The sequence below is a fragment of the Campylobacter showae genome, assembly GCF_963515975.1.
Classification (GTDB): Bacteria; Campylobacterota; Campylobacteria; order Campylobacterales; family Campylobacteraceae; genus Campylobacter_A; species Campylobacter_A showae_F.
In genome coordinates this window covers 1-57,671 of sequence record NZ_CAUPZM010000010.1, presented here as the reverse complement: position 1 = coordinate 57,671, position 57,671 = coordinate 1, and the positions used below count along the sequence as shown (strand labels likewise).

At 42.0% G+C, this 57,671-nt stretch carries 56 protein-coding genes and 1 tRNA gene; 19 read left to right on the top strand and 38 right to left on the bottom strand.

All coding sequences use genetic code 11. The annotated features are described in order from the left end of the window. Nucleotides 1–66: 66 nt before the first annotated feature. From RWM02_RS05240 to RWM02_RS05225, 4 genes are all read right to left on the bottom strand, one after another. Nucleotides 67–846 carry a DUF4198 domain-containing protein gene (locus RWM02_RS05240; RefSeq protein ID WP_314069715.1) on the bottom strand — a complete coding sequence of 260 codons (780 nt, stop codon included), beginning with the start codon at nucleotides 844–846 and terminating at the stop codon, nucleotides 67–69. Nucleotides 847–1,144: 298 nt separating this feature from the next. Then, entirely contained in the window at nucleotides 1,145–1,714 is a 570-nt protein-coding gene (locus tag RWM02_RS05235; RefSeq protein WP_314069712.1) for a tetratricopeptide repeat protein, read from the bottom strand. Nucleotides 1,715–1,836: 122 nt separating this feature from the next. Continuing rightward, nucleotides 1,837–2,559 carry a purine nucleoside phosphorylase YfiH/LACC1 family protein gene (locus RWM02_RS05230; RefSeq protein WP_314069733.1) on the bottom strand — a complete coding sequence of 241 codons (723 nt, stop codon included), beginning with the start codon at nucleotides 2,557–2,559 and terminating at the stop codon, nucleotides 1,837–1,839. A gap of 25 nt (nucleotides 2,560–2,584) precedes the next feature. After that, nucleotides 2,585–3,217 carry a riboflavin synthase gene (locus tag RWM02_RS05225; protein ID WP_314069709.1) on the bottom strand — a complete coding sequence of 211 codons (633 nt, stop codon included), beginning with the start codon at nucleotides 3,215–3,217 and terminating at the stop codon, nucleotides 2,585–2,587. Nucleotides 3,218–3,427: 210 nt separating this feature from the next. Here RWM02_RS05225 and RWM02_RS05220 point away from each other — a divergent pair, with 210 nt between their 5' ends. Continuing rightward, complete coding sequence (locus RWM02_RS05220) at nucleotides 3,428–4,066, top strand: Crp/Fnr family transcriptional regulator (RefSeq protein WP_314069706.1); 639 nt, start codon at nucleotides 3,428–3,430, stop codon at nucleotides 4,064–4,066. Nucleotides 4,067–4,289: 223 nt separating this feature from the next. Here RWM02_RS05220 and RWM02_RS05215 read toward each other — a convergent pair whose 3' ends face one another. The 11 genes from RWM02_RS05215 to RWM02_RS05165 all read right to left on the bottom strand — a co-directional run bounded on the left by RWM02_RS05215 (nucleotide 4,290) and on the right by RWM02_RS05165 (nucleotide 14,900). Continuing rightward, the gene (locus RWM02_RS05215; RefSeq protein ID WP_314069701.1) at nucleotides 4,290–5,147 is read right to left on the bottom strand and encodes a formate/nitrite transporter family protein; all 858 of its coding nucleotides are present in this window, start codon (nucleotides 5,145–5,147) and stop codon (nucleotides 4,290–4,292) included. Between the two features lie 9 nt (nucleotides 5,148–5,156). Then, nucleotides 5,157–5,600, bottom strand: coding sequence for a hydrogenase 3 maturation endopeptidase HyCI (locus tag RWM02_RS05210; protein WP_314069699.1), 444 nt, complete (start codon nucleotides 5,598–5,600; stop codon nucleotides 5,157–5,159). Nucleotides 5,601–5,664: 64 nt separating this feature from the next. After that, a complete protein-coding gene (locus RWM02_RS05205; RefSeq protein ID WP_314069697.1) occupies nucleotides 5,665–6,009 on the bottom strand; it encodes a formate hydrogenlyase maturation HycH family protein in 345 nt (114 codons plus the stop codon). Beyond that, nucleotides 6,006–6,836 carry an NADH-quinone oxidoreductase subunit B family protein gene (locus tag RWM02_RS05200; protein ID WP_004322348.1) on the bottom strand — a complete coding sequence of 277 codons (831 nt, stop codon included), beginning with the start codon at nucleotides 6,834–6,836 and terminating at the stop codon, nucleotides 6,006–6,008. The genes RWM02_RS05205 and RWM02_RS05200 overlap by 4 nt, the downstream gene beginning before the upstream one ends. Next, on the bottom strand, nucleotides 6,833–7,372 hold the full coding sequence (locus RWM02_RS05195; RefSeq protein ID WP_295145296.1) for a formate hydrogenlyase complex iron-sulfur subunit: 540 nt from the start codon (nucleotides 7,370–7,372) through the stop codon (nucleotides 6,833–6,835). Before RWM02_RS05195 ends, RWM02_RS05200 begins: the two co-directional genes overlap by 4 nt. Then, the gene (locus RWM02_RS05190; RefSeq protein ID WP_314069694.1) at nucleotides 7,369–9,105 is read right to left on the bottom strand and encodes a hydrogenase large subunit; all 1,737 of its coding nucleotides are present in this window, start codon (nucleotides 9,103–9,105) and stop codon (nucleotides 7,369–7,371) included. The genes RWM02_RS05195 and RWM02_RS05190 overlap by 4 nt, the downstream gene beginning before the upstream one ends. Continuing rightward, nucleotides 9,102–10,583, bottom strand: coding sequence for a hydrogenase 4 subunit F (locus RWM02_RS05185; RefSeq protein ID WP_314069692.1), 1,482 nt, complete (start codon nucleotides 10,581–10,583; stop codon nucleotides 9,102–9,104). Before RWM02_RS05185 ends, RWM02_RS05190 begins: the two co-directional genes overlap by 4 nt. 2 nt (nucleotides 10,584–10,585) lie before the next feature. Then, nucleotides 10,586–11,230, bottom strand: coding sequence for a hydrogenase 4 membrane subunit (gene hyfE / locus RWM02_RS05180; RefSeq protein ID WP_314069731.1), 645 nt, complete (start codon nucleotides 11,228–11,230; stop codon nucleotides 10,586–10,588). Nucleotides 11,231–11,243: 13 nt separating this feature from the next. After that, nucleotides 11,244–12,182 (bottom strand): respiratory chain complex I subunit 1 family protein, encoded by a 939-nt coding sequence (locus RWM02_RS05175; RefSeq protein WP_314069690.1) that lies wholly within the window; start codon nucleotides 12,180–12,182, stop codon nucleotides 11,244–11,246. Between the two features lie 10 nt (nucleotides 12,183–12,192). Next, entirely contained in the window at nucleotides 12,193–14,160 is a 1,968-nt protein-coding gene (locus RWM02_RS05170; protein WP_314069687.1) for a proton-conducting transporter transmembrane domain-containing protein, read from the bottom strand. Next, nucleotides 14,154–14,900: a 4Fe-4S dicluster domain-containing protein gene (locus RWM02_RS05165; RefSeq protein WP_314069684.1), complete on the bottom strand. Its 747-nt coding sequence runs from the start codon at nucleotides 14,898–14,900 to the stop codon at nucleotides 14,154–14,156. The genes RWM02_RS05170 and RWM02_RS05165 overlap by 7 nt, the downstream gene beginning before the upstream one ends. Nucleotides 14,901–15,253: 353 nt before the next feature. Here RWM02_RS05165 and RWM02_RS05160 point away from each other — a divergent pair, with 353 nt between their 5' ends. Then, nucleotides 15,254–15,673, top strand: coding sequence for a hypothetical protein (locus tag RWM02_RS05160; protein WP_314069681.1), 420 nt, complete (start codon nucleotides 15,254–15,256; stop codon nucleotides 15,671–15,673). Nucleotides 15,674–15,786: 113 nt separating this feature from the next. Further along, nucleotides 15,787–16,572, top strand: a complete 786-nt coding sequence (locus RWM02_RS05155) for a hypothetical protein (RefSeq protein WP_314069679.1) — start codon at nucleotides 15,787–15,789, stop codon at nucleotides 16,570–16,572. A 644-nt stretch (nucleotides 16,573–17,216) separates the two neighbouring features. On the opposite strand, the gene RWM02_RS05150 is transcribed toward RWM02_RS05155, so the two are convergent. Continuing rightward, on the bottom strand, nucleotides 17,217–17,582 hold the full coding sequence (locus tag RWM02_RS05150; protein WP_314069676.1) for a tetratricopeptide repeat protein: 366 nt from the start codon (nucleotides 17,580–17,582) through the stop codon (nucleotides 17,217–17,219). Nucleotides 17,583–17,753: 171 nt separating this feature from the next. Between RWM02_RS05150 and mnmG the strand changes: the two genes are divergently transcribed. From mnmG to RWM02_RS05135, 3 genes are all read left to right on the top strand, one after another. Continuing rightward, the gene (mnmG, locus tag RWM02_RS05145) at nucleotides 17,754–19,643 is read left to right on the top strand and encodes a tRNA uridine-5-carboxymethylaminomethyl(34) synthesis enzyme MnmG (protein ID WP_314069673.1); all 1,890 of its coding nucleotides are present in this window, start codon (nucleotides 17,754–17,756) and stop codon (nucleotides 19,641–19,643) included. A gap of 31 nt (nucleotides 19,644–19,674) precedes the next feature. Beyond that, nucleotides 19,675–21,378 (top strand): hypothetical protein, encoded by a 1,704-nt coding sequence (locus RWM02_RS05140; protein WP_314069671.1) that lies wholly within the window; start codon nucleotides 19,675–19,677, stop codon nucleotides 21,376–21,378. Nucleotides 21,379–21,668: 290 nt separating this feature from the next. Next, on the top strand, nucleotides 21,669–22,595 hold the full coding sequence (locus RWM02_RS05135; RefSeq protein WP_314069668.1) for a helix-turn-helix transcriptional regulator: 927 nt from the start codon (nucleotides 21,669–21,671) through the stop codon (nucleotides 22,593–22,595). 146 nt (nucleotides 22,596–22,741) lie between these two features. On the opposite strand, the gene RWM02_RS05130 is transcribed toward RWM02_RS05135, so the two are convergent. From RWM02_RS05130 to RWM02_RS05110, 5 genes are all read right to left on the bottom strand, one after another. After that, nucleotides 22,742–23,230 (bottom strand): hypothetical protein, encoded by a 489-nt coding sequence (locus RWM02_RS05130; RefSeq protein WP_314069665.1) that lies wholly within the window; start codon nucleotides 23,228–23,230, stop codon nucleotides 22,742–22,744. Nucleotides 23,231–23,264: 34 nt separating this feature from the next. After that, on the bottom strand, nucleotides 23,265–24,614 hold the full coding sequence (locus tag RWM02_RS05125; RefSeq protein WP_314069662.1) for a PDDEXK-like family protein: 1,350 nt from the start codon (nucleotides 24,612–24,614) through the stop codon (nucleotides 23,265–23,267). Between the two features lie 35 nt (nucleotides 24,615–24,649). Continuing rightward, nucleotides 24,650–25,882 (bottom strand): hypothetical protein, encoded by a 1,233-nt coding sequence (locus RWM02_RS05120; RefSeq protein ID WP_314069659.1) that lies wholly within the window; start codon nucleotides 25,880–25,882, stop codon nucleotides 24,650–24,652. Between the two features lie 14 nt (nucleotides 25,883–25,896). Continuing rightward, entirely contained in the window at nucleotides 25,897–26,484 is a 588-nt protein-coding gene (locus RWM02_RS05115) for a hypothetical protein (RefSeq protein WP_314069657.1), read from the bottom strand. 402 nt (nucleotides 26,485–26,886) lie between these two features. Next, nucleotides 26,887–27,444 carry a metallophosphoesterase family protein gene (locus RWM02_RS05110; RefSeq protein WP_314069655.1) on the bottom strand — a complete coding sequence of 186 codons (558 nt, stop codon included), beginning with the start codon at nucleotides 27,442–27,444 and terminating at the stop codon, nucleotides 26,887–26,889. An 88-nt stretch (nucleotides 27,445–27,532) separates the two neighbouring features. On the opposite strand from RWM02_RS05110, the gene RWM02_RS05105 reads away from it, so the two are divergent. Then, nucleotides 27,533–27,703: a hypothetical protein gene (locus RWM02_RS05105; RefSeq protein ID WP_314069652.1), complete on the top strand. Its 171-nt coding sequence runs from the start codon at nucleotides 27,533–27,535 to the stop codon at nucleotides 27,701–27,703. An 82-nt stretch (nucleotides 27,704–27,785) separates the two neighbouring features. Here the strand turns inward: RWM02_RS05105 and RWM02_RS05100 are convergent, their stop codons facing one another. Beyond that, nucleotides 27,786–28,631, bottom strand: coding sequence for an SIR2 family NAD-dependent protein deacylase (locus tag RWM02_RS05100; protein ID WP_314069649.1), 846 nt, complete (start codon nucleotides 28,629–28,631; stop codon nucleotides 27,786–27,788). A gap of 63 nt (nucleotides 28,632–28,694) precedes the next feature. Continuing rightward, complete coding sequence (locus RWM02_RS05095; protein ID WP_314069647.1) at nucleotides 28,695–30,092, bottom strand: DUF2779 domain-containing protein; 1,398 nt, start codon at nucleotides 30,090–30,092, stop codon at nucleotides 28,695–28,697. Between the two features lie 262 nt (nucleotides 30,093–30,354). On the opposite strand from RWM02_RS05095, the gene RWM02_RS05090 reads away from it, so the two are divergent. Continuing rightward, nucleotides 30,355–32,052, top strand: coding sequence for an McrB family protein (locus tag RWM02_RS05090; protein WP_314069644.1), 1,698 nt, complete (start codon nucleotides 30,355–30,357; stop codon nucleotides 32,050–32,052). Next, on the top strand, nucleotides 32,033–33,382 hold the full coding sequence (locus tag RWM02_RS05085; RefSeq protein ID WP_314069729.1) for a 5-methylcytosine restriction system specificity protein McrC: 1,350 nt from the start codon (nucleotides 32,033–32,035) through the stop codon (nucleotides 33,380–33,382). Before RWM02_RS05090 ends, RWM02_RS05085 begins: the two co-directional genes overlap by 20 nt. A 702-nt stretch (nucleotides 33,383–34,084) precedes the next feature. On the opposite strand, the gene RWM02_RS05080 is transcribed toward RWM02_RS05085, so the two are convergent. Further along, nucleotides 34,085–34,783, bottom strand: coding sequence for a hypothetical protein (locus tag RWM02_RS05080; protein WP_314069641.1), 699 nt, complete (start codon nucleotides 34,781–34,783; stop codon nucleotides 34,085–34,087). 121 nt (nucleotides 34,784–34,904) lie between these two features. Next, entirely contained in the window at nucleotides 34,905–36,212 is a 1,308-nt protein-coding gene (locus tag RWM02_RS05075; protein WP_314069638.1) for an AAA family ATPase, read from the bottom strand. Between the two features lie 892 nt (nucleotides 36,213–37,104). Here RWM02_RS05075 and RWM02_RS05070 point away from each other — a divergent pair. Continuing rightward, the gene (locus RWM02_RS05070) at nucleotides 37,105–37,335 is read left to right on the top strand and encodes a hypothetical protein (protein WP_314069636.1); all 231 of its coding nucleotides are present in this window, start codon (nucleotides 37,105–37,107) and stop codon (nucleotides 37,333–37,335) included. A 44-nt stretch (nucleotides 37,336–37,379) separates the two neighbouring features. Next, complete coding sequence (locus tag RWM02_RS05065) at nucleotides 37,380–37,550, top strand: hypothetical protein (RefSeq protein WP_314069635.1); 171 nt, start codon at nucleotides 37,380–37,382, stop codon at nucleotides 37,548–37,550. A 107-nt stretch (nucleotides 37,551–37,657) separates the two neighbouring features. Here the strand turns inward: RWM02_RS05065 and RWM02_RS05060 are convergent, their stop codons facing one another. The 5 genes from RWM02_RS05060 to RWM02_RS05040 all read right to left on the bottom strand — a co-directional run bounded on the left by RWM02_RS05060 (nucleotide 37,658) and on the right by RWM02_RS05040 (nucleotide 43,018). Further along, nucleotides 37,658–38,830 (bottom strand): TniQ family protein, encoded by a 1,173-nt coding sequence (locus RWM02_RS05060; RefSeq protein ID WP_314069632.1) that lies wholly within the window; start codon nucleotides 38,828–38,830, stop codon nucleotides 37,658–37,660. A gap of 1 nt (nucleotide 38,831) precedes the next feature. Continuing rightward, nucleotides 38,832–39,701: a TniB family NTP-binding protein gene (locus RWM02_RS05055; RefSeq protein ID WP_314069628.1), complete on the bottom strand. Its 870-nt coding sequence runs from the start codon at nucleotides 39,699–39,701 to the stop codon at nucleotides 38,832–38,834. A gap of 2 nt (nucleotides 39,702–39,703) precedes the next feature. Continuing rightward, nucleotides 39,704–41,581, bottom strand: a complete 1,878-nt coding sequence (locus RWM02_RS05050; RefSeq protein ID WP_314069626.1) for a Mu transposase C-terminal domain-containing protein — start codon at nucleotides 41,579–41,581, stop codon at nucleotides 39,704–39,706. Next, nucleotides 41,578–42,243, bottom strand: a complete 666-nt coding sequence (locus RWM02_RS05045; protein ID WP_314069625.1) for a TnsA endonuclease N-terminal domain-containing protein — start codon at nucleotides 42,241–42,243, stop codon at nucleotides 41,578–41,580. The genes RWM02_RS05050 and RWM02_RS05045 overlap by 4 nt, the downstream gene beginning before the upstream one ends. Before the next feature lie 394 nt (nucleotides 42,244–42,637). Beyond that, nucleotides 42,638–43,018 carry a VOC family protein gene (locus RWM02_RS05040; protein ID WP_314069623.1) on the bottom strand — a complete coding sequence of 127 codons (381 nt, stop codon included), beginning with the start codon at nucleotides 43,016–43,018 and terminating at the stop codon, nucleotides 42,638–42,640. 33 nt (nucleotides 43,019–43,051) lie between these two features. Between RWM02_RS05040 and RWM02_RS05035 the strand changes: the two genes are divergently transcribed. The 8 genes from RWM02_RS05035 (at nucleotide 43,052) to RWM02_RS05000 (ending at nucleotide 50,766) form a co-directional block, all read left to right on the top strand. Further along, nucleotides 43,052–43,240, top strand: a complete 189-nt coding sequence (locus RWM02_RS05035) for a hypothetical protein (RefSeq protein WP_314069621.1) — start codon at nucleotides 43,052–43,054, stop codon at nucleotides 43,238–43,240. A 109-nt stretch (nucleotides 43,241–43,349) separates the two neighbouring features. Continuing rightward, a complete protein-coding gene (petA, locus tag RWM02_RS05030) occupies nucleotides 43,350–43,853 on the top strand; it encodes a ubiquinol-cytochrome c reductase iron-sulfur subunit (RefSeq protein ID WP_314069620.1) in 504 nt (167 codons plus the stop codon). 10 nt (nucleotides 43,854–43,863) lie between these two features. Beyond that, nucleotides 43,864–45,126, top strand: coding sequence for a cytochrome b (locus RWM02_RS05025; RefSeq protein ID WP_314069619.1), 1,263 nt, complete (start codon nucleotides 43,864–43,866; stop codon nucleotides 45,124–45,126). Further along, nucleotides 45,123–46,151, top strand: coding sequence for a c-type cytochrome (locus RWM02_RS05020; protein WP_314069617.1), 1,029 nt, complete (start codon nucleotides 45,123–45,125; stop codon nucleotides 46,149–46,151). Before RWM02_RS05025 ends, RWM02_RS05020 begins: the two co-directional genes overlap by 4 nt. Nucleotides 46,152–46,614: 463 nt before the next feature. Continuing rightward, nucleotides 46,615–48,084, top strand: a complete 1,470-nt coding sequence (locus RWM02_RS05015; protein WP_314069615.1) for a hypothetical protein — start codon at nucleotides 46,615–46,617, stop codon at nucleotides 48,082–48,084. Between the two features lie 93 nt (nucleotides 48,085–48,177). Continuing rightward, nucleotides 48,178–49,668, top strand: coding sequence for a hypothetical protein (locus RWM02_RS05010; RefSeq protein ID WP_314069614.1), 1,491 nt, complete (start codon nucleotides 48,178–48,180; stop codon nucleotides 49,666–49,668). 430 nt (nucleotides 49,669–50,098) lie between these two features. Then, nucleotides 50,099–50,296, top strand: coding sequence for a CoA protein activase (locus RWM02_RS05005; protein ID WP_314069612.1), 198 nt, complete (start codon nucleotides 50,099–50,101; stop codon nucleotides 50,294–50,296). A gap of 62 nt (nucleotides 50,297–50,358) precedes the next feature. Then, nucleotides 50,359–50,766, top strand: a complete 408-nt coding sequence (locus RWM02_RS05000; RefSeq protein ID WP_314069726.1) for a BadF/BadG/BcrA/BcrD ATPase family protein — start codon at nucleotides 50,359–50,361, stop codon at nucleotides 50,764–50,766. 245 nt (nucleotides 50,767–51,011) lie between these two features. Here the strand turns inward: RWM02_RS05000 and accA are convergent, their stop codons facing one another. From accA to RWM02_RS04960, 8 genes are all read right to left on the bottom strand, one after another. Continuing rightward, nucleotides 51,012–51,953: an acetyl-CoA carboxylase carboxyl transferase subunit alpha gene (gene accA, locus RWM02_RS04995; protein WP_314069610.1), complete on the bottom strand. Its 942-nt coding sequence runs from the start codon at nucleotides 51,951–51,953 to the stop codon at nucleotides 51,012–51,014. After that, entirely contained in the window at nucleotides 51,953–53,161 is a 1,209-nt protein-coding gene (locus RWM02_RS04990) for a beta-ketoacyl-ACP synthase II (RefSeq protein ID WP_314069608.1), read from the bottom strand. Before RWM02_RS04990 ends, accA begins: the two co-directional genes overlap by 1 nt. Nucleotides 53,162–53,180: 19 nt before the next feature. Further along, nucleotides 53,181–53,414, bottom strand: a complete 234-nt coding sequence (gene acpP / locus RWM02_RS04985; RefSeq protein WP_002953553.1) for an acyl carrier protein — start codon at nucleotides 53,412–53,414, stop codon at nucleotides 53,181–53,183. 80 nt (nucleotides 53,415–53,494) lie between these two features. After that, a complete protein-coding gene (gene fabG, locus RWM02_RS04980) occupies nucleotides 53,495–54,238 on the bottom strand; it encodes a 3-oxoacyl-ACP reductase FabG (RefSeq protein ID WP_314069606.1) in 744 nt (247 codons plus the stop codon). Nucleotides 54,239–54,336: 98 nt separating this feature from the next. Beyond that, the gene (locus RWM02_RS04975) at nucleotides 54,337–54,696 is read right to left on the bottom strand and encodes an MmcQ/YjbR family DNA-binding protein (protein WP_314069604.1); all 360 of its coding nucleotides are present in this window, start codon (nucleotides 54,694–54,696) and stop codon (nucleotides 54,337–54,339) included. Further along, the gene (locus RWM02_RS04970; protein WP_314069602.1) at nucleotides 54,693–55,295 is read right to left on the bottom strand and encodes a DNA-3-methyladenine glycosylase I; all 603 of its coding nucleotides are present in this window, start codon (nucleotides 55,293–55,295) and stop codon (nucleotides 54,693–54,695) included. The genes RWM02_RS04975 and RWM02_RS04970 overlap by 4 nt, the downstream gene beginning before the upstream one ends. A 312-nt stretch (nucleotides 55,296–55,607) precedes the next feature. After that, nucleotides 55,608–57,164: a flavocytochrome c gene (locus RWM02_RS04965; protein ID WP_314069600.1), complete on the bottom strand. Its 1,557-nt coding sequence runs from the start codon at nucleotides 57,162–57,164 to the stop codon at nucleotides 55,608–55,610. Nucleotides 57,165–57,593: 429 nt separating this feature from the next. After that, nucleotides 57,594–57,670, bottom strand: a tRNA-Arg gene (locus RWM02_RS04960). Between the last annotated feature and the right edge of the window lies 1 nt (nucleotide 57,671).

Genomic DNA, 57,671 nt, shown 5'->3' with positions numbered 1-57,671 from the left:
GCGATTATATGAAATTTAAGGTAAATTCGGGCTCAAATTTTACCCAAAGCCCGAATTTGCGCCGATTTATTCTTTTATATCAAAACCTAGCGTCGTTTTTAGCGTCTCTTTGTCGCATTTTGCGGCATCCGGATAAGGCCTTTCATAAATCACCTCAAACACCCAAAAGCCGGGCCTTAGCGCTACGACTTCGGTGATGCCCTGCGCGTCGGTCATACCGTAAAACGCGCGCTTATCCTCTAAAAATCCCGCAAAAGTGCCGGTTAGTTTGGCGCGTTCTAGCGGCTTGCCGTCAGCCAAAACTTGTAGTTTAAAGGGCTTATCCACGCGAAAACTAGCCGGATTTTGCAGCGGCACGATCTCGATTTTCTCTCCGACCGGCTTAGCGACGAAGTCGTCTGCTTCGCCTAAATTTAGGATTTTTTTGGACGTTATCGTCATAAGGCGGCAGATTTGCACGTCGCTTAAATCTTTTAAATCAAGCTTATTTTTGCCTATGATCCACTTGCCGTCGCTACGTTTTTTTAGCGAATACATCGGATTTTGCCGCGCAAGCAGGATATAGGTGCCTTTGCCCAGCTTTTCGCCCTCGTAGCGGTAGTTTTCGCCGCTTTGCGCTAGCTCTTTTTTATGCCCGTCTTTGCCAATCAGAGCAACGGGCGCAAAAAGATGCACACGCTCTTGCATTATGGGCTCGTAGTTTGGAAAATCGTCGCTATAGCCCATTTTTGCGACGAATTTGCCCATCTTTTCGTCGTTCGCCCCGTCCACCCAAAACATATGCGCCTGCGCCGAACAAACGGCTCCCGCAAGTATCGCAGCGGCTAAAATTTTACGCGTTTTCATACTTTTCCTTTCGGTTGTTTTTGAGATTTGATGTCAAATTGTAGCCAAAATAGATTAAAATTTGGATTTATTTTCGGAGAGGTTTTAAAATTTAGATTTGCGGCTTTATTTTGTAAATTTATACGGCAAATCGCTCTCTTTAATCGCCAAAAGCAAAATTTGAATAATTTTTACGAATTTACGAAGACAAATCATGTCTTAGCGAGTAAAGCATTTAGATTTAGCGCGAAACTCGGGCGCATTTTTACAAAAAGCAAAGCACAAAACGCGCCTGAGTTAAATTTATGACGCTAGCGGTCTAACGCTTTAAAATTTTAGCGTTTTCGCAACCGACGTCTAGCCCCATCTTGCAAGCTTTTTCGTAAAATTTAACCGCAGCTTTGACGTCCGCTTGCATGCCCATACCGCGCTCGCTCATGTAGCCCGCCTCGTTGCAGCCTTTGGCTAGGCCTAGCTCGCACGCGTTTTTATAGAGCTCGTACGCCCGCGCTTCGTCTTTTACCGCGCCGACGCCCGTCTGATGAGCGTACGCTAATGCGTAGCAGCCCAGCTTATCGCCCATTTTGCAAGCTCGCTCGTAAAATTTAGCCGCCGTCTCAGGCTGTTTTGCCGCGACCTTGCCGCTAGCGATCATCGCGCCGATATCGTAGCAAGCACGCGCGTGTCCGCCCTCGCACGCTAGATTAAACAGTCTCGCCGCCTCGCTAAAATCCGAGACTCGGTACATCGCTAACGCGTCTTCAAACTGCTTATTTGCCGAATTTGCAGGCGCGCTCGCAGGGACACTTGCCATCTCGTTTGAGGATCTCGTTTGCGCCGCAAAGAGCGCACTCGCCGCAACAATCAAACAAAGTAAAATTTTTCTCATACTGACTCCTTTTTATGAGGTTTCGATTTAAATTTTAGCCCTTTTTGATAAACATAAATGAAATTTTAACTAAACTCGTCTGGCCGCACGCTCGTCGGCGCCCAAATTTAGGGCTCATACGGCTATTTCGGCAAGATTTTATTTATCGCAAAGCCGCAAAATCGTCCCGTGACGCCATCTCTGCGGTAGGAAAATATCCCCTGCGTCTCAAACGTACAGCGCGGATCAAACTCCACTCGCTCAACGCCAAGCTGCGCAAATTCGTCCCGCAAGGCCGCTTCCATGTCAAATTTGCCGCCATTTTTATAGCGGCTAAACTCGGCCAAATCAAGCTCGCCCACCTCGTAGTTTCGCGCCTTGATATTTGCACCCACGAATACGCGCAGATCGCCCGCCTCGCAGCCAAACTCGCTCGCCATCAAATTTACCGCGTTCGTGCAAATTTTACCCGTTACGCCCGCCCTGCCCGCATGCACGGCAGCAACCACGCCGCGCTGCTCGTCTGCTATCAAAACAGGCGAGCAGTCGGCAACCAAAACGCAAAGCGCTACGTCTCTAAGCGCTGTTATCACGCCGTCGCAAGGCGGTAGCTCATCATCAAGATTTCGCAAAATTTCCACGCGGTTTGAGTGAATTTGGTTCATAAATTTTAGATTGTCGGACGCGACGCCGATTTGCTCGGCTAGGATTTCTCGATTTTTAGCGACGTTTGCAGGCAGGTCGCCGACGTGATCACCCAAATTTAAACCCTCATACGCACCATCACTTACCCCACCAAAACGCGTCGTAAAGCCAAGCTTCAAGCGCTCGCTCTCAAAAACTACGTCTAAAATTTCCCGCTTCATTTTCGTCAAATTTAACCCGCCAAACCTAATAAAGGCTCGCGATATGCTGCGACTCATCCCAGCTGATCTCGCCTTTGCCGCCGTTTTGGGCGCTGCGACCAAACTCCAGCTGCCTAGCCACGTAGCGCGCTAGCAGGTCGCTTTCTACGTTTACGCGGCGCCCCGGCTCAAACTCGCCGAACAAGCTCTCGCGAAAAGTGATCGGGATGATCGTTAGGCGCACGCCTGTCGGCAAAACTTCGTTGATCGTGAGGCTCACACCCTCGACCGCGATGCTACCTTTGTTCGCTATCAAAGGCATGACGCTAGAGGGCAAATTTATATAAAAATCAACCCCGTTTTCGCGCCGCTCGATACGCGCGACCTCGCCGATAGCATCGACGTGGCCTTGTAGCAGATGCCCGTCCACGCGGTCGGCTAACCGCATCGCAGGCTCGATATGCACGCGTCCGCGCAAATTTTCCGTCGCGATGTGCGCTCTAGTCTCAGCGCTAAGCTCCACGCTAAAGCCGTCTGCGTGCAACTGAGTCACGCTAAGACATGCGCCGTTTACCGCGATGCTATCGCCTAAATTCGGGCGGTATGCGGCTTTTAGTCGCAGGGTATTTTGCGAATAGCTCGCAACCTGCGCGATCTCTCTAATCAGTCCGTTAAACATTTTTCGTCCTTAAATTTTGAGCTATTTTATAAAATTTAGCCTCAGAGCGGGCTAAATTTACCGTCTAAATTTTAGCCGCCCGATTTTTTGCCGCGACGCAAATATGCAAAACTAACAGGATAATCGCGCCCTGCCTCGGTAAATTTAATACACTTTAAAAATATTTAAGATAAAATAATCGCCAAATAATAATCATAAGAAACGATAAACTTGAAAAAATCACGACTAGGCCTGCTTGAGACCGATATTTTAGACGTTTTGGATCAAAACGAACTCGCCAAATTTAACCGCGAGTTTCTGGCCAAAGGCGCTACGATCTACGCCGAATCCATCAAAGTCGTGATACTTAAAAGCGGCTCGGGCAAGCTCTCGTTTTTCGAGGACGGCGAGGAGTTTATCGTCTATCACCTCCAAAAAGACAACATCTCAATCATAGACGACGTGTGCGTGCTAGAGATCCTAGAGGACAGCGAGATCTACTCGATCGATGCAGACGACATGGGCGAACTGCTAAAAAACGAGAGATTTGCCAAAGCATACGCCGACACGCTCGTAAACATCTCGCTACTGCAGCGCCAAATCATAAAATCGATACTGTTTGAAAGCGCAAAGGGGCGCATCGCGAACTTCCTCGTCGAGCTCGCCGCCGAGCAAAATTTGACGCAAAACGGCTATCACTACGTCTTTTTACCGTTTTCGCTAAAGGTGCTTTCAAGCTTCGTCGGCCTCAAGCGCCAAAGTGCGAGCACCGCATTTAACGAACTAATCAAAGACGACATCATCAGGCGCATAACGCCGCATGAATTTTTGATAGTGGATTATGAAAAACTACAAAGCTATACGAACTAAAATTTAAATTTACAAGCCCAGATGCGCACCGCAAAAACGCTAAATTTGAGTTTTTAAATTTAATACAGTTAAATTTGTAAATTTAGTAAGCTATGTGATAAATATTCAAGACGGGTTGTGTGTAGTTTAAATAGTTTTTGGTGGATACGACGGGAGCGGACCGGTCGTCCGTGACCCGAGTATCCTAGCCGAAAACTATTTGAAATCCAGCCGAGCCGGGGAATTACTTCTTTTTCATGTCAAATTTATTCGCCATAAATCCAACCAATCCCACAAAGAAAAGTCCGCCGCAGATATTGCCTAGTGTAACGGGAACCAAGTTTTTAACGATGAAATTTCCCCAGTTTAGCACATCTAGCTTATCGGTCGTAGTGTGGAGCAACGCTGCTGCAGCATTGACGTCGCCGCCGTTTGCCGCGATGTAGTGAGCTTTAGCGATGATGGCTTCAGTGATGATAAACATATTTGCCACGCAGTGCTCCATAGAGCATGCGACAAACGCGCCGATCATCCACATAATGGCAAAAAATTTGCCCGCTAAGTTGCTCTCGCTGGTCGCAGTCCAGATAGACATACAAACAAACACGTTACAGAATATTCCTCTGATAAATAGCTCGTGAAACGGCGCGGTAACCTTGCCTATACCTGAGGGTATAAAGTGTTGCAAGATGTAGCCGTCGTATTTTAGCGGTAAGCCAGAGTAGTAGTACATATAAGCAATTAGCGCGCCGCCGACGAAGTTAAAAATCCAAACGATCGCCCAGTAGCTAAAGGTCTTGCCTAAATTTAGCTTGCCTTCATACGCGCTAACGCCGCTCAAAACCGAGCTCGTAAATAGATGTCCGCCGTAAAAAACGACCATCATAAGTCCGCAGCTAAAGGTGATGCCGCCGATGAAATTTGCCAGTCCTATAGACTGCTTTTCAGCCATGCCCACGGTTGAGTGCGCCCAGAAAATATCGCCCATAGCAATCGCCGCGCCCGCCATGATAGCTAGAAAAATAATGCTCACTAACGGAGTATGCGCCTTGTGCTCCATCGAATTTGACACCGCTTGCGCGGTTTCTGCAGGATTTAACATGTCCTTCTCCTATTTTAAATTTTTATCTATCTCCAAAATGCGCTCGTAAGCTTTTTGCGCGCTTTTTTTCGCATTTTCGCTTAAGCCCTCTTTAAAATCAAGCACGTTTTCAAGCAGCACGCTAATGCCTAAAAATATCGTTTTGGGGCAAATTTTGCGCAGGTAGCTTAAAAGTACGGGCGTGGGCAAGTTGTGCGTCGAGTAGATATAGTCGCGTTTGTTGCTTAGATCAAAAAATTCGATCGCGCCGTCTTTAAACCCGCTCATGGCGTCTACCACGACGATGATATCGGGCTCAAATTCGCGAAGCGCGCCAAACTCGTTTTCAGGCACGTCCTGTCCGTAAAATACCCGCCAATCTTTCAAATTCGCCTCGACGATCCGCCCTGTTTCGTTGCCTACGTCGTCGTCGCCGCGCATGGGATTGCCGATGCAGAGTAAAGCCTTTTTCATCCCAAAAGCCCTCCGCGCGCTAAATTTAACCCGTAAGCGTTTGCCGAATTTGAGCTAATTTTCATCAAAAGTCCTTCCTAAGCACCAGATATCCCTCGCGCAGATTTTCAAGCTCTTTTTTTAGCTCGCATTCGCAAAGCTCGGGGATGAGCCTAGCCGCATGCTCCCTAAATATCTCCACTTCAAAATACTTGCTTAAATTTCCCAGCTTAAATTTGACGTATTCGCCGCCGTTAGCGACGATACGCTCAAACTCCTCGTCGGGTATTTCGAGCGTTTTTTCGCTAAAGTCCACCGTCCCCACGCCGTGTCCGACGCAGACTGAAAATAGCTTGATATCTTTTAGCTCTTTTGGCATCTTTTCGTTTTCGTCCATGTGGCGGCGGGCGAGTTTATAGACTCTTATCATCGTTTATCCCAAATTTCTTTTTTAACGTCGATGGCGTTTTGCGTATCGCGTTTTGCTTTGGCGTATTTTAGATAGACGTCGTTGTAAAGCAGTCCCATACACTCGGCGTATCTAGGGTCTTCTTCTTTATGGATAGCCTCTAGCATTACTTTTTTAGTAGCCGCTACGTCGTGGATATTAGGAGAAGTTTTGGCTGCATCCATATATTTAGCAAACAGCGTCCTGCCGAAGATATAGCTCATTAGCCTCTTTGCCTCGGCTTCCAAATCGCGCTCGAAAAGTATATCGCCTATGATAGACTCTTTTACGGCGGGGGCTTTGCAGTCGTCTTGTTCGAAGCTTCTTTTTTGTAGCTTTTGATCTATGATGCCAAGAGCCATACCAAGGCCGTAGATGACGCTAGCAGGATGCGGAGGACAGCCCGGGATATAGACGTCTACGGGGATAATCTTATCTATACCGCCCCAAACGCTATAAGCGTCGTAAAAGATACCGCCCGTGCTGCCGCATGCGCCAAACGCTACCACGATCTTTGGATCGGGAGCCGCTTCGTAAGCGCGAAGCAGCGGATAATACATCTGGCGCGTAACCGGACCCGTGCAGAGCAAAATGTCCGCATGGCGAGGGTTGGCTACTAGCTTAAATCCGAAGCGCTCCGGATCCCACATCGGCGTGATAGCGGCGAAAATTTCTATCTCGCAGCCGTTGCAGCTGCCGCAGTCGATGCGGTAGACGCTAAAGCTTCGTTTGATATTTTTTAGATGTTCTAACTTTGCGGTTAGGTCGTTTGCCGTTTTTATATTTTCGGGAACTTGATAAAGGCTCATTTTATCCCCTCCTCTACGTCTTTAGTTATGCGCTCTACGGCTTGGGCTTTTTTGCACTCCGGGCAGATATATAGATAGTCTTTAGCCTCTTCTAGTCTACCCGGGAGCAAATTTGCCGTGCTAAGCTTTGAAAAAGTATAGTTGATAAGGCGAACCGGCGTATAGGGTTTGCCGCAACATTTGCACTTTTGCATCTCTAGCTCGCCGCGCTGTATTAGCGCGCTTTTGTCAAATTTAACCGCTAGCTCGAAACCCTGGCTTAGGCGCACGCCGCCCGTTGGACAAACCTCGTCGCAGCGTCCGCAAAATATGCAACGTCCGCAGTCAAACTGCCACACGAGCTTGTCTTGTTTTTCGTTCATCTTTAGCTCTATGGCGTTGCTAGGGCACGCTACGCCGCACGCCGCGCAACCTATGCAAAGCTCGTAGGTGTAAAACGGCTGCCCGCGGAAATTTTCGGGTACCTTATAAGGCTCAAACGGATAGGCATAGGTCGCCTTTCCGTATTTTTCGGTTACGTCAAATAACTTCATCATCTTAAATCCTTTTTGCTAATTTTGCCCGTTTGGCAAAATTTCTTAAGGTCTTTTTCGGTTAAAATTTTGCTCTTTTTGGTATTTACGTCCACTACGGTAACGCGGTCGGTGCAGGAGTAGCACGGATCTAGCGAGCAAACGATAAGCGCCGCGTCTGAAATGTTATTTCCGCGGAACTGATAGCGAAGGCTAGGCCAGTTGTTATAAGTAGCCGCGCGGCATCTCCAGCGGAAAACCTTTTGCGCGCTGCCTTGCATGATCCAGTGGACGTTTTCGCCGCGAGGAGCTTCTACGTGTCCGAGGGCGAAATTTTCAGGCTTTATCATCGTTTTTGGATCGATTGATATCGGCGTTTGAGGCATTAGCTCCAAACACTGCCTGATGATATGTATGGACTCTTTTAGCTCGTTATATCTCACGACTTCGCGGCTAAATACGTCTCCGCCGTGTTCTACGTAGACTTTAAATTCGATATTTTTAAAGAAATCGTAAGGGTGGTCATAGCGGTTGTCGCGCTTTAGACCCGAGCCTCGCATATTAGGACCTACGGGACTAAAGTCTCTTGCTACTTGCTTATCTAGCACGCCCACGCCTTTCCAGCGCGCGATTTGGCGTTTATCGTCCATAACCGCGTCCCAAATTTCAGAAATTTGAACGTCGAGCTTGTTTATCATCTCGATGCCCTTTTTTATCTCGTTATCGGTCATATCGCGGCGAAGTCCGCCCATGATGACGTTACCGTAGGTTTTACGGCCGCCCGTTACTAGCTGGGCTAACTCCATAGAGTACTCGCGTACCCTAAAGATATGCATAAAAGCGTTATAGTTACCCGTTACCTCGCAAGCTAGACCGATGTTTAAAAGATGGCTGTGAAGGCGCTCGATCTCAAGGCAAATCACGCGGATAGCCTGCGCTCTTAGCGGAACTTCAAGCCTGATAGCCTTTTCCGCCGCTTCTATACACGCAATCGCGTGAGCGTAGCCGCAGATGCCGCAGACGCGCTCTGCAAGGTAGCCCATCTGATCGTAGTTCATACGGTTTTCGGCTAGCTTTTCCATACCGCGGTGCTGATAAAAGAGGCGGTAGTCCGCGTCTATGATCTCGTCGCCGTCGCAAAATAACCTAAAGTGTCCCGGTTCGTCGCTAGTTACGTGCAAAGGTCCAAGCGGCACGTCGATGACGCTATCGCCTTTTGGAAATAAAAACTCGGTATCGGGCTCGTCTTGGTGAGCGACGGGATCTGGGCGGTAGCGGTAGTCCATCGCGTCTTTTCTAAGCGGATAAAGGCCGTCCGGCCAATCGTCGCTTAGCACCAATCTACGCTTATCGGGCAAGCCCTCGGCTACTAGGCCGAACATATCGTAGGCTTCTCTTTCGTACCAAACGCAAGCAGGCACTAGCGGCGTAACGGACGGAAAAGTCGGATCGACGCCGGGAATTAGCGTTTTAACGGTGATAAAGCACTTATCCTCAGCGGCAAAGTCGTCTTCTTCCGTCATCTTGCCGCCCTCCATAGACAAAGCGTAGTAAAGCGCAAAACAGCCGTTTATAGTCCTCTCGTCGCTAGGTATCATCGTAGAGATGAAACCGCCGATATCGTAGTAAAGGGTCTTAACCGCAAGCGGAAGGTCGTTTCTGTCCACTAAAACCGTGATTTGATCGTCGTCTTGGCGGGTTACTTCTAGAACCTTTACCTTTGTTTTTAAAATTTCAACGAATTTATCGCCTCTCATAATAGTTCTCCAGTTATTATCTTAACGCCATTTTCAACCAGCGTATAAAAGTTATCCACGTGCCAAACGCCAAAGATTATAATCAAAGCGCAAAGCAGGATAAGCGGTAAATTTTCTAATATACTCATCTCTTTATTGTGAACGACCGCGCCTTTAGGTTCGCCAAAGCTTGCTAAGTTAAAGTGCGAGAAGTCCGCGATAAAGATGATGGCAAGAGCTATCGCAAATAAGGCGACGCTAAAGTATTGACCGCTATTTACGGCGCCGACGAAGACGTTAAATTCGCTAACGAATATCGCAAACGCAGGCACGCCTACCAGCGAGCAAACCGCTGCGCCAAACATCATCGTAGTTACGGGAGCTATCTTTATCATACCGCCCATTTTGCTCATATCTTTGTGTCCGTAAATTCTAGCGATATTGCCCGTTGAGCAAAACGCAAGAGCCTTGGTAAAGCTGTGAGCTAGGCAGTGGAATATAGCAGCAAATAGCCCGAAAAATCCACCCACTCCCAAAGCAAAAGCTATAACGCCCATATGCACGATAGAGTGGTAGGCAAACATCCTTTTTACGTCGTGTTGCCTGATTAGGAAAATTCCGCCCACAAATAGCGTAATAAGACCCGAAACTATCATCACGCTTTGGACGAACTCCATACCCGTAGCTTGAGCCGCGATAGCGTAGTATCTAAATAAAGCTAGCATCGCGCACTTTAGCAAAACGCCTGAAAGCAGAGCCGAAATCGGTGCAGGGCCTTGGGCGTGAACGTCGGGAAGCCAGGTGTGCGTAGGAGCAAGGCCGGCTTTGGTGCCAAATCCGATAAGCGCAAAGACGAAGATTAGCTTAGCGACGTCGGGGCTTAAATTTTTAGCGTTTGCCATTATGCCCGTCCACAACATCGCAGCCTCGCCGTCTTTTATCTCTGCAAAAGTCGCAGAGTAAAGAAGCACGGTCGCATAAAGCGCGAACGCTAGGCCGATAGAGCAAAGGACTATGTATTTATAGCCGCTCTCGGTTGATTTTTGATCTTTTAGGATCGCGACTAGAAACACCGATGAAAGCGTAGTAGCCTCGATCGCAGCCCACATAAACGCGACGTTGTTACAGATGACGCTTAAGCTCATCGTAAAGATAAACACGTGGCTAAGCGCGTAGTATTTCTTAAGCGCGCTTAAATTTATATGTCCCTCTTCAAGCTCCCATTTCATATAGTGGGTCGCGTATAAATTTACTAGTAGTCCCGTAACCGCGATAAGTATCAAAAATACGCAGCCAAGGCTGTCTAAAAACAAAAATTTATCGTGCGCGTAAAACGTACCGCCCGTTAAAACCTTGCTTACGTTAAATAGCAAAGCTAAAGACGTAACCGCGCTAACTGCTACGTGAAGCAAGCTCAAAAAAGCGTAATTTTTCGGAGAGAAAAATAGCAGTATCGCTCCAAGAAGCGGTAAAATTAATATCAAAGTTAAACTATCCATCTCTATCCCCTTAAATTCGTAGCCTTAGACGTATCAAGGCTGCCGTATGCTTTATAAAATCTAATCGCAAGAACGCTCATAATGATAACCGCAAAAATCGCGTCGGTTAAAATTCCAAGCTCGACAAGCTCGTTTGAGTTGTAAGCCATGAGCGCTAGGCTTAGATGTATGCCGTTTTCAAAAAGGCAATAGGCTAAAATTTGCTTGATAAACGAGTTTCTAAGCATAAAGCCGAAAACCCCCATCATAAACACGCAAACCGCGGCTAGTAGCATTATTTTCTCTTGGATTAGCGAAAACTGAAGGAATATCGGGTTGATACTCATCGCTATGGCTAGAGAAAATCCCATCGCTATAACGGGGCTCACGAAAAAGCCGCCCACAGGCTCGTCTTCGCTAACGACGTTAAGCTTTTTAATCAACCAAAGCAAGATCGCCGGTACGAATAAAACCTTCGTAAAAAACGCCACTACCGCCCACATGGATAGCTGCGACGCGTTAAATTTAGACGCCAACATAGAAAATATACCGACTAAAAGCAACGTCTCGATCGCGTAAACGATGACGGATAGCTTTAGGTTACGTAACCCAAATACCGCCAAAGACGTTACTATCATGCCGATAGCCAATGCGTCTAACATAGTCATATCTGCATTCATCTCACACCCCCACGACGTAAAGCGTCAAAGCCACGAAAGATATGGCCAGAGCGGCTACCGCGTTTTTGCGCAAGGACGAAGTCATTCTAAACCTCGGTCCGAAGTTGTCTATAAATACGGCCGCTACGTAAAACACTCCCGCCTTTAAAACGAAAATTATAACGGCTAGGAAAGGATTGCTAAAATTCCACGGTTCGAAAATCGCGAGGAAAAGTCCTATCATCGCAAATTGTTTTAAGATAAGCGCCGCTTGAACTAGGCCTAAATCAGAGCCCGCGTATTCGCCTAGTAAGCCTTCTTGTAACTCTTGCTCGGCCTCTGCTAGGTCAAAAGGCTTTCTGCCCGTTTCAACATATATGCACCACAAAAACGCGATCGAAGCAACCGCAAAGCTTGGGATCTGATATCCGATCTGGCCGCTTTTTACCATTGATTGAATTTCGACCAAATTTGACGTTCCTGCCGCTAGCATAACGACGATTAGGCACATTATCATGACAGGCTCGACGTAGACGGCTATAGTTTGCTCTCTGCCGCCGCCGGTAGCCGCAAACGGGTTACCGCTATCTAAAGAGGCTGCACCGAATACGAATCTCAAAAGCGCGCCGAGGTAAAGAATCACGAATATATCGGAATACGCTCCGAAAATTTTATCGGTGGTTGGATCGCTGTAAGTAATAGGAATAGCCGCTAGTATCGCCGCCGAAGTGGCAAATAGGAAAAACGGCGCCCATCTAAACACCCAGTGAGAGCACTCAGGCACGGTTCTACCGCGTCTAAATAGCTTTATGATGTCGCGATACGTCTGGAAGAAATCGCTGCCTTGTTTTGATTGTAGTTTGGCTCTTAGCTTTCTGGCCATACCGTCAAATAGCGGCGCGACTAAGACGATGACGACGACTTGAAATATCATCAAAAGTATAGTCTGTAAAATTTCCATCTCACGCCCCCTATATCAAAAAGTAGCTAACCGCTAGTATCGCGCAAAGATATACGAGGATATATAGCGCGTAAACGTTGGTGTAGCCGCTTTGCATTATGCCTATTTTGTCGGCTATTTTCTTGCTCCACTCGATCACAGGCTCGTAAAATAGCCCCCACCAGATATCTTTTGGATGGTTGTGGTATTCGACCGGGTTAAAATAGCCCTTGGTTACGACTTTTCTCTCACCTTTAAACAGCCAGTTCATTATGCGTCTTAGATCGCCGGTGAAAGGACCGCCCGTCATTTGCATGCGAGAGCTGTATTTAAATCCGCAAGCCCAAGGATCGGTCTCGCGAGGTTTCTCGCGGTTTGCTTTCATGAAAGCTAAAATCGCAAAAGGCAAAACCATAGTAGAACATAAGATGATAGCTATAAGCGGAGTAGAAACGATACTGCCTAAATTTGATGTCAAATTTATGCCCTGGCTAGCTACGTAACCGCCTGCGCCGCCTATCGAATTTACAGCCGTCATTATGTAGCCGACGACAACGTTTGCTCCAACGCCAAAGCCCACGCAGCCGATCATTAGTATGATCATGCCTAGCACCATAAATATCGGGCTTTCTTTTGCGTTGTCCCAAATTTTCTTATCTCTTGGAGTTCCCGCAAAGATTACGGCATAAAGCTTAAGGTGCATGCCGACTAGTACGCCGGTAAGTGCTAGCGCAACGACTGAAAGCGTAAAGGCGTATCTAACGAAAATGCCCTGCTCTAGCGCGCCTTGAAGCATACCTTGATATGTAAACCACTCAGATACGAAGCCGTTAACGGGAGGAAGCGCTGCGATACCCATGATACCGATAAACATACCAACAGATGTCCAAGGCATCTTTTTAGCTAGGCCGCCTAGCACGTCCATATCGCGAGTGTGCGTAGCGTGTAAGACCGAACCTGCGCAAAGGAACAATAGTCCTTTAAATATCGCGTGGTTAACTACGTGGTAGCATCCTGCTAAAAATCCGATCGCGGCAAGAGTGTTATTTCCCGCAGCTAGACCGTACAAACCAGTACCAAGGCCAAGCAAGATGATGCCGATATTTTCAACTGAGTGATAGGCAAGAAGCGCTTTGTAGTCGTGCTGACAAAGAGCGTAAAGAACGCCAAACAAAGAGCTAGCAGCACCCAGGATCAAAACTGCTAGACCAAAATATATGCTTAGCGGTAAGAAAAGCGTAAATTTGACTAGAGTAAATAGCGCAACCTTTATCATTACGCCGCTCATTAAAGCAGAGACATTTGAAGGAGCGGCCGGGTGAGCCATCGGTAGCCATACGTGAAACGGCCACATACCGGCTTTACTACCAAATCCTACTAAGAATAGTATAAACACCACGACGCTAACCGCAGCAGGCATATTTAGGTGGGCAAATTTACTAAACTCGGCGCTGCCGGCATAGTGAGCCATTATTAGCAGTCCGCACGTGATGCAAAATGCACCAACCTGAGCGATACCTAGATATACCATCACCGCTTTTAGCGTACCTTTGCCGTCGTTTACGAGGATGAGGAAAGACGAAATAAGCGTCATAAGCTCCCACAAAACGACGAAGCAAAATACGTTATTTGCGCTGATGACTAGAAGCATCGAAAGGATAAAAAGGTTAAACAAACAGGCGAAAACGCCGACGTTTGCTTTTTTGATGTATTCCTCCGCGTAGCTCATACCGTAGACGCTGCTGGCAAAGCCGATAAAGACGACTACGAAGCTAAAGAAATTTCCAAGCGGAGTTAGCTCAAATTTAGGCGCGTATAAAAAGTCCCCGCCTAGAGCGAAACCCTGCGTAACGCCCATGTTGGCCACGAAGTAGCAAAGCGCGTAAAAACAGCTGATCGCGCTTAGTCCAAAGCCGATTTTGACGGCTGATTTTTGCGCGCCATAGAGCAGGATGCTAACGGCGGCGCTAACTAAGAAAAGCAGATACACGCCTACCATCTCGCACCCCCTTGTGCGCCGCTATTTTCGTCGTTCATAGCGCGCGAATTTGACGCCGCTTGCTCTCTTGCTTGCTCGCTAGAAGTTTTATCAAGCTCGTTGATAACGATAACGTCGGCCTCCGCATCCACGTCCTGAGCGCCGATATCGGCTAAAACGTGAGGCTCTTTTAAATTTCCGCTTCCGCGTAAAATTTTATTTACGAAATCCTGCGCAGCCTCCTGCTCGATTCTGTTGCCAAGCTTGTGCTGGCTGTGTAGCGGATCGACCATGATTATCGCGCTGGTCGGACAAACCTCGACGCATGCAGGGCCGTTTTCGCGCCCGAAACACATATCGCATTTGATCGCGGTATTTTTCGCGCCCGCCTGGCTCTCGATCTCGAGGTAGTACTTCGGCTCTACCGCGTAGTTAACTGACGGCATGAGCTCGGCGCTCGAGCTTATCGCGCCGTAAGGGCAAGCGATCGTGCAGAGTTTGCAGCCTATACAAATCTCTTCGTGCAGCTCGATGCAGTTATCGTCAAACCTGAGTGCCCCGGTAGGACATACGTTCGCGCAAGGACCGTCATCGCACTGGCGACACTGCGTCGGCATGACGCCTTTTGCTTGACGTAGCACTGTTAGTCTAGCTTTTGAAAGCTTACCGCGCTCGTAAGCGCTACGAAAACAGGCCGCCATGCAAGTAGCGCAACCGATACAACGTTTGTAATCGGCGATCACAAATTTATGTTGTTTCATAAATTCTCCTTTCTACTTGTTTTACGATTCTTGATTTCTCTTAAATCTTGAGCTAATTGTATTACTTTTAAAAATTTATTTCCGTCATTTGCCTGACGAATTTTGTATTTTTTAGATTAATTTTTATGAATTATTTATTTTTAAGTTTATTTTTAAATTTACTGTAAAATAGGCACTCTTTTAAACTTATGCGAATATAAAAATATTACGTATAGGCTATATAATACACAAAAAAGAGTGTTTTAGTCCTATAATGCCTTAGAAAGCTTAAGCCAAAATTTAATCTCGTCGTTTCAAATTTGACGGAATACTTTTTGCTAGAACTCGCCGTTAGTAATATAAAAAGGATAAAAATGCAGATCAAAAACGGCGCCTCAAACGAGATTTTAAAGACCTTAGCAAACCGAGTCGCCCAGAGTCAAAAAAGCGATAAATTTTTAGCCGGCTCTACGCTTGCGGCGGCAAATTTGACGGATTTTGCCCAGATGCTGGATAAATTTAACGAAAAAGCAAATTTAGGCGACGCGGCGGGTAAATTTGACGCGGATAAATTTCACGGCGGCGAGGCCGGCTCGTTTTTGAAAAATTTAGCCCGCGACGAAAACGAAGCGCAAATCTACGCAAAACTAGAACGCGAAGCCAAAGAGGCCGCAAAAATGTTTAAGAAATTTGATTTTATGCAGATGATGACGAAGCTAGAGATGGGCAACCTAAAAGACGGCGAGCGAGCGGAAATTTTTGCCAAGATGAACAAAATCGCGAGGGAGATTTGAGTTTATTTTTATTTCGCGCACGGAGTTAAGTTTGTACATTTGGCGCGCTTTCGTAATTGAACTCAAAATTTTGCTAAAATTCGGGTAAATTTAGCGGGTAACGGGAGTAAAATTTGAATACGGCAAACAAACAAACCTCAAATTTAAACAGCGACTTTCAAAACTCAAATTTGACAAATTCCAGCTCGGGCAAATTTTCGAGAGATTATGATAAAGAGCCAATAGTTCTCAAAAACTACGAGGAAGCGTATCAGGTTTTGTTAAAGATGGCGCAATTAATAATTGGACTATATGGCGCAGGAGCTTTAAATAGTTTTGACGGTTATACCGATATCATAGACGCTTTAATAAGTTGTATACCTGTATTTTTATCGATACTAATTTTTGTGCTATCGGAATTTATCGGTTATAAAAAAGAGCGACCTGTTTTAAAGATAAAAAATAGCAGTATAGAATTTTACGAAAAAGGTAAAAGGGTTTTTGTCTCGAAACGCGACGACTTAAGGAAATTTATTTATAAACCATTCTTCTTTGGTAGCGAAAAGCCCAGAGATTGGCCGTATTGGCTTATTATGGCTGCTATATTTCTTTATTTTATTTGCATGTCTTCGTATTCGGCGCGCTTTGCTCTTACTTTTGTAGTATTTAATGCTATTGGAAATTTTTTAACCAAATTTTTCTTCTGCCTCATCTTAGGCGGCAAGAATGCAAAATTTTCATTTTTCCCAGTCATCTGCTTAGATAAGTCGCATGGCACAGCGGGTAACTTTTGGGGTGTTACTACCGGTAGCTACTTTATGATAACAATATTTGATAAAGCGACATATATGGAAGTAAAAGGATATTTTTTATCCAAACACGGCATAAATATCGACGAGATAGATAAGGTTTATTTTTAAACACGCTGCCGCGTGAAAGTTAAATTTTACTTTGCGCGCGACATTCCTTAGGCCAAAGTCGCAAGCAGTGCAGCTAAATTTAAGCCAAACAATGCGCTCTAAAATCGCTCAAATTTAGCTACAAAATTTATCGCCGTAAAGATCGCCGTTATGCGGGCTAAATTTATGCCGAGCGCAAAAAAATCAGAGTCGCATAAAGTAAAATTTGAGCCCAAACTACAAGCCTCGCAAGCAAATTTGAACCCAGCAAATTAACCTCTTGTCGCTACTAAATTTAATCAAAAATGCCGCATTTTCTCGTAAATTTGCCGGCCCTACTTAAGCTTTGAATTTAAATCAAAAACTCGCCGTGTTATTAATGCCAAAACCGCAAGCAAAGCGGATAAATTTGCGCAAAATAAAGCTCCTTTTTCCGCATCTACTCAAATTTATCGCCGCGCAAGGCCGACTCCGCCCAAAATCCTCAAAAAACAAACCTAAAGAGTTCGTGCCACAAAAACAGCCGAATTTCACTTCAAATTTTGCTTCTCGCACGCCTTTTTTCAGGCCTTGTTATTGTATTCGATATTTTGCGTATCAAAGTCGTCTTTGCCGATTTTGCAGGTCTTGGCGTAGTATTTCGCCGCAGTGGCTAGCTCGCCCGCCTACTCGTAGTGCTCGGCTAGATTTACACAACCGCCGAAGGCCCCGCTATCACAGGCTTTTTGTAAGAAATTTAGCCCCTTTTGCACATCCTCGGCGATGCCCGCGCGCTCGAGGTGCATCACGCCCAAATTTGAGCAGGCGAACTTCCCTGTGCCAGCGCAGACTCGCTCGAAAAGCTCGGCAGCTTTGGCGAAATTTTCGTCCGTACCCTGCCCGCTAGCGTGCATCAGACCAAGGTTTGCGCAGGCCGCCAAAACGCCGCCGTCGCAGGCTTTTTGGTTAAATTTTAACGCCTTTTCGTAGTCTACCACATCGCCCTCAAGGCTGTTTTGGTAAATCTTACCCAAATCCGCGCAAGCGCCCATATCGCCTTTTTAACAATCAATCTGCGCGTTTTGCGTGATCTCGCTCACAAACGCCGCACTAAAAAAAGCTAAAATCAAGATAAATTTCCTCATATTTTCTCCTTAAATTTTTGTATATTTTATCTGTTTTTTGATAAAATCGAGAATTTTAAGGATAAGGAAAATTTGAATATGAACTATGATATTATCGTCGTCGGAGGCGGTCACGCGGGCATCGAAGCCAGCCTCGCCGCCGCAAGAATGGGCAAAAAAACGCTGCTAATCACCATCCTAGCCGAGCAAATCGGTGCAGCCAGCTGCAACCCCGCAATAGGGGGCCTAGCAAAAGGCCACCTCGTAAAAGAGATCGACGCTCTAGGCGGGCAAATGGGGCTAACGACCGATGCCGTGGGCATACAGTTTCGCGTGCTAAACGAAAGCAAGGGCCCGGCGGTGCGAGGCAGCCGCGCTCAGATCGATATGGATAGATACCGCGTCTATATGCGAAATTTGCTACTAAATACGCCAAATCTTGAAATCAGCCAAGAGATCGCGACTCAAATTTTAAGCCGAAACGGCGAAATCACGGGCGTAAAAACCCACCTAGGCAACGAGTATAAAACCGGCAAGCTCATCATCACGACGGGCACGTTTTTAAACGGGCTAATTCACGTCGGATTTAACAAACTAGAAGCCGGCCGCGTGGGCGAGCTAAGCGCCAAAAATCTAAGCGATAGCCTGCGCGAACTAGGCCTAGAAGTCGGCCGGCTAAAGACCGGCACCTGCCCGCGCGTGGATGCTAAAAGCATAGACTTTAGCGTGCTTGAGATCCAAGGCGGCGACGAGGATCCAAGCCCCTTTAGCTTCCGCACGCGAGACTTCGCGCCTACGCAGCTGCCCTGCTACATCGCCTACACCAACGTTACCACGCACGACATCATCCGCTCAAATTTCGACAAAGCGCCGCTATTTACGGGTCAGATAGAGGGCGTGGGTCCGCGCTACTGCCCGAGTATCGAGGATAAGATAAATAGATTCGGCGACCGCGACAGGCATCATCTTTTCGTCGAGCCGCAGACACTAGAGGCCACAGAGTACTATATCAACGGCTTTTCTACGAGCTTGCCGTATGAAGTGCAGGTTGCGATGCTGCGCTCGGTCAGAGGCTTTGAAAACGCGCGCATCGTGCGCCACGGCTACGCGATCGAGTACGACTACGTCCAGCCTACCGAGCTAAAACACACGCTAGAGACCAAAAAAGCGCGCGGACTCTATCTCGCGGGCCAAATCAACGGCACCACGGGCTACGAGGAGGCGGGTGCGCAGGGGCTGATGGCGGGCATAAACGCAGCGCTTGCGCTTGATGGCAAAGAGCCGTTCGTCCTGCGCCGCGACGAGGCCTACATCGGCGTTCTCATCGACGATCTAGTGACCAAAGGCACGAAAGAGCCCTACCGCATGTTTACCTCCCGCGCCGAGTATAGACTGCTGCTGCGCGAGGATAACGCCGTGCTGCGCCTAGGCGGATACGGCCGCGAGCTTGGCTTGCTAGACGAAGCGACGTTTGAGAAAATCGAGGCCATAAGGTCAAATTTGACTCGCGGACTAGAGCTGCTAAACGGCACCGAGATCACGCCGACGAAGCGAAATTTAGAGCTTTTAGCTAGCCTTGACGAGGAGATAATCAGCCAAAATTTGACCCTGCAAAAAATCGTCGCCAGAAAAAGCTTCACGGGCGAAAAACTGCGCAAGCTAGATCCGTTTTTCGAGGCACTCGACGAGGCGAGCTTGGAGCAAATTTTAACCGAAGCCAAATACCAGCACTACATCGCCGAGCAAAAAAAGCAGATCGACCGCATGAAAGATATGATGAGCGTGAAAATCCCAGAGGGCTTTAGCTTCCGCGGCATCAGCGGACTTAGTAACGAAGTAGTCGAAAAGCTCGAGAGATTCGCCCCGCCGACGCTCTTTGCGGCTAGCGAGATCAGCGGCGTGACGCCTGCTGCGATAGATATCTTGCACATCTATATAAAGATGAACTGTCAAAGTCAAAATAAAATGATAATAAGAAATAAAAATTGATAATATGCACAATAAAAAATGAGAGTAAAAAATGGCAAAGCATAAAAAACCAAATAAAATAACCCTCTTATTTATGGCAAAAAATCCAGATGATGTTTTTAAAATAGTGCTTCCGTTTAAGCTAAAACTATGTTTTAATAATTACGCCAATAGTAAATTTAGATTCATCGTCGAGAATTGCTCAAAAAAATACTTTTTTACATATAGTATGTCGCCAGAACTCCTTTTTACTCATTTTCCGGTTCAAAATTATTTCTCAAATGGCAATAAATTAAAGGATGCGATCGACGATAATATTCAAGAATTAAGCTTTGATATCGATACCTCCGAAACAAATAACATATTCAGACTAAAAGACATTATACAAGAAGAAAAAATATCTACTATTTTTGGAGGAGTGCCCGATCGATATTTAGACAGCATTAAATACATAAATTGTTTTAAGTTTGAGCTACCAAACTACAACTTAATCATTCCGCATTTTGCGGTGGCTATATATTATTATTTCAGATCTACCGATTTTAGAGAATCGGTGCTAAACGACAACCTGGAGAGCATGTATCAAACAGTATCCATAAAAGGCCAGGAAGCAATAATAGTATCAAGTAAAAAGCTAAACGACGCCGACGCAGCCTTCATTCATCGCTTTGCATGCCAAGAATACCCCGCATACGCCTTTAAGGATGTAAGCGCATATATCCAATCTTATTTAAAATACATGAAGGAAAAACATAACGAAATAACTAAAACAATTCCGATAAAAGTAAAATTTCCAATTACAGAAAAATTTAAAATCGACACTAGGGCTACTAAAATTTTTGACAATAATGACATGCCGGCCTATTTTGTTCACGAGGTCACAAACGATTACTCAAATTTAGGTTTTACGAAGTTGATAAAAATTTTACAAAAAAATAATCTTACCACTAGAATGAAAGATATAACATCATTGCCGATAGTTGAGTCAAAAACTCCAGAAAATACTACGGAAATTCTAAGAGAAGTACCTGCAAGACGTGGTTATTCTTACGCCAATATTAGCCAGGACAAAGATGTTTCCTGCGGTAGTTTGCAAGGCATTGAGGTGGAAGACAAAGAGGAGTCGATCGAAAATATAATTACCATATTACACCTCAAGGAAAATATTTTGACAGATACACCCGTAGATCAGACTGCTACGGAATCTACATCGGAAAGCTCTAACAGAGTAAGAAGAGTAATAATCAATGCAAATTTAAAAAAAGATATAGAAAAATCGATCAATAACGAACATGTAGAAAACTTTGAAATGTTTGATCAATATATTAATTTTTTACAATCTCAAAGTGCGATAAAAAATTTAATAAAATACGACATACAAACATTGCCACAATTTATAAACAAAGCAAGCGGAAAAGTAAAGTCAAAGTGCCAAATACACCAAAGTCCAAAAAGATATATTACCGCTACTTTTGAGTACAACAACCTACATGTTGGCCTGTTAGACTTAGAAAACACAAGCAACACATCAGCAAGCTCATGGGTTATTGTTTCAAAAAAGCCTATTTTGCAAGCAACTTTCTATTCATTTCTATGCTTGTATTTTGAGCATGATATAACATTAGATGAAATTAAGAGAAGGCACAAAACCGCTCCTTTAAAATTCATTACAAAAAATCACGAACACGTAAAAGATTTATCAGAAAAAAATTTAATTAGATGGACTAGCAGTTTACTAGGGAAACTATTTTTATAGCATCGACTAAAATACGTAACTTTTTTAATTGAATAATATTATTTTAGATATCTACAATTATCAAAAAACATTCTATGTAAAAAATATTTTATAAATTTTGAAAATCTCTACTATAATTTTCGCTAACCACAAAACTAAAGTTACCCATACTATCTATTTGCAGCATAAAAAAGCGATCAAAATTCCAGGCCATATGAAGCCCATGTAAGCCAATACTTTTCCATTAAAATAATTAAAAACTAGACAATTATAAGTCTTATATCGCTATAATGCCCTCCAAAGGAGCTTCTATGCAAAAACCTCAAAAAATCATACCAGAAACTAGCACAAGTAAATACGAGCGTATAAACGATATAGCCGTTCTTATCAGCAACAAACCCCACTCCATATCTGAGCTTTCCGAGGAACTGGGCGTTTGCACTAAAACCATACAAAGAGATCTTTATGACGTGCTAGCCAAAAACGGGGCAGTAAAAAAAGGCAGGATGTGGAGCATGGATAAAACCGAAGCCAAAGACAACCTAGACCAAGAAGAGCGAACCATCATAAACATCCTGGACAATATCTCAAAAACCATGGGGACGAATTTCTACTCAAAGGCTCACGTCCTACTAGAGCAGATCACTAGCCGGCTAAACCACCCTATCCTAACAAATATAAACAACGAGAAGCTAGATGAAAAAGACTTTGCAAATTTCGAACTGCTTGAAAACGCCGCCAAAGATAAAAGACTGGCAGAGTGCGAATATAATGGCTTTAAATTTAAAATAAAACCTTTAAAACTAGCGATGTTTGACGGGTTTTGGTATTTGCTTTTTCTTGATACGGGCAAAAACGATACCTTTAAAAAATTTCATCTAAAAAGCATTGCGAGCATTAAAATACTCGAAGATAAATTTGAGATAGAGGCAAAAATAGAAGATAGGTTAAAAAATATAAACTCCGCATGGGCGACGCTAGATGAACCAAAGATAGCTAAGCTGCTTTTGGCTCCGCAGATAAAGAAGTATTTTGAGAGGAAACCGTATGCCAAGCAAAGCATATACGGCAAGGATCCGGACGGCTCGGTTATCATCGATATAGAGTACACCAATATAATGGAGATAAAACCGCTCATCTACTACTACATCCCCTTTATCAAGGTGCTTGAACCAAAGGAGCTAGCCGATATGCTAAGAGATGAGATAGGAGAGTATTTTAATGAGATAAATGTCTAAAATTTAAGTGCGCATGCGATCTATAACGTCGCATGCGCATCATGGATAAAATTACGTAGACTATTTTGCGTTGGTCGATCTGATTATTTGCCAAACAGCCGCTTCTCTTCTCAAAAGCTCATCGTCGTATGCGTCGTTGCCATCGGTTAAATTTTTTTGGCCTTTTTATAAAATTTTTTGCATACGGATTTATACTTTTTTATCCTACTTAAGATATCTAAGAAATTTAAAAAACTTTGCCTTTTCATGCCTGAGCTTAAAGCGCTTTTTATAGCTGTTTTGATCTGTTTTTTACTAAGTATATTTTGCTTACAAAGTAAGAAATAATTATTTATCTTAAATCTTTTTATCTGTTTTGCAATGATCTTTTTAGCAAGTTTTTTATCGTTTAAATTTTCATAGACGCTTCTAGCTATATCAAAATACTCCCTAGGATATTTACATACTTGCAACGCCCTTTTTAGGATCATTTCTATTATCTTTTGCCTATTTTCGTCATTTTCAAGCTCATCGTAAGCTAGCCTTGCCAAATACAAATACTCTCTAAAATCCTCACATTTTGACAGGATATCGTTCAATTCGCTAGAAAGCAGTTGTTTTGGCTTTACAGACGACATAAAATCGCTAATCTCCATATATGGCCTAAGACCCCAGAATTTTTTGTGTATTTTATTGCTCATATTGTTCCAATTCTTTTCTTGTTATTTTGCCTTCTACAAATTTTTTAGCAAATTTTTTATCTTCTAAGTTCTTGTTAATAGTTCTAACAATGCCAACATGCTCTATAATGTAAGCCTTAATGGCATCAAATATAGTATTTAAAAAATTGTCATCATTGATTATAATATCAGCCAGCTCCCAGATATCGCCATTTGTTAGTGGTAAAATTTTCTGATAATGAAATTGTCTTTTTCGTTTACCGTTAAACTCACCAAATATTTTACGCCCAACCAATGATTGATTTGGTTTAAAATCTTCATTCGACATATTATAATTATTTATTATTTCTATATAAAGCCCATTTTCGCTATTGCCATGTTGCCAAGAATATATTCCGAAAAGAATACACTTTCTTTCTTCGGCTAGCTCCCAAAAACGATGAGTACTTGAGGTATAAACCTCTATCAAATCAAGGTCATTAATACGCTCGCCACGAATATTTTCTGCTATAACTCCATAGCTTTTTAGCTCATTATTAATTTTTCCCGTTAAATCATTTAAAAAATTTTCAATAATCTGTTTTGTGGCACCTTCATAATCGTTTTCATATATCTTAAATTCATCCTTATCTTTATTTCTTGAAAAATATTTATAGTTTTCCTTTGTAAGCAAAAAGTCCGTTAAGCTATCGCTTATACTATTTTTGTAAGTACCTATAAGACTCTTTATAACATCTATATATTGTGAAATTATTAGATCAAATTTTAATAAATTTTGCATTTCGGCACGACATTCATTTAGCCATTTTAAAATATCGTTTTTATAGCTAATAGATTTAAATTTAACTTGCTGTTTGCCGTTTTTTAGATAATTACCGTCTAACTTAAATTCCCCCAGGCTAGCATTACTCGGTTTCTTACCATAGAGGGTTAGATATAGTACATAAATGTCAGCTTTTTCATCTAGTTCATCATATATATACTTAATATAGTTTTGTATTTGTTCTTTCTGATCTTCTGCGTAAATTTTATTTTCTATTATTATATATTTGCTATTTGCTACGTCGGATATAAGTATATCTATATTATGGTCTTCTCTTGTTACCTCCGCATTATTTATATCTATTTTAAACTCATCAAAAGAACAAGACTGCATAAATAAATCCAAAAATATTGTTCCTTGATTATGATAGCCGCTCGGATCAAGCAAAGAATGTATAAATCTAGAATGCAAATTTACTTCATTACTAGCCTTATGAAGCGCCAAAAAAATATTATAATCGTTAAAACCTCTTATTTTCTTTTGCTCATTTTGAGCTTTTATATTGTTTATCTTTCTTAAAAATTCTTGTTTAGTCACCACATCTCCTTTAAATTTAATTTACAGCACGTCAATTATACCCTTTTTACTATCTCGATCGCCCATCCTTTATCTTTAAAAATCTCCAAAACATCGGTAGCCGCGTGTAAAATTTCCGTTCTGGTTTTGGCGTTTTCTACGGCTTTTACGGCGCACTCTTTGGCTAAATTTGGATCGACGTCTTTTAAGTAGCCGGCGACCTCCATATATATAGAATCAGACAAGTTAAGTAGCTTTTTGCAAGCCATAGCCATAAGCTCCTTATCGCCAAGCTTTTTTATAATATCAAGCACGAAAAACGTTTCATCTGGATCAGGCAAGAGTTCTACGGCTTTAGCCAAAAGCTCTTTGGCGTAAATTTTATCTTTAAAATCATCCATAACATCGCTTGCTATATAAGCATAATCGGCAGCGGTTTTGGCGTAAATTTCGCCGTCCCTATAAAGCTCTAAAATCCATCTTTTCTTGCCGAACTCTTCCGCCATATCATCTAAGATATCATAGAATTTATAAAAGTCGCTCGTATTTCTTAACTCGCTTAGATATTCGTCTTTGCTTTTATGCTCTTTTGAGGTCACGACCCTTTTTGGCTCTTTTTGTTTTGGTTTTATTCCGAGCGCTTTTAGCTCGCCTTTGTCTTTTATAAAAACATGAGCATAGCTTAGATAATAATCGCGCCTATCCTTCTCTATGCACTTTTTATAAAATTTATACGCAAACTCATCAAAGCCACCTATTTGCTTTAACTCTAGTGCCATAGTAAGATAAAAATCTGCCTTAAAATTTGTTGTCGTTAAAGCGTTTTGCAAAAAATTTTCGGCTTTAAGTCTGCTTAGTGTTTTTATCTCTATAAAATTTAGCATATTTACGTAGCAAAGACCGTCTTTTATGCTATTTTCTGCCATGGCTAAAAGCTCCTCGCACCACTTTTTGACCCTTAGGGTTTTATGTATAGCTATCGCTAAAAACGAGTAGTCCATGCCGCTTTTGCAAAGGCTTTGCGCGATTTTATAAATTTTTATCGCCAGCCCCCTATTTTTGCTTTTAAAAAACACCGCGCGAGCTAAATCATCGTACTCGAAAAGATGATGATTTACTCTCAAGCAAAGCTCCGTGTGGTTTTGTAAAAGGTAGTCAAGTTCGTCTCGACTTAGATTTTTAGCTAAATTTACCAACAACGCACTGTCATCTATAATATAATCTGCATAATAAATCCTGCAATATCTGCAACACTTGTGAATCCGCTCGTAGTATCCGGATAAATTCATAATCTCTCTTTTGTCTAAAATTTTAACGTAGCTATCGATTCAAAAATCTCTTTTTGTATAAAATTTCCATTGGTATCAAGAGTATAGGTTTTGCCTAGAAGACATAGTTTAAAGCCAGTTATCTCACCAAAAACTGGTAGCGATTTCGTCTTTTGGTAATAGTATTTAACGATTTTAGAGATTATATTTAGCTGCTCATCTAAAGTTTTAAAACACAACTCATCTAAAAACGGCGTTAGACTGATATACCTTAAGTACTGCGCCATAGCAAGGGCAAAAATAGGCTCGCCTCTACGCTTAAAATTTGTATCTATGTAGATATATGAGCCTCTAAATTTCGCTCGCTCGTCGTAGCGGATTTTTGCAGCATTTAGCTCATCATTAATATTAAGGCCGAAGTGCTCGCTAAGGGCCAAAATGAGCGTTTTTGAGCTATGCGACCAGTCAAAATGCCCCCTTGATATAAACTCGTCTAGGCTATTTGCTCTTTGCAAATCCGCAAGAGCGCTACTGAAGTTTTTCTCCCTTGCGTAGCCTAATGCCTTTGAAAGCGCCTTTTTATCGCTACCTAGCGTTAACTCTTTTATTTGTTCGTAGATCATTGATTATCCTTTTTTGATTTTCGTGCCGATACATTTTTTGCACCTTTTTAAATGCCTGTAGCCAAAAGCCACGCCTTGATTCTTTCACTTAAATTTTGAGCCCATAACCGCCTTTCTTAATATCTATACAAACGAGTTTCATAAAATTTTAGGAAAATAGTAAAAAACAATGGAATTTTTAAAATAGCGTTACGATTTTACTCATCTCTGCCTTGGTCTTACTTTTTAGATAAAGGGCTTGTTTTTAAGTCTGCGGTAGACGCCTCTATAATAAAGCTTGATGTTTTCAATCTCGGGCGGTAGCAAAATATCATCCATAGCGACTCCTTTTTTGGATGATTTTACTTTCAATTTAGGACATTTTGCGGTCCATATTTGACAAATTTGGTTGCCGCTGGGCGGTTAAATTTCTATAATATTAAGCCTTAGGCTTGAGTTATATATCTTGCAGTTGCCGATTTTATCGACTCTTGATAGCGGATCATGCACGTGTCCGCAAAGGATGATTTTTGCTTTTAGCAGCCCGTGCTTTAGCGCCCTATAAAGCTCTTTATCGCCAAAATCCTTACCGCGCTCTATAGCCGTTTGCGTCCGAGTTGGCGGCACGTGCGTTAGCAATATATCGCACTCCGCAAAGTCCAAAATATCTGTACGAAGATAAGGAACGCAGCCGAATTTCACACCCATGATCATCTTTATATCGCCGTCTGCGCAAATGTTTGGCGCCCTCATCCATGCGGCGTCATCCGAGCCGTCTACGTCGTGGTTGCCGCTACATACAAATATTTTTCCTTTAAAATTTTCAAGCCACTGCCTAACCCACGCCTTTTGTCCTGCGACGTCTTTTTGGCTAGCATCTATCAAATCGCCGCTTATACAACAAACGTCAAATTCTAAATCTAAAATTTGATCAAATTTGACCTTGTCAAAGTGCAAATCGCTTGCGTGCAAAATCGTCATCTCGTTTCCTTTTTGGCGCATATTTGGACACGGTTTTGTCCGTTTTAGAATATATAATTTTATCAAATTTAACCAAAAGGAGAAAAGGATGATTAAATTTGACGTTCATTGCAGGTTAAGCGAGCTTCACGCTAAATTTAAAAACGGTCTTGGAGTACCGACGGCATCCGTAAAGTCGCTAAAACTAGAGTTAAACTCGGGCGACGAGATCTCGCTTTTAGCTATCGTTAAAGCGGTAAATTTGATAAAGGCGAGCTAAAAACGGACGCCGAATTTCACTTCGTAAATCAGATTTCGCCGCTAAAAAACAGCAAAATATCGGCAAATTTTACGCTCCTGGTTTAACCCAGGAGCATCCTTAATCCCTCAAGCCCTCCAGCCTTTATCGCCATGCCTCGATATGCGCTCACGTGAGTATCTACCGGATTTATGCGGATTAGATGGGCGCGCTTAAATCTTTTTGTCATCCTTTCTCCAAAAATCCTGATAGTTGGTACGGCAAGCCCAGCTCCGATCTCGATTATAACTATGCGCGAGTTCATATTATGGCTAAGCCACGCATCGTACTTTTTGCGTTGCGCCCAAGCTCTTTTGTGGTTAAATTCGTGATCGTAAAACATAAGGATATTTGGGCGGCTCACGCATCCGCACTCGGGGCAAACGGGCATCTTTGTAGCGATAAATTTATCCTCGTCTACTAGGATGCTATTTTCGTCCATATTCCAGATATTTCCGTCATCATTGTGTATACACTGGGCGTAGTGTATGGAGCCGTGGATTTCATAAATTTTATCATTATCAAATCCCGCCTTTTCAAAATGCCCGTCGACGTTTGAAGTGTAGATAAAATAATTACCATTTTTGGCTTCGCAAAGATTTTTTAGTAGCGCAAAGCCCTCGTGAGGCGTAGTTTTGTTATAAAGCTTTAGCCTGTGTCCGTAAAACGCCCAAGCTAGCTCAGGGCTGCTAAAAAACCACTGCGGATTTGCCATTTCTGTAAAGCTTAAATTTTTATCCTTTAAAGGTGGATAAGCTTTCCAAAAGCCAAGATCGCCTCTAAAATCAGGCAGTCCGCTATCTATGCCCATGCCAGCACCTGCTGTGATGATGACGGCTTCGGCGTTTGCGATGATCTCTTTTGCGCGAAGTATTGTATCGCGTGCTAACTCAAATTTATCACTATCCATGTTGCCTCCTATGGTTTTAAATACCTATAGGCATTATAACCATCAAAGCGGACGCTTTTTTGTCTATTTTGCTACTTCACGCAGTTTTTCTAAAACCTTAACCATAGCTAGCGTATCGAGTTTGCAGTATGCTAAAAGCGCCTTTCTAATCATGTCTTGCTCGTCTTTGGTTTTATGTTTTAGTTTTGCGTATTCACTCATAGCCTCTCCGCCGTTGTGTATAAGATCAAGGCTAGAATATGCGCTCTCGAAGCTAGGAACTATAGCTGGCAATACCTTCTTGATGGATGAACTTCCGCACATTTTTGGGTGATAATAAAATTTCTTTGCAAACGGGATTTCAAGGTCTTTTATATTACTATGTATACTCATAAGATGAGATGAGAATTGTGTAAACAATGCGGCTAAATTCTGTATCACTCCCTTTTCGAAACTAGCATGATAAGCCAATATGCAGGCATCTTGCGGGATAAATTTGATCAAATTTAGCGCCAGCTCATATCTAGGATCGGCTCCGACCTCGGCCAAAAACTCAAAATGCTCCAAATTTCCATTGCCATAATCTTTGTGAATAGAAAATTGAAAAGGTATCTGCTCGTATGGTCTAAGCCCTATAAACTCAGGCACGGCCTGCTGAAATGTCTCAAAGTCAAGGTGGTAGAGCGGATAGCTAAGCGTATCCAAAAACTCTCCAATCGCTGCCTTGTCTACCAATTCCTCCCCATTAATTTGGGCTTTTATTTGTATTTGTTGATTTGCATTAAAGGCGTCTATGCCCTTAATGTCGGCAATATTTACTATCCCGCCTCGGTAAAGATCGGTTGCCTTTTGTTTATTAATCCTTGTGATATTAAAAACAGAAGTTCCATTAGGTATTTTTCTTTGTTCATGCCAGCAGTAATTCATTCCGTCACACTCATAGGGCTTAAAACAATGCACCCCTATATCTAAATTTGGCTCAACATCATCATTGATCGTCTCTTTTAACTTTTTGATATTTTCAGCCACTTTGCTTTGCATAGATAAAATTTGATCCGTTACATCATTTACCGTAAATAGCTTATCAAGCTCTAGCTTTTCGCCGCGAATGTATTGGTTGTTTAGATATATCACATTAATGCGCTCCACCTCATATCCCAATGAGCTAATGACATAGTACTGGATGCTCGCATCATCTACATAGACATCCGACAGGCTCGTGCTGCTTTTTACCTCGTTTATGATGAGCTTCCCATCAACGACTTGCAAGATATCCACCATAACTAAAATTTCATCAAAACAAAATGTCGCTTCATATATCGCTTTTTCGCCGTTTTTGATAAAATTCTCAGTTTGGACTATCTTTTCATCAAAGCTGCCACCATCAAATTTTATCCTTTTGCCACCGCCAAATAGCTCACAGGCAAGCTCTCCGACTATGTTTCCGGTCTCAAATACTGCAGGATCCGTATTTTGATCCAAAACATCGCGCTTATATTTTTTAAGCCATAGCGATTTTGGACACTGAAGACCTCGTACATAGAGGGATTTTGATAAAAATTTATTGCTCATTTTTTACCTTTATAACTTTAAAAAGATTTATTATACTTTTTTAAACTATATTTAAATAAAATAGTTTTCATTTTTTAATTTTAACATAAAAAACTAGACATCAAAAGTCCAGAAAAATAGGCAATAATTACATTATACATTTTGTTTAGAATACATAATTTAAGGAGAAAAAATGGCGTTGAATTATAAAGATGCATTTTTAGAATACAAAACAATGTTTTTGGAAGGCGGGGAATCTATTTTTACAGGCAAAGAAGTTTTAACTGAATCAAATTTGGATTTTTTAAAAAAGAATTTTGTCCAAAACCCAGATGCAACTGAAGATAAAAATTTTGACATTAAAATTAAAGAGCAATTTGAAAAGGCAAACGACGACCAAAAGGACTTAATGGCGAATATTATTTGGCTTTGGAGATTGCCTCCTAAAAAAGTAATAGCTAGAAAACAATACTTCGAAAAATTCTTTGAAAATTTAAAATCAAGTATAAAAATTAAAAAAAATCCAGATCTTTTTAGTGATTTTGAAGGATTTGCAAATACTGGAACTTATTATAATACGAATAAATTTTATGAACTTGTTTATATCATAGGATTTCTTGAAAACTGGGATCCAAAAGTAGCAGATGCCGAGAAGATAGATTTCTTAAAAGCTAACAGTAGCATTACGGTCGGCAATCAAACTAAGTCGGTATCAATGCGCAATGCCCTGCTTCATCTTTTTGATCCAGAAAATTATATGCCAATAATCAGCAACGCTCACAAGGAAGCTATCGTGGCTGCCTTTGAGAGCAAATACTGTAAAAAAGATACTGATGATCTTGACGAGAAACTAAAAGAGATAGGAGATAAACTTAAAGACACTCTAAAAAATGAGGAAAAATTAAATGAAAATATTTTTTATGATGATAGAGTAAAAAATATTTGGAGCGGAGGCATAGACTTTGAGTCTAAAAATATTATACTCTATGGTGCTCCGGGAACTGGTAAAACCTATCAAACCAAACAAACCATAGAAGCTAGAAAACTAATAGAAGAAAATCATGAATATAAAATAGTTCAGTTTCATCCAAGCTATAGCTATGAGGACTTCATGGACGGTGTAAAGCCAACTGGCATAGAAAATGGAGCAATGAAATTTGAGTTAAAAAACGGCGTATTTAAGCAGATGTGCATAGATGCTTTTAAAAATTTACAAGATAGCAAAGATGGCAAAGAAAAACTCAAAAAATATTACTTTGTGGCCGATGAGATAAATAGGGCTGAGCTTTCAAGGGTTTTTGGCGAGTTGCTTTTGTGCCTAGAAGAAGATAAAAGGCTAAGCTTTGACAAAAAAGGCAATCTTCAGGGGATGCTAGTCAAAACAGCAAATTCATCGCTTTGGGATAATGAAAAACACGCTGTTTATGTAGATGAAGCAGGCGAAGGTTATTTTGGGGTGCCGGAAAATTTGTACTTTATCGGTACGATGAATGATATAGATAAAAGTATAGATAGCTTTGATATGGCGCTTAGACGCAGGTTTGTCTGGAAAAGATATAGTTGCGATTACGGCGTGATAGCTGAGCACTATTTGGGCGAAGATAAACTAAAGATATATATTGAACCATATATTGAACTTTGTAAGAGTATAAACAATCGTATAATTGATAGTGAATATTTAGGTCTAGACGATAGCTATGAGCTTGGACATTCATACTTTATAAAGCCCAAAAATTTGAGCAAGAGTGAGATAAATAAACTCTGGAATGAACACATAAGTCCGCTTTTAAAAGAGTATCTAAGAACTCAGTATAGCGGTAAAGACACAGATACTCGTTTAAATAACATAAAAACAGAGCTGATTGATACATATGGCAATAGTAACAAGTGATAATTTTTTCGGAAATTACGAGCAAGGCAAAAAACTATCAAAAAAAGAAAAGAAAGAATTTAGCCTAACGCTAAGCCACTATGTAGCAGAAGGCGGTAAATTTCTCTCTTTTTTGCCAGACTCTCAGAGCAAATATGATGAGCTTATCATTAGCACAAGGATGCAAGATGATGGGCTTTACGTCCAAACTGGAAATTTCATAGGAAGCTTTAGTCATAACGGTATAGATATAGAGATAAACTCTAGGTTTTCAAACAAATTTTTAGAGCGAATGCTAAATTTTGCAAACGATATTTATATAGATGATGTATCGATTGGCAAATCCATAGATGCTAAGGAAAATTTGTCAAAGATCATCATCTACTATCTCTTTATACAAACGCTAGAGCGTGCATTTTTATTAGAACTTCCTAAAGAGTATAAAGTTAAAAGCTACCACGAGGCAAAAGTTATGGGCAAAGTCGATGTGGCTAAATTTATAAAAACCGATATCCCATTTGCCGGTAAAATTTCTAGCGCAAATAGAGAGAGGCAAGAGATAGGCGATATAGTTTTGGTTTTGCATAAAGCACTAAAAATAGTACAAAAAGAGGCTAAAGAGCTGATAAAACCAGTGGTAAACGCCTTAAGCTATCTAAGTGAGATAAGGGAGCCAAGGCTTGTAACGCCTAATGTCATACACAACGCCTTAAATTCAAAATCTCTACATAATCCAATCTACGCTCCGTACAAAAAAGTCTTAGAATACGCAAGTCTAATCATAGAAAATGAAAAAGCCGGCATAAAAGGTACTGGAAAGCAAAATTTAGGCTTTATAGTAAATGTGGCTGAGCTGTTTGAAATTTATATGCGTAAGCTTTTGCAAAAAGAGTTCAAGGACTGGAGCGTGGCTAGCCCAAAGATAGAGCTTTATAAAGATAAATTTTTTACAAGAAAGATCATACCTGATATAGTTATGAGCAATAGTGATAAGGTGCTTGTTTTTGATACAAAATATAAACGCATGAATATGCATGGCAAGGATCAGTACGGACTAGGCGATGTTGATAGAAATGACTTTTTTCAGATAAATACCTATATGAGCTACTACCAAAACCAGGGCAAAACAGTCGTAGCTGGCGGCCTTTTGTATCCTATGGATAAATTTAACAAAGATAGATGTCATAGCCACTCTTGGTTTGGAAATCTAAACACTAAATTTATAGTAGATGGCATAGAACTTGTAAATTTAAACGAGTCTAGCATCGAAGAGATCAAAATCAAAGAAAATGAATTTATTTCTAGAGTAAAAGAGTATATATACCAATTTAAAGACATAAAATTGTCCTAAATGTTCATTTTTGCATCGTACGTTTTGCGCTATTTAGGTCACTTGCATTGTTGAAAATGCCCCAACTGTCGCTTATATTTGTATTTTAAGCTAATTGCTGGTTAGAAATTTATATAGCAAGCCCCATCTTGCCACTCTTATTTTCTTGCGTAATTAAGACGTAGTGGGCCCTTATGATCCGCTCTCTTAAAACTGCACTTAGTCCACTATATTCCTAAAAGTACAAACACAAACTCCTTTATATAGTCCTATTCTTTACATCTCGCTTAGTATCACATCAATAAGGACGCAGCCGATATTGGCGCCCTTTTCTCTCATATCTGCTTTAAATTTCTCCATTAGCAAACTCCAAATTTGTGTAAAAAGTAGTTTTCATCTTAGAATATTTTACGCAAAAAAAGTGGTTTTATGCAGCTGATTTGATGGGATAGTTTTTTTATAACCACTCCTTTTAGTCCCTTGTTTACCTGCTATCATTTTTTTATCTTTGTTTACGCCTCAAAGTATTCATTAAGTCTTATATATAAAATTATCTTTGTTATGCTATATAGCTTGTTCGAACATGAACGTAGGCTGGTATAGTTGCGAAGCGCATGGTAAAGATAGCAGTAACTATCTTTACTGTCGCCATAGATATTGTAATTTCTTGTCCACTTATTTTGAATGGCTGGGAGTTTTATTTCTTTGCTCATACTGAGCGGTTCACTGATGATGGCTACTATATAGTCTTGCGGGGGGGCCTTCTTCACTTGCGCAAAAAATAACCTCGTAATTCATATCAAACCCTTTTATTGTACCGTCTTTTAACTTCTCTTTTAATTCATTTTCATACAAAATCGCTTCGTTTATTAATGTTTTTTGAATGTCTTGTAGGGCTGAATTTATCTTTAATATTTCAGCACAGTCATAGTCTATACATGTATAGTCATCTATATTGTTATGTGTTTTTATATGAAGCATCTTCGGAATATAATATATTTCAGTCTCCAATATAGCATCTACCTTTCCAATATTTAGTATATTTTCAAAAGAAAGATCACATTCATCATAAAGATAGTTATAAAACCTGGAGCGCCACTCGTTTTTCATTGTATGATCTTGGTGTTGAAATTTGTTTCTATCCTGCGTACAAAGAATGTCTACAGCATCATCTCTCATAAGAATTTCTTTGGATATATAAAAATAGTCTCTATCAAATGCGGCTATCTTTTCACCATCATCTTTATATTTATAAAAAACATCTAGTATAATATTATAATCATCTACCTTACTGCTATTTTGGGGCGATCTTAGATTTCTTTCTATTTTTACGATAACATCTAAGATTTTTCTTTCTAACTCATAAAGCTTATTGTTTATATTCATAAGTTCGACTCTTTCTTGCTTTGACAATTCATGCATTTTTACTTCCTTACATCTTAATTCTTGTCAGAATAAAGCCCTTTTGATTGGGACTTATTAAAATACTCATCAAGAGGTATTTTGTCGGATATGCACGACGAAATACCTAATTAAAGATAGCCTAAAATCCTATCCTAGCATTTTTCTCTTCATTCTTTAGAGCAACTTCCTGCTCAAGTCTCTCATAAAAATCATCTCCATTTTTAATAGGTCTAAATTTCGCCTGCCTTCTCACACTAGCAAAATCTCCTGGTGCTAACAAGCCTAAATTTGAAACTTTTTTAGCTGCATTTTCATCAAATTTGACTTTTAGCAAGGCGCACTCTTTTTTAAATAAATTTAGCGCTTGATTTGGCAATAGATACCCAAACTCTAACTTTAGGTCAAATCTTCTTAGGCTTGCTTTATCTAGATTATCTATTAAATTCGTAGTAGCGATAAATATCCCGTCAAAACTCTCCATCTGCACTAGCATCTCGTTTACTTGAGTTATCTCCCAGCTTCGTGTAGCCATACTTCTATCTTGTAAAAAGCTATCTACTTCGTCAAATACAAGCACGGCTTTTTTATCTTTTGCTTCTTTAAAAGCTTCTGCTATATTTTGCTCGGTTCCTCCGACCCACATAGATAAAAGATCGCTTCCTTTTTTGATGATTATGGGCTTTCTTAGGCTTTTGGCGATAAATTTGGCATAGGCGCTTTTGCCGGTTCCAGGCACTCCGTATAGGCAAAACCTAGCGCCTTTGCTCTCTTTTATACCTTGCATTAGTTCGTTTAGGTCGCAGTCTGAGTTTACGAAATTTGGATCGTAGCTACTAGGTAGATCGTCGCTTGGCTTGTCTTTTTCTATCTCTCCGTATCCTTGGGCTTTTAGAGTGTTGCTTATCACTCGCTCAAAGGCCTTGTTTTTGTCTTTTGTGTTTAAATTTGAAACTACTAGGCTTGCGTTGCTAACTACGGCGGGAGCTATAAATTGATTCTTCGCTAGCTTTTTTATTAGCTTATTATCTATCAAATTTGCGCTGTATTCTTTGATGATTTTAGCTCTCATGTTTTCATTGGGCACCCCTAGCTCTATAGCTAGGTTAAAGCGTCTAACTACGGCATCGTCCATGCTGTAAATATCATTAGTTATCCATATAGTAGGTACTGCGTTTGTTTCTAGAGATCTATTTATAAAAGCTTTGCCACACTGTTTTCCTCTATGGGTTATAGTGCTAAATATATCCTCGGCTTCATCATACATAAGTAAATTTGATCCGGTAGATAAAACGTTTTGCGCAAGGCTATAATATCTTATCCTCTGAGTTTCATTTGCGTATTCACCGTCATCTGCGTAAGAAACTTCATAGAGTTTTAAATTTAGCTCTTTGGCCAGAACTTTACCAAGCTCGGTTTTGCCTGTTCCTGCTGAACCGTAGAGGAGCACGTTTACTCCTTTTTGCTTTTTACAAATAGCATTCTTTAGAAAAGAGACTAAAATTTGCGTATCTTCTTTTACGTGAGTATAGTTTTTGAGAGTCAAATTTGTTTCACTGCACGGCTCTATCGTGCTTGCAAATATTTCATCTATACTTTCGCATTTAACGAATAAAGTCCCTATAAAGTCGTTATTTATGATGTCGATTTTAGATCTTAGGCCTTCCGGCCAACGATTATCTAATTTTATTAGCGAAGTTTTGGCAAAAACTCCGTCTTTCCTAAATGCATTTTGAACATCATTAAATTCCAAATTCAATATATTAGATATTGCTTTAAATGCTTGTATATTACTTAGTCTACCCATCATTTCACAAGCACTATATATAATATCATAATTATACATAATTGCAACAAATCTTAAAATATCCCTTTCGACTATACTTAGTCCTAAATTTTCTTGAATTAAATTTAGATTGTGTTCTAAATCTTCTAGCTCGCACAATATTTTACTCTTTTCGAGGTTGACAAGCCTAGCTTTAAGTGCCTCAATCTCTATCTCAGAATTATCAAAAGATCCACTTGAGGAAATACCTAAAAAATCAAAAATATCATCTGGTTTGCGACTTAAAAACTCCTTTTCTCCTCCGGCTCTAAAAATCATACGGAGTATCCAAAGCATTGCAAGGTCATATATCTCGTTATCTACGTAAAAGTTTTCATTTCTCATGCTCCAACTCCTTGTTTGTTTTTGTTTGAAAGTATTTTACTGAGTAAAAAGGACAAATTTGTGTCTGGATTAATATAATCCAGACACAAAAGGCAAAACCGTAAATACAAATCTTCATAAATCTCGCGAAGAACTTGATCTCGTGAGGCATTACGCCAAGGCTTGGACGCTTTTGCAAAGATATAACGATAAAACTCTATGTATATATACAAATCTTGCGGGCGAAAATTTTACTCTAGGCTACGATGAAGCCATGCTCGCCATAAACGACCTAAAAGAATCGCTAATCCAAAAAGGCGAAGCATCGCAAATTTTCGTAATGCAAAAAGCGGGAGAATTTGAAGGGATACTCAAAAATATCTATCAAACCTTCGGCGGTTGCGAGCTGTTACTCACGGCGTAAGAAAAGGCGACAAAAACGACGGCAATAAACGAATCGGAGCTTTTATGTTTATTTTATTTCTATCAAAAAGCGGGCTTCTTTATAAAAACAACGGTGACCCCAAAATCAGCAATAACACGCTTGCCGCACTCGCACTACTCATAGCGCAAAGCGATCCGAATCAAAAAGAGATAATAGTAAATTTGACGACAAATTTACTAGACAATGGCGACTAAAATCATTTATTACACACTTCCAAAAAGATATCTTGTTTTAAAAAGTTTAACAAAAATAGATTTAAGCAAGTATCTTAATAAATGCTACGGCCTATGACACTTATTATCTAACTTGAGAGATTGAGTTTATTATAAAGCCTAACAAATCCACTATTAATAGTACAATGGCATCCTACAACATCTGCTACATTTTTTTGATTTACAACTATTCCAAGATTTCTTAGATATTTAGCTGCTGCAATAATTTCATTTTCATCTATTATCCTGCCTGTTGTATTTTGTGGCGGCAAAATTTTGCCTATCACTTCTTTATACCAAAAAGGCATATCTTTAAAATCATGCGTAAAATCTCGATATGTCATATGATTTTGTTGAATAAAATTTAGTAAGCTATTAGGATAATTTTGAAAAAGATGATACGTCATCGCAGTCAATATAAAATCTTTTTGTATTGACTGCGTCTTTTTTGAGCTATACGCACTAAGTTTTTTACAAATAGCATTATACTCATCAATTAAAGGAAAATTTTTAAATTTCAGCCCCTCAATTCCATTCAACAAGCAACATATTTTCGTCATACTTTCAAATACGGAAAGCGAGCGAATTTTTTGTTGGTTAATTACAAAATAGCCGCTTTTTAGGCCATTTTCAAACCACTTTATAGCTTTTAATCCATATGTGAAGTTATCTCGTATTCGCACCGTCGTGATTAAACGTAAATCTTTACCGCATTTACTGCAAAAACAAATTTCTTTATGGCAATTTATTTTTGCAAGCCTAACCTTTTCGTAACACCCCCAGCATCTATCGGTAAGGAATACCCCATGCTCAGGACATGCATTATAAAAATAGTATCTCCATTTCTTCCTATAATATGGATTTTTGTCTTCCGATAAGCATTTTGGACAAAACATTAAACCGTTATGCGTACGCTTATCTGTTACTTTTCTAATCTGTTTAGGCGGATAAAGGCCGTTACACGAAAACAAATATCCCTCTTCGCTCCTGAGCGACATTTGCAATATATCTTGCTTACTTAGACTACTTTTTTCAGATAAATAGTCAAAAAGATTCTCATTATACAAAAAGTCTATATCTGTCCTACTTATAGAGCTACCGTCTTTTTTCACAAATAATGTCAAAAAAGAAGATAATCCTTGCCCATGCTCTATAGCAACGCGCACAAGCCAAGAACTAAGCAATTCATCCTTTAGAGGCTTTGGAACTATCAAAAAGAAATATTTTTTTATCCACTCATTACTCCTTTTCCATTTTTTCATACTACAACTTAGGAAGATATTCTATATCAGAGACTGTTATTTTTTCTTTCTTTGACTTAATTGCTCTTACCGCAGCCTTCTTTAAGAGATTGACCGTTCTGCCGATTAGCCCGCTGGATTGATGAAATAACGCGCTAATAATTTCTGGGTCATCTGCCATATTTGATGCTTCTTTTAATGGGAGACACTTTTCGTAGGTAGCCACGAAAGACCTAAATTTTTTATCGTTGCTCCATCTTGGCAACTCTATGGCAGGAAATCTCGACTCGGTTTCAGCCCCGATAGATAAAGCCGAATATGCCTCTCTTGTACCCGCCAAAACTATAGTCAAAGATAAATTATTGCTAAGCTGCTTTAGATCGTTAATAAAAGTACGTTGTCTATTTAAATTTCCAGTTAAGGCACTATGGATTTCATCGATTAAGATCATTCTAGTTTTTAATTTTCTTAGATGTCTTTCGGCTAATTTTGCTTTTTCTATAATCTTTGCCGTCGGTTTATGCGGCACAAATAGTTCATTTAGAATAAGGGAGTATAGTCTGCTTTCATCTGGAATAGTCGGGGCTTGAAAATATATGATTGGAATTTCATACACTAACTCCTTATCATATTCAACATATCCCAAGTTGCCGATACACAAATTATACATCCTTTTTAAAATTGCCGTCTTACCGTTATTCGAGTCTCCATAAACAAGCAATCCCTCATGCCGCATTTGCGGCGGATCCAAGAATTTATCTTTGAGCAAATCTATTAATTTAATGGCGGCCGGATATCCTATCCAGTGATCTTTTTTGCAGTATTTAATTCTTTCTTCATTGCTTTTTGACAAAAAATCTAACGCTTCGGAAATTAAATTTCTATCGCTCATTTTTATTCCACCGGATATAAGTCATATCCGTCTTGATTGTCGTCTATATTTACTTTTAACTTAATTTGCTTCCCCTGGTAATTTATTCGTTCTTTGTCTAATTGCAAAGTTTTTTCCTGATGCAACTTTGAATTTTGCTTTCTTTTTACTATTTTTTTTTGATCTATTGCGTTTTCGATATACCGATTTAGCCTATCATATGCCTCAAACACGTCATGAGTCTCGATATCTCTTCCCGTTACGACGCGTTTTGCTTCGGCTATAGAGGCTCTTAACTCAGATAAATTGATTTTTGGTCTTTTTATATCGGCATACGGAACTACTATATAATCTTTAATATCTTCATCATAAACGTAAATTTTACTTATGTCTCTAGGATCTCTTCTACAAATAACACAGTTATCTAAGTCAGGCTTTATTTTTTTATATTGTGTAGGTATAATCCATTTTCTAAGTACTTCGCTGAAGTATGTAATATAATCTATCGTAATACCGTTTTTTTGGACGGCTCTTTTTATTTCCGGCAACAACGCCATCCTAAGCTTTAAAGTATCTGCTGGAACAGTCGGCAAAAACGGTATACTCTTATCTTCGCCTAGTCCAAATACACCTTGATAAAATTTTTCTTCAGGCGTCATGCCCAGAGAACTATGTTCTGTTTTATGATAGATATTTATTACAAAATCAAGATACCACTTTTCTAATTCGTTTATAGTCATAGCGGCCTGCCCCTCGGAATCATATCTTCCTTTCTCAAAAGTATTTGAGAAAGTCGTCCCGGGTATTTCATGCATTTTTTTCATACAAGTTCCAATAACTCTTTCAACAGCTCCTCCAAATTCAGGCCTTGCTACCGGACGATAAATATCTTCTATTCTAAATTCTTCACAAAATCTATGCAAACTCATACTTCTAAAGTCTTTACCGTTATCCATGTGGATCTTTCTAGGTAGCCCATAAACCGGCCACTCCCCCTGAATTTGGTATTGACGCACAATATCGTCTTTGGGCAAAATTGCATTTAGCAAGCACTGTCCAACGCTAAAATAACTAGGCGCTTCCAAACTAATATAAAAACCGTATATCATTCTACTAAATATATCTATAGCTACCGTTATATACGGTCTGCCTATGCTTTGTCTAGTCTCTTTATCCACAACCATAACGTCAACTTTCGTATGGTCGATCTGAATAATATCCAAAGGCATATTAACCTCTGGAAAGCGATTTGGCATACCTCTAGTCTCTTTAACTCTTATGCCTTTTCTGTGTTTGGCTATAACCTTTGGGTGGATACTGTTTATTCTGTTTCGTATGGTATTTTTTGTTGGGATTTTGAGCCCGGCCGCGCTACATTTTTCAACGATTTTATTATAAATGCTAAGCAGTGGATAACGTTGCTTGTTTAAATACATGTCTTCAATAACATTTTGAATGATAGTATTTACGGATTCATCCAGCCTACTTTTACCCTTGGCTCCGCAATATTCTCTTTTGCTCGCCAGAGAAGTTATGGTACCGTACTCTTCGTACAAACTCAACCATCTGTATATCGTGGCAATTCCTTTTTTATGCTTTTTAGCTATTGCTTGTACATCTTTGGTAGTCCTGTTTTTAAGATTTAGTAGTGACTCTATTGTTTTATATCGTTTTAAAGCCTCCTCAAAATCGTCGTTCTTTATCTCAACCAAATCCTTATCAAGTTTTTTAACATTTTTCGGCTCTTTTATCAGCTCGCTTACTTTGACTATTTTTTCATTAAAAGGTTCAATAGTTCTTTTTAATAAGACTTCATCAAAATTTGTATACGCTTTCACACAGTACTCTAGATCATTATAAAAAATATTTGTATTTATATCAAATTTTATAACATTACTCATAATACCACCTCTATTAACGAGTTCATAGTTACCTTATTATTCTCTAAATTGGTTCTTAATTTATTGTTAGCAACAAGCGACCATATAGCATTTGCTATAACAGGATAATCCTTAAGGCTAGAGGAGATACATTTCGATAAACTATACGCAGTCATGCTCTTGCTATTTTTTAGGACTTCAAATATTCTATTTTCGTGTTCGCTTTCTACTGGGTTTAATTTAAATTTATATAAAAAATCTAGATTATTAAGATATATAGAACTTAATGATTTTTCGTTAAATAATTCAAAATTCAAATTTCTATTCTTGGCAAGCACTTTTGTTGCTTCAAATTTTTCTTCAAAATATATCTGTTTCTTTTCGATCTCTTCAGTATACTTTATTTCAACCAAAGAGTCCTTAAGTGCCAAATTTTTACCCCTGACCACATAGCAATCCATACTATAAACCATATTTTTATTTTTAAAAAATATTTCTATTTGAGGTTGCTCGTAATAAAAAATAATGTCATCATTAAATTCCAATGACAAGAAATAAGATTTTTCCAATAACGATTCAAAACCGATAGATTTGCCGTTTTTAAGACTTGGGAAATGACCCGTAACTGAACGATAATTCTTTTTAATTTTACGTTGAGGAAATTTAATATAGTCTTTTATCATAATTGCTTTTTGGCCTAAAAATTATTTTGTAATATTCTATACAAAATGTTCTTAAAAAATTATAATTTTTCTCCTTATTATCAAATTATATAGATATAATTAAATACATGCCAGAGAACGATTTCTTCTCCATATTATCAAATTATCTTTTGTAATTATCAATTTTTATTTTACACTTTAGAATATATAAAAGTTTATGTCATGCTTACCAAAAAAGATAATATCGCTATTTATAAGGCAAAAACTTTATTATCAATTTTTATTTTATATGACATGAACGCGAGGGAGTCGCAGTAAGCCGCGATAAAATGCTATTTAACAAGGATGAGCGTTAAATTTGAGGTTAAATTTAACGCTCCGCCTTTTTGGCGTTAAATTTCTAAACCCGTCAAATTTAATCGTATCTGCTAATCTCTATCAAATTCCCATCCGGGTCGCGCACGTAGATTGAGCTTATAGCTCCAAGCGCTCCGGTTTGCGGCACTACCCTCTGCTCTACGGCGATACCCGAAGCCTCCAGCTCCTCCAAAACCGACTCAGGCGGCGTATCCGTAAGCAAGCAGATATCGGCCGTTCCGACGTTTGCGTTTCGCGCGTTTGGCAAAATCTCCTCGCCTTTTACGTGCAAATTTATCTTTTGCGAGCCAAAGGCCAGAGCCTTGCGTCCGTTTGCAAAATCAAACTCCCGCATACCCAGCACGCGCACGTAAAAATCAAGCGTCCGTTGCAAATTTGCCACCGTTAAAACGATGTGATCGATCGAAGCGATACGCATAAATTCTCCTTTTAAATCAAATTTAGTCAAGTATTGCCCGCCAAAAACGGCAAATTTGACGGCGTAAATTTAAAGCCGATCGGCGTCAAATTTTACAGTGCGGGTAAATCAAAACCGAATTTAAATTTAGCCGACTTGCAAACCGTTAAATTTAATCGCCCAAGCCAAATTTGGATTCAAATTTTAGCTCCGAAAGCCTTAAAAATACGACATAGTAAATGATTATTTAAAAATAATTTAAATATTTATACTATTTACAAGAAAAATAAAAGTTTAATTTTCATAAGAGTATAATCTCGATTATTCTTCAAAAACCGTTGAAAGGAAAGTAATGTCCGTAAAACAAGAAAGACGAGATTTTATCGGTCTAGCGTTTGGCGCGGTAGCCGCAGTCGGCGGCGTAGCGACTCTCGTAGCCGTTAAAAAGACCTGGGACCCGCTTCCTAGCGTAAAGGCGGCCGGATTTACGACTGTAGATCTTAGCCCGATGAAAGATGGCGAGATGCGCCAAATCGAGTGGCGTAAAAAGCCGATATTCGTTCTAAAAAAGGATGCTTCGATGGCGCCTAACGACAAGCGCGATATCGTAGTAGAGGGCGCTAGATATATGGTCGCGATCGGGCTTTGTACGCATCTTGGCTGTATTCCCGAGTGGAAACCCGGCAAACAAGTTTTCGTTTGCGCCTGTCACGGAGGCGAATTTGACGCAGACGGCGTAAATACCTTCGGCCCTCCTCCTCGACCGCTAGACATACCGCCGTTTAAGATAGACGGCACAAAACTCGTTCTGGGCGAAACCAGCCCCGAATACGAAAAACTAGCGGCTCAAGTGTAAGGAGGGGAAAATGCACATCAGAAAATCAACGGGCGTTTTAGACTGGCTAGATCAGAGGATCGCCTTAAACAAGCTAATGAAAGTACTCGTCAGCGAATACTGGATACCGAAAAATATAAATTTCCTCTGGGCGATGGGCGTTATACTAACGACACTTTTTGCTTTGCTTATTTTTACCGGATTTATGCTAGTTATGTACTACAAACCGGACATAAATTTAGCCTTTGACAGCGTAAATTTGACTATAATGAAAGAGGTCGAGTACGGCTGGCTATGGCGTCACATACATGCGGTTGCGGCTTCGGTCGTGTTTTTGATCATCTACATACATACCTTTACGGCGATCTACTACGGCTCTTATAAAAAAGGTCGCGAGATGATTTGGGTGAGCGGTATGTTGCTCTTCATCCTGTTTTCAGCCGAGGCTTTTAGCGGATATATGCTACCTTGGGGGCAGATGAGCTACTGGGCAGCGATGGTTATCACGAATTTATTCGGCGGCATCCCGGTTATCGGCGATGCGGTAGTCGAGTGGATCAGAGGCGACTATGCCGTTAGCGATCCGACTTTGACGAGATTTTTCATGCTTCACGTATGCTTGCTACCGATCGTGCTGATCGCAGTCGTCGCGATACACTTTTACACCCTTCGCGTCCCGCACGTAAATAATGAAACGGGCGAAGAGATAGACTTTGATGTCGAGGCTGAAAAATATCTAAGCGGCGATAAGAAAAATGCTAAAGTTATTCCGTTTTGGCCGGGATTTTTGGCAAAAGACTTTATGTACATCGGCTTTTTTATGATTTTCTTTTTCTATTTAGTCTGTTTCCATTTCAACTTTGCGATGGATCCGATAAATTTCGAGCCGGGCAACGCTCTAAAAACCCCTCCCCACATCTATCCTGAGTGGTATTTCTTGTGGCAGTATGAGATTTTACGCGGATTTTTCTTCGACATTTTCGGCTTTAAAGCTTACAACATCGGCCTTATCGCGTTTGCGATCGCAGGCGTAGCTCTATTTTTCATGCCGCTTTACGACAGAAGCGACGTCGTAGCTCCGGCTCACGAGAGAAAGGGCTTTTTCGTATGGTTCTGGCTGCTAGTGGTCGATATGATCGTGCTTACGATCTTCGGTAAGCTACCTGCCGACGGCGTGACGCTTGGTATTTCAAACTCATGGATAGGATTTTACTCGACCATTACGTTTTTCGTTCTGCTTTTTGTCGTTTTACCTATCATAACGACTCTTGAGAAAAAAGGAGCGGTAAAATGAGAGAGTTAAAAATTTTCATAATCGTAGTTATTTTAACCGGCGTAACATACTGGGGTATCGAGCCTTACGCGCACAACGTCATGCATCCGCACGTCGGTGCGGCCGATTACGACTTTGGCACCGAGGATATAAATCAAGCCAAATCCGTAGTAGAAGCTAGACAAAAAGCCCTCGATGCGACAAAAGCTCTGAATGACGAGAAAAAAGTTGCCGGAGCACAAAAAGATCTCGAAGAGGCACAAAAATCCCTCGAAGACTACACCGCGTTTTGGAACGATATAAAGGCTATAAATTTAGCCAAAGGCGACGCTACTAAAGGCGCAGAAACCTTTGCAAACGCTGGCTGCGCAGGCTGTCACGGAGTCGAGGCTGCGGGTATGCCGACAGCTATGAGCGCTGCTGAACTTAGCGAAGCGTACGGCGTAGTGCCGCCTGATCTTAGTAGCGCGGGAGCGATATACGACGAGCATTTCTTGGCAGCCCTCATCAAAGATCCGACCAAGGCGCTAAAACTAACGCATAAATTTAACGACGAAACTCCGTATCCGATGCCTGCCTTTTTCGGAGCGGGCGGAGAGGATCCAAACGCCGAGATAGCTGATATGGTCGCATATCTAAAGTCTATCGCGCCTAAAGAAATCAGCGACGAGAAGGTATTTCTCGATGCGTGTCAGAGATGCCACGATATGAAATACGAAAACAAATACGTTCTAACCAACCGCATAAATTTGGCCGCCTACATGGGCTCAAACCCTCCTGATTTATCGATGATGATCCGCTCAAAAGGCGATGATTATCTGCATAAATTTATAAACGACACGCAAAAAATGCTACCGGGCACCTCGATGCCTCGCGTGGGTCTAAATAAAGCCAGCGAGGACAAAGTCGTAGCCTATATGGCAAAAGCGGGCGACGCCAAAAAAGCCGAGCGCGAAAGCCTAGGTATAAACGCGATGATCTACTTCTTGATATTCGGTATATTCGGATGGCTTTGGAAACGCAAAGTCTGGTCTGACTTACACTAAAATTTGAGCCCGACTCCGGGCTCAAATCTCTCTTTAAATTTACTCCTTAATTTCTAAAATTTATCCGCCGATTTAGAAGTCGTCGTAAAATTTACTCAGCACTCGCGACGCCTTGTCTGGGCTCAAATTTGATCACAAACAAATACTAATTTTACGTGCCTATAGTTTAAATTTGGATACGTTTTGAGCGTAATAAAAACTATAAATATAGATTTTACAGCATTTTTAAGAACGCGTACCGATCCTGCTTTTTACGCTATGAACGAAGCAATACGGCAAGATCATTTGTATTTTCTTGGCGGAGGCGAACTAAGTAGCGTGATTTATAGACGCATTTTTAAGTTAGAGCTTAGCTTGTTTTAGTTTTTCATAATTTTTCTTGATTTAGGTCGTCTTTAAATTTATTTCCCGGTGTTAAAATCGGCTATCAATTTTGATTTGCAAATTTCAAAAAAGGGTAAATATGAACGGTCTCAAATTTACAGTCAAGCTTTTCGCGACCATCGCGGCGCTTTGCCTCGGGTTAAATTTAAGCGCCAGCGAGCTGGACGGCAGGTGGAGTATCGTCTCGGCAAACATAGACGGGCAGGAGGTGCAAACGGCGGGGCAAAAGTGCTTTGAGGATTCGTTTTTCGAGGTTAGCGGCCGCGAGGCAAAGCTAGGCCTTAGCTCCGTAGGCGAGGGCGGCGCGTGCAAAAGCGGCGCGGCAAGCTACGCCTTTAAAAGCATGGGTGCTGGCAAATACGCGCTGGGCCCTATCGGCGAATTTTGGCTAGAAAAAGACGCACTAAAGGTAAAGCAGTCCTTAGACGGCGGCAATTTTATCGTCTTTTCTTTCAAAAAAGACGCGGCCGCAAACAAAGCCATGGCAACCGCAATCGGCTCAAATTTAGGCGCGGACGAGCTAGAGGGCAGATGGGAGATCGACTCGGTCGCAGCACAGGGGCAGACGTTTAAAACGGCAGGCCAAAAGTGCTTTGAGGATTCGTTTTTCCAAATCGCAGGCGGCAAAGCCACTGTTAGCATCGTAGCGGCAAATCCGGACGGCACGTGCAAAACGGGCGCGGGAGAAAGCGGTTACAAAAGCCTTGGCGCAGGCAGGTACGCGCTAGATAACGACGCGGGAGAATTTAGACTTAAAAACGGCTCGCTCGAATACGAACAAAGCGCGGGCGGCGTCTTGTTTACCTTTAAAAAAAGCCGCGCGGCTCAGGCTAGCTCAAATCAGGCGCAAGCCAAATCAAGCTCAAATTTAGAACCCGAAAAAGACCCTAGCGTCAAGCATAGCGACGCGGGAGCGAGCAAAAAAGGCACGGGCGTGTTTGCAGGCAAGTGGCTCTTCATAAACACCAATACCGACATATCCTTTTATCTGCGCGACGACGGCACTTACGCGAGCCGTTTAGAAAAGCCCGACTGGCGCACGCGCATCGACGGCACGTATAAAAAAGACGGCAAAAAAATCGTACAAACCGCCAACGACGGCGAGCAAAGCACATATAGCTGCGAGGATACGGATTGCACGTTTTTGTGGAGCGACGGCGGATACCATCTCTTTAACGCTCAAATCTTAAATGAGGTGCCAAAGGGCAGCTACTCATTCACCGCCGTTGGCTCCATGTCCGTTTACAACGCCTCGGGCGGCACAGATATCGTGGGCGGCGGCGTGAGTGGGTACTATGACTTCGACGGCAAAGGCCGCTTCAAGGACGGCAGTTTTTCCTATTCCTCCGCCGCCATGAGCAATGTGGGCGGTGGAGGAACAAGATCTAGCAGTAGCGCGGGCTCATATACGCTAGATGCGGGCGAGCTCACGCTCAGATACGACGACGGACGGACGCAGCGACATAGCTTTTTTTACATCCCACCCACTAGCGAAGGCAAGGCGGGCGGAGCGGTCGTCGACGGCGCGATATATTTTTTGGACGAATAGCAATCCATCGGCATAAAACCAGGGCAAATTTGACAACAAAAAGCCGAAGGCAAAACCGCCGCAGACGGCTTAAAAATTTACGAAAGGAAAAATATGGCTAAATTTAAATTTTTTGCAATCCTCGCGGCGCTTTGCCTCGGGTTAAATTTAAGCGCTAGCGAGCTAGAGGGCAGATGGAGCATCGTTTCGGTTACGGCGCAGGGACAGACGTTTAAAACGGCAGGCCAAAAGTGCCTCGAAGACTCTTTTATCGAGGCTAGCGGCGATAGCGCGCGCCTAAGCCTAAGTAGCGCGGGCGACAGCTCATGCGAAAAAGCCGAACAAAACTTCGCTCTAAAAAGCCTAGGCGGCGGCAGATACTCGCTTGGCGGCACAGAGCTACGGCTAAATAACGGCTCGCTCGAATACAAACAAGGCACGGGCGACGGCGAAATAGTATTTACCTTTAGAAAAGACGAGGTAAATTTAGCCGGCATCGTAAACGGCGCCGTAAATCAAGCAGGCCTCGGCAGATCAAATTTAAGCGAGATCGAGGGCAGATGGGAGCTAGTCTCGTTAAAGGCGCAGGGGCAGAGCTTTAAAGTCGCGGGACAAAAGTGCTTCAGCGACTCATTTTTTGAGATCAGCGGCGATGAAGCGACGGTAGGCATCGTGGGCGTAAATCCGGACGGTTCGTGCAACAATAGCGCGGGCAAAAGCGGCTATGAAAGTCTAGGCGGCGGCAAATACGCGCTTAGCGCTAAAGGGCTGGGCGAGTTTTGGCTAAAGGACGGCATGCTCGAATACAAACAAGTCGCGGACGGGCAAGAGGTCTTATTCGTCTTTAAAAAAAGCGCAAGTAGCGCGCAAGCAAAAGCAAGCAAATCAAGCTCAAATTCGGCCGAGCCCGCAAAACCCGCAAAGGACTCTAGCGTCAAACACAGTAGCGCCGGGGCGAGTAAAAAGGGCTCGGGGGTATTTGGCGGTACGAAATTTAACATGCTTTTAAACACGAGCGAGGATTATTCCTTTTACCTACGCGACGACGGCACATACGCGAGCCGCCTAGAAAAGTCCGACTGGCGCACGCGCATCGACGGCACGTATAAGGTCAAAGACGGCATCCTAACGATAACCAGCAACGACGACTACGACACGAGCTACTACTGCGAGAACGACGACTGCACCTTTTTGTGGAACTCCATCGGCACGGGATATTATATGTTTCAGGCGCAAATTTCAAGCCAAATGCCAAAAGAGTGCTTCTCGTTTCGCAAGGACAGCTCGTCGTCCCTGTACGGCTGGTCGGGCGGCAGCGATACTGTGAGCGTAGGCGTGAGCGGATACTACTGCTTTGACGGCAAAGGGCGCTTTAGCTCGGGCGGATCGTCGTATGCTATGGCAACCTCGGGTACCCCAGGCGGCAGCATAGACGGGGGCAGCTCAAAATCGCGCAGCGACGAGGGCTCATACACGCTTGATCAAGGCGAGCTAACGCTAAAATACGACGACGGTACGGTCGTTCGCCACAGCTTTTTCTACACTCCGCCGCTAGGCAAGGACAATAAAACTATGGCAATCATCGACGGCGAGGTTTATCGGTAGGCTGGCTCTTTTTAGTCGGTAGGATTTTAGTATTTTAGCCCGTTTTTGATCGGGCTAAACTTACATGCTGCGCCAGTCAAATTTGATAGCCTGCTCTCGCCTCTCACGACCATCAAATTTGCTTGCCGCTTAGCTCAAAACCTAACTTAAAATTTAACGCCGTACATTAATTTCCATCGTCAAATTTACCCTTACTCGCCCCGTCAAAAATCTCAAATTTAACGCGTAAAAAATATTTTTTAACTTTCCCTCGCTTTTTACGCCTGATTTTTGGCTATAATTTCAACCAAAGCAGATCGCGGTCGCGATTTACGTTTGCATAAATTTATCTTCATTACGGTTTTTGCAAATTTACCCAAACCCGAGCTCAAATTTGCGCTTGAGTTTAACGAAGTTCCGCGTGTCGGAAAAATTTTCTACGGATCAGAGTATGCATTTTATCGATACCAGCATCGGCGGTGCGTCGTCAAAGGTCGCTGTTATGGACGAACGCGGCGAATTTTGCGAGCTGTTTTTGCTACCTAGCGGCTTTAGCGCGGTTAAGGTCGCGCGCCAGATCAAGCAAGCTTTAGAGCAAAAAGGCTACACAGAGGACTTCGTGACGGCTACGGGGCTACGGACGCGTTAGCGTAGAGTACGCGCGGCTTAGCATGAGCGAAATTTTATGCCACGGCCTTTGGTAGGCACTTTCTGCTTGAGCAAGACTGCACCGTAGAGGGCGTAGGCGGGCAAGACACTAAAGCGATCAAAATAGAAAACGGCAAGCCCGTGGATTTTATCATGAATGACAAATGCTCGGCGGGCACGGGCAAATTTTTAAAGATCCGCGCGGGCCGCTTGAGGCTTGAGCTGGGCGAAATTTACAAAACCGCCCGCAAAAATACCGCGATCAAAATTAGCTCAACGTGCACTGTTTTTGCAGAAAGCGAGAATGTCTCGCTAAGCGCAAACAAAGCCAAAACTAGCGAGATCGCCTACGATACCCTCGATTCCTCCGCGCACAAGGTCGCCTCACTCATCAAACGGCTGGAAAATCAAATTTACTTTTTAAGCGGCGAGCGGGTAAATTTCAAATTTGCAAATTTAAAATTTATGTAGCCAAATTTATTTTTTAAACCCTTTTTTGACCTAAATGCATTTTATAAATACTATTTTATAATTTTTCTACATAACATAAAACGGGTATTTTGGCGCTAGGAAGTCATTAAACTAAATTTAATAAGATTATTTTTGGTTTTACGAATATTTTGTATAAGACTCGTATAAATTTAAATAATTCAAAATAAATAGGCAACTTACAAAAAGTTCAAGAAACTTTTTGTAAGAGTACTATTTTTTTAACGTTATTTGCTCTCTTCAAATGCGCCTGCAGATAAGATTTTAGCTATTCTAGCGTTTAAAAGCTCATCCACTTTTAGCTTTTCAAGTTTATCTAGCTCGGTTATAAAATAGCTCGCAAGCGCTTTTACTGCACTCTCTTTATCTCTATGAGCGCCGTTTATCGGCTCTTCTATGACGTCGTCTATCAAATTTAAGCTTTTTAGATCATCGGCGGTTATTTTCAGCGCTTTGGTAGCTTGCTCCTGTTTTGACGGGTCGTTCCAAAGTATAGCTGCGCAACCCTCCGGCGAGATAACCGAAAAAACTGAATTTCGCATCATGGCTAGCTTGTCGGCTACACCTATAGCTAGAGCCCCGCCGCTTCCGCCCTCGCCTATAACGACGGCTATCATTGGAGTTTTTAAATTTGCAAATTCAAATAAATTTCTAGCTATCGCCTCGCTTTGACCGCGCTCCTCAGCTGCAACGCCAGGATATGCGCCCGGAGTATCTATTAAAAATAGTATCGGGAGTCCGAATTTCTCAGCCATTTTAGCTATTCGTAAGGCTTTGCGGTAACCCTCTGGATGAGGCATGCCAAAATTTCTTTTTAGTTTATTTTTGGTTCCTCGGCCCTTTTGCTCGCCTATAACGACGACTTTTTTAGAGCCTATATAGCCGATAAAGCAAACTATCGCTCCATCATCGCGATACGCTCTATCGCCGTGAAGCTCATAGTAATCCCTCATCATGCCTTTGATGTAATCAATAGCATAAGGGCGATCCGGGTGACGAGCTAAAGCAAGGCGCTGAAACTCGTTAAGATTTTTGTAAATTTTAGCGGTTTCTTTTTCTAAATTTTTATTTAGAATTTCCACCGCATGTTCATCGCCGCGAATCCTCGCATTTGCGATATCATCATCTATTTGCTTGATACCTTGTTCAAAGTCTAGATAACTTGCCATTATATCTTCTTAAATATAATAGAGCCGTTCGTACCGCCGAATCCAAAAGAGTTACTCATAACGGCGTTTAGCTCAGCTTTTCTAGCCACGTTTGGCACATAGTCTAGATCACACTCCTCGTCTTTGGTTGCGTAGTTGATAGTAGGCGGTATAAGGCCTTCTTGCATAGCCATTATGGACACGACGGCCTCTATCGCGCCAGCCGCGCCAAGGCAGTGCCCCGTTTGTCCCTTAGTAGAGCTGACCGGCGGTACATTGCCGCTAAAAAGAGCCTTTAATGCTGCAGTTTCGTTTTTATCATTGGTCGGCGTCGAAGTGCCGTGTGCATTAATGTAGTCGATCTGCAAATTTCCAGCCATTTTCAAAGCCTTTTTCATCGCAGAAAGCGGTCCTTCAAGTGAAGGCGAAGTGATATGATACGCATCGCCGCTCTCGCCAAATCCTACTATCTCGGCATAAATTTTAGCCCCTCTAGCCTTTGCGCTTTCATACTCTTCGAGCACGAGCGCACCGCTTCCTTCGCCCATGACAAAGCCGTCTCTGTCTTTATCAAAAGGTCTTGATGCCGTCTGCGGATCGTCGTTTCTAGTAGAAAGCGCCTTCATAGCCGCAAATCCGCCGATGCCTACGCCGCAAACCGTAGACTCGGAGCCTACGACTAGCATTTTTTGCGCTTCGCCGACCATAATGGTTTTAGCCGCTTCGATGATGGCGTGAGTAGATGCCGCGCATGCAGTTACGCTAGAGATATTGGGCCCTTTTAGGCCGTGCTCTATCGAAACTATGCCACCTAGCATATTAACTAGCGCAGAAGGTATAAAAAATGGAGAAATTCGTCTTGAGCCTTTTTCAAGTAAGATATTGGAGTTTTTTTCGATATTAGGCAAGCCGCCTATGCCGGCAGCCGAGCTAACGCCGAAATTTTCAGCGTCAAATTCGCCGAAATTTGCATCAGCCATAGCCTCCTTGGCAGCCTTTAGTCCAAGCTGGATAAATCTATCGACTTTTTTGACCTCCTTAGCGTCCATCACGCTAAGCGGGTCAAAGTCCGTTATCTCGGCAGCAATCTGAACTGGAAAATCGCTCGCGTCAAAAGAGGTTATCTTTTTTACGCCGGTTTTACCTTCGCAGATAGCTTTAAATGAACTATCTTTGTCGAGCCCTAAAGCGTTGATCATCCCAATCCCGGTTACTACGACTCTTTTCAAGATCTCTCCTTACAAAAACTTATTTGTTTAGTTTCTCGATGTAGCTTACGACGTCGTTTATAGTGATCAGCTTTTCAGCGTCGCTGTCAGGTATCTCTACCTCAAATTTCTCCTCAAGAGCCATAACTAGTTCAACTACGTCAAGCGAGTCCGCACCCAAATCCTCGATAATCTTAGACTCAAGCTTTACAGCATCTGGAGCCACGCTTAGTTGCTCGACTACTACGTCTCTTACATCATCAAATATTGCCATTTTCTTCTCCTAAAAATTAAAAATTTCGTGATTTTAATATATTTTAGCTTAAACTTTCGCAAAAATGTAAATTTACGCCCTTACATATATAGTCCGCCGTTTATCTTTAGAGTCTCGCCCGTGACGTAGCTAGCGTGATCGCTTAGCAAAAACGCCACAGCTTCAGCCACTTCGCTAGCGCTTCCAAATCGCTTTAGCGGGATGTTGTCGCTGTAGGTTTTTTTGATCTCGTCGCCCAGCTCGCTCGTCATATCAGTCTCGATAAAGCCCGGAGTAACGCAGTTAAAGCGAATATTTCTCGCCGCACCCTCTTTGGCGAAGCTTTTGTTCATCGCGATCATTCCGCCCTTGCTAGCAGCGTAGTTAGCTTGCCCCGCATTACCCATCTCGCCTACGATCGAGGCCACGTTTACGACGGCGCCGAAGCGTTTTTTGCTCATTACTTTTAGCGCCTCGCGGCAACCGATAAAGGCCGAGGTCAAATTTGTGCCTATCACGCTAGTAAAATCCTCAGTCTTCATGCGAAGCGCGAGCTTGTCGTTCGTGATACCGGCGTTATTTACGAGGTAGCTTAGCTCGCCGTCGGCATCTGCGATCAAATTTATCGCTTTTATAAACTCATCCTCGTCCGTCGCGTCAAATTTTACCACTGCAGCCTGTCCGCCGCTTGCTACGATCTCAACTTGCAGGGCATCGGCGATCTCGGGCTTTGAGCGGTAGTTTATCCAGACTTTTAGTCCCATTTGCGCTAGGGTTTTGGCTATCTGCGCGCCGATACCGCGGCTTGCGCCGGTGATTAGCACGTTTTTTCCGCTAAATTTCATTTTTTCTCCTTGATTTCAAATTTGACCCGCATTTTATCAGACGAAAGCTAAAAAACCGATTTTGCGGCGCAAAACCCGCTGGCGTAAATTTTAGCCAGCTATCTCGTCAGCTCAAAGCTAAGATCGATCAGATCCTCCACCTGCTCGGGCGAGATTTTGGAGCTTAAATTTACGCTGATCCAGTGCTTTTTATTCATATGATATGCGGGCAAAATTTGATCACCGTCACGCAGGATCGCCGCGAGATCGGGCTTGCATTTTAGATTTAGTATTTCTAGCTTCTCTGCGCTTTTAAGCCCCAGCTTGCCGCCGTCCACGCGCATAAAAACGGCGAACCATTTTTGGTTTTTCGCGTGGCGAAACACGGCAAATTCCGGGTGTTTGTCAAATATCCGCTCGCCCTGAGCGCCGAATTTCTCCTTTATGTAGCTAAAAACTCGCTTCTGCACAGGCATCATCTGCTTCCTTTGCAAAAGCAGGCGTCCAGATGATCGTCCACTACGCCCGCGCTTTGCAAAAACGCATAGACGCTCGTGGGCCCCAGAAATTTAAACCCGCGCTTTTTCATTTCTTTTGCGACGAAGCCCGCAAGCGGCGTGGTAGCAGGAATCTGCTTTATGTTTTCGTAGTGATTTACGATGGGCTTGCCGTCAAATTTTGGATCAAATTTAGGCAACAGATAGCCCCAAAGATAGTCGTAAAAGCTACCAAACTCGCTTGCGACGGCGAGAAATGCGCGGGCGTTTGCGGCAAGCGAGTTTAGCTTCAGGCGGTTTCTGATGAGTGCGGGATTTTGCATAAATTTTGCCGTCTGCTCCTCGCCGTAGAGCGAAATTTTGCGCGCGTCAAATCCATCAAACGCCGCTCGCATCGCCTCGCGCTTAAGCAGCACGGCATGCCACGAGATACCTGCCTGAAAGCCCTCGAGCAGGATAAGCTCGAAAAATTTCGCATCGTCTTTTATGAGCCTGCCCCACTCCTCGTCGTGATATACGCGCTCCAGCTCGCTTTTCTCCGCCCAGTCGCAGCGTATTTTAGGTTTTTGAGTATTTGGCAAATTTGACCCCTTGTTCTTATAAATTTGAGAGATTGTAGCGAAATTTGGGTTAAGAATAATGACGGGGAATCAACTTTTATCTGGCAAAATTTGATTAAAATTCGGTAAATTTGAAAGTGATTGAAGCCGTTTTTACAAAATTTAAAAGTACCGCAAGCCGAATTTAGCCTGCGATACAAAATTTAAAACGAATTATCGCGAGCTTTAGGCGAGGCGGATCTAAATTTTAGAGCGCAGATAGAACATTTAGTTCATCTAGCGATAAAATTTAGATCAAACGAAGCATAAACTCGCGAGAACTTCGTTTTATGATTAGCCTATATTCTCTCCCGCAATCATACCAAACGTTAAGCAGTCAGCTATCGCCACGCTACCTAAGCGGCTAGCTCCGTGTACGCCGCCGGTGATCTCGCCTGCGGCAAATAGTCTAGGAATAGGCATCTCTGTTTGTAGCGAGATAACCTGAGCTTTGGTATTGATATCGATACCGCCCATAGTGTGGTGAAGCTTCGGCGTACCGCGCATAGCGTAGAACGGTGGTTTGGAGATATCTACGCCGTTTGTAGTGGTTTTATCCATAGGTTTACCAAAGTCCTCGTCTTTGCCCGATTTAACGAAGCTATTATATCTATCGACGGTCTTTTTTAGCTCTGCGGCAGGGATTTTATAAGCCGCCGCTAGTTCGTCTAGAGTTTCAAATTTCTTTAGTACGCCAGATTCCAGCGGTTTGGTGTAGTGCTCAGGTATGACCATATTTTTTACGCCATCGCTATCGCAGAAGTTGATCGGATAGATATCTGCTTTTGCGTCGATTACTTTAAACATAGCTTGAGAGCGGGTGCGGCGGTCTGCTAGCTCGTTCATATAGCGTTTGCCAGTTCTTGGATCTACTGAAATTCCGTAGCGGAAGCTTCCGTTTACGTTAAACATAGAGCCTACGCCAAAGCCTTTTTCGTCAGGGCATGCCCATGGACCAAATTGTATCCAGCTTAGCTGAACAGGTGTAGCGCCGATCCTAAACGCCTCTTTCATAGCGCCTGCGGTTGCGCCAGGATGGTTGGTGCTATCCGTAGTAGGTAGGATAGACGGATCTTGAACTTGTCTAAAGAATACGTCGCGGCAGAATCCTCCTGCGGCTAGTACTACGCCTTTTTTAGCTTTTATAACTTTTTTAGTTCCCGTAGTGTTTTCGGCGTCGTCTTTTTGGCTCTTTGGATCAAATTTATAATCCTCTCTGATGATTACGCCGTCTACGCCGCCGTCTTCGCCTAGGACGAATTCGTCAAATTTAGCTCTTTGTCTTAGCTCGCAGCCTTGTAGGTTTTTAAAGTATTCTACCATCGGCTGAACGATACCAGAACCCGAGCCGTTAGCGGTTTGAAGCGATCTAGGTACGCTGTGTCCGCCTGCGTGAGTAACTTTATCTATGTATTTAGCGCCGCATTTTAGAGTTAGTTTATATGCGTCTTGCGCGCGAGTAGCGATGGTGTCGATTAGATCTACGTGGTTTAGGCCGCGGCCGGCTTTTAGGCAGTCTTTGATGAAGAGCTCGTTGCTATCTTTGATGCCTTCGGCTTTTTGTTTGTCGCTGTTTGGAACGGCAAATATTCCGCCGTTAATAACGGAGTTACCGCCGACGCGTCCCATCTTTTCTAGGATTAGGACTTTGTTGCCTTTTTCGGCTGCTGTTATACCGGCTGCAAGTCCTGCAAAACCGGAACCAACGATAACTACGTCCCACTCTTCGTCAAATTTGACGTCTTTAGAGTTTACGGCTGCTTGCGCATTTACCGCACCTAAAGCCAAGGCTCCTGCGCCTACCATACTTAACTTAACAAAATCTCTTCTTGAAACGTTTGAGTTTTTCATAGCTTCTCCTTTAAATTTACGTTAGCTATCTACCTGTAAATCTTTAATTTACGACTCTACTCTAAATACCTTTATTACTCTTGGCGTCTTTGGGCGTCCTCCTTAGATTAAATTTATTTTAGCTAGTGTTATTATAGGACTTAACTTTAAAGAATAAGCTTAAATGAAGGTGTAATTTATAATTTATTAGTAATATTTAAAGATTTATTTAGCCTCAAAACGTGACTATACGGGCTGGGGGTAGAATAAAAATAAAATCGAATTTTATGCGGTTAAATTTGGTTGGGGTGTGGGGATTAAAAATAGAAGAGTTGGTTTGGGTGAAATTGGGGATAAATTAGAATTTTTTGTAAATGAGTAGATGGAATTTGAGGGCGCCGAATATTTTATCAGGAAAAAGGAAAGTAAAAATTTGAGAATACTTTTCGGTGGTGTCCCCAACAGGATTTGAACCTGTGGCCTCAGAATTAGGAATTCTGCGCTCTATCCAGCTGAGCTATGAGGACA

Coding starts and splice junctions, on each gene's coding strand:
- RWM02_RS05020 (WP_314069617.1), top strand. CDS start 45,123: ATGAGAGAGTTAAAAATTTTCATAATCGTAGTTATTTTAACCGGCGTA.
- RWM02_RS05100 (WP_314069649.1), bottom strand. CDS start 28,631: ATGGATAGTGATAAATTTGAGTTAGCACGCGATACAATACTTCGCGCA.
- RWM02_RS05040 (WP_314069623.1), bottom strand. CDS start 43,018: ATGCGTATCGCTTCGATCGATCACATCGTTTTAACGGTGGCAAATTTG.
- acpP (WP_002953553.1), bottom strand. CDS start 53,414: ATGGCAATATTTGATGATGTAAGAGACGTAGTAGTCGAGCAACTAAGC.
- RWM02_RS05205 (WP_314069697.1), bottom strand. CDS start 6,009: ATGATAAGAGTCTATAAACTCGCCCGCCGCCACATGGACGAAAACGAA.
- RWM02_RS05080 (WP_314069641.1), bottom strand. CDS start 34,783: ATGCATGAATTGTCAAAGCAAGAAAGAGTCGAACTTATGAATATAAAC.
- RWM02_RS05235 (WP_314069712.1), bottom strand. CDS start 1,714: ATGAGAAAAATTTTACTTTGTTTGATTGTTGCGGCGAGTGCGCTCTTT.
- RWM02_RS05085 (WP_314069729.1), top strand. CDS start 32,033: ATGGCAATAGTAACAAGTGATAATTTTTTCGGAAATTACGAGCAAGGC.
- RWM02_RS05215 (WP_314069701.1), bottom strand. CDS start 5,147: ATGTTAAATCCTGCAGAAACCGCGCAAGCGGTGTCAAATTCGATGGAG.
- RWM02_RS05110 (WP_314069655.1), bottom strand. CDS start 27,444: ATGACGATTTTGCACGCAAGCGATTTGCACTTTGACAAGGTCAAATTT.
- RWM02_RS05050 (WP_314069626.1), bottom strand. CDS start 41,581: ATGAGTAATGTTATAAAATTTGATATAAATACAAATATTTTTTATAAT.
- RWM02_RS05195 (WP_295145296.1), bottom strand. CDS start 7,372: ATGATGAAGTTATTTGACGTAACCGAAAAATACGGAAAGGCGACCTAT.
- RWM02_RS05090 (WP_314069644.1), top strand. CDS start 30,355: ATGGCGTTGAATTATAAAGATGCATTTTTAGAATACAAAACAATGTTT.
- RWM02_RS05230 (WP_314069733.1), bottom strand. CDS start 2,559: ATGAAGCGGGAAATTTTAGACGTAGTTTTTGAGAGCGAGCGCTTGAAG.
- RWM02_RS05065 (WP_314069635.1), top strand. CDS start 37,380: ATGTTTATTTTATTTCTATCAAAAAGCGGGCTTCTTTATAAAAACAAC.
- RWM02_RS05025 (WP_314069619.1), top strand. CDS start 43,864: ATGCACATCAGAAAATCAACGGGCGTTTTAGACTGGCTAGATCAGAGG.
- hyfE (WP_314069731.1), bottom strand. CDS start 11,230: ATGACTATGTTAGACGCATTGGCTATCGGCATGATAGTAACGTCTTTG.
- RWM02_RS05165 (WP_314069684.1), bottom strand. CDS start 14,900: ATGAAACAACATAAATTTGTGATCGCCGATTACAAACGTTGTATCGGT.
- mnmG (WP_314069673.1), top strand. CDS start 17,754: ATGAACTATGATATTATCGTCGTCGGAGGCGGTCACGCGGGCATCGAA.
- RWM02_RS05140 (WP_314069671.1), top strand. CDS start 19,675: ATGGCAAAGCATAAAAAACCAAATAAAATAACCCTCTTATTTATGGCA.
- RWM02_RS05120 (WP_314069659.1), bottom strand. CDS start 25,882: ATGAATTTATCCGGATACTACGAGCGGATTCACAAGTGTTGCAGATAT.
- RWM02_RS05115 (WP_314069657.1), bottom strand. CDS start 26,484: ATGATCTACGAACAAATAAAAGAGTTAACGCTAGGTAGCGATAAAAAG.
- RWM02_RS05170 (WP_314069687.1), bottom strand. CDS start 14,160: ATGGTAGGCGTGTATCTGCTTTTCTTAGTTAGCGCCGCCGTTAGCATC.
- RWM02_RS05210 (WP_314069699.1), bottom strand. CDS start 5,600: ATGAAAAAGGCTTTACTCTGCATCGGCAATCCCATGCGCGGCGACGAC.
- RWM02_RS04965 (WP_314069600.1), bottom strand. CDS start 57,164: ATGAAAAACTCAAACGTTTCAAGAAGAGATTTTGTTAAGTTAAGTATG.
- RWM02_RS05150 (WP_314069676.1), bottom strand. CDS start 17,582: ATGGGCGCTTGCGCGGATTTGGGTAAGATTTACCAAAACAGCCTTGAG.
- RWM02_RS05010 (WP_314069614.1), top strand. CDS start 48,178: ATGGCTAAATTTAAATTTTTTGCAATCCTCGCGGCGCTTTGCCTCGGG.
- RWM02_RS05190 (WP_314069694.1), bottom strand. CDS start 9,105: ATGAGAGGCGATAAATTCGTTGAAATTTTAAAAACAAAGGTAAAGGTT.
- petA (WP_314069620.1), top strand. CDS start 43,350: ATGTCCGTAAAACAAGAAAGACGAGATTTTATCGGTCTAGCGTTTGGC.
- RWM02_RS05060 (WP_314069632.1), bottom strand. CDS start 38,830: ATGAAAAAATGGAAAAGGAGTAATGAGTGGATAAAAAAATATTTCTTT.
- RWM02_RS05200 (WP_004322348.1), bottom strand. CDS start 6,836: ATGAGCCTTTATCAAGTTCCCGAAAATATAAAAACGGCAAACGACCTA.
- RWM02_RS05185 (WP_314069692.1), bottom strand. CDS start 10,583: ATGGATAGTTTAACTTTGATATTAATTTTACCGCTTCTTGGAGCGATA.
- RWM02_RS05240 (WP_314069715.1), bottom strand. CDS start 846: ATGAAAACGCGTAAAATTTTAGCCGCTGCGATACTTGCGGGAGCCGTT.
- RWM02_RS05225 (WP_314069709.1), bottom strand. CDS start 3,217: ATGTTTAACGGACTGATTAGAGAGATCGCGCAGGTTGCGAGCTATTCG.
- RWM02_RS05175 (WP_314069690.1), bottom strand. CDS start 12,182: ATGGAAATTTTACAGACTATACTTTTGATGATATTTCAAGTCGTCGTC.
- accA (WP_314069610.1), bottom strand. CDS start 51,953: ATGGCAAGTTATCTAGACTTTGAACAAGGTATCAAGCAAATAGATGAT.
- RWM02_RS05130 (WP_314069665.1), bottom strand. CDS start 23,230: ATGGAGATTAGCGATTTTATGTCGTCTGTAAAGCCAAAACAACTGCTT.
- RWM02_RS05160 (WP_314069681.1), top strand. CDS start 15,254: ATGCAGATCAAAAACGGCGCCTCAAACGAGATTTTAAAGACCTTAGCA.
- RWM02_RS05005 (WP_314069612.1), top strand. CDS start 50,099: ATGCATTTTATCGATACCAGCATCGGCGGTGCGTCGTCAAAGGTCGCT.
- RWM02_RS05015 (WP_314069615.1), top strand. CDS start 46,615: ATGAACGGTCTCAAATTTACAGTCAAGCTTTTCGCGACCATCGCGGCG.
- RWM02_RS05045 (WP_314069625.1), bottom strand. CDS start 42,243: ATGATAAAAGACTATATTAAATTTCCTCAACGTAAAATTAAAAAGAAT.
- RWM02_RS04975 (WP_314069604.1), bottom strand. CDS start 54,696: ATGATGCCTGTGCAGAAGCGAGTTTTTAGCTACATAAAGGAGAAATTC.
- RWM02_RS05105 (WP_314069652.1), top strand. CDS start 27,533: ATGATTAAATTTGACGTTCATTGCAGGTTAAGCGAGCTTCACGCTAAA.
- RWM02_RS05135 (WP_314069668.1), top strand. CDS start 21,669: ATGCAAAAACCTCAAAAAATCATACCAGAAACTAGCACAAGTAAATAC.
- RWM02_RS05055 (WP_314069628.1), bottom strand. CDS start 39,701: ATGAGCGATAGAAATTTAATTTCCGAAGCGTTAGATTTTTTGTCAAAA.
- fabG (WP_314069606.1), bottom strand. CDS start 54,238: ATGAAATTTAGCGGAAAAAACGTGCTAATCACCGGCGCAAGCCGCGGT.